This is a genomic window from Psychrobacter sp. P2G3, from assembly GCF_001593285.1.
In the GTDB taxonomy this organism is placed as follows: Bacteria; Pseudomonadota; Gammaproteobacteria; order Pseudomonadales; family Moraxellaceae; genus Psychrobacter.
In genome coordinates, this window is the sequence record NZ_CP012529.1 from 2,132,016 (window position 1) to 2,189,686 (window position 57,671).

The 57,671-nt window shown below is 41.7% G+C and carries 43 protein-coding genes and 3 tRNA genes (1 of these 46 only partly in view); 18 read left to right on the forward strand and 28 right to left on the reverse strand.

Features of this window, described 5'->3' with window-relative positions:
- Window positions 1-97: 97 nt before the first annotated feature.
- From fabZ to rimO, 10 genes are all read right to left on the reverse strand, one after another.
- A complete protein-coding gene (gene fabZ, locus AK823_RS08615) occupies window positions 98-607 on the reverse strand; it encodes a 3-hydroxyacyl-ACP dehydratase FabZ (RefSeq protein WP_068036355.1) in 510 nt (169 codons plus the stop codon).
- Window positions 608-719: 112 nt separating this feature from the next.
- The gene (gene lpxD, locus AK823_RS08620) at window positions 720-1,736 is read right to left on the reverse strand and encodes a UDP-3-O-(3-hydroxymyristoyl)glucosamine N-acyltransferase (protein WP_068328233.1); all 1,017 of its coding nucleotides are present in this window, start codon (window positions 1,734-1,736) and stop codon (window positions 720-722) included.
- A gap of 151 nt (window positions 1,737-1,887) precedes the next feature.
- Window positions 1,888-4,311 carry an outer membrane protein assembly factor BamA gene (bamA, locus tag AK823_RS08625; RefSeq protein ID WP_068328235.1) on the reverse strand — a complete coding sequence of 808 codons (2,424 nt, stop codon included), beginning with the start codon at window positions 4,309-4,311 and terminating at the stop codon, window positions 1,888-1,890.
- 264 nt (window positions 4,312-4,575) lie between these two features.
- Window positions 4,576-5,952: an RIP metalloprotease RseP gene (gene rseP, locus AK823_RS08630; RefSeq protein WP_068328237.1), complete on the reverse strand. Its 1,377-nt coding sequence runs from the start codon at window positions 5,950-5,952 to the stop codon at window positions 4,576-4,578.
- A gap of 33 nt (window positions 5,953-5,985) precedes the next feature.
- On the reverse strand, window positions 5,986-7,188 hold the full coding sequence (ispC, locus tag AK823_RS08635) for a 1-deoxy-D-xylulose-5-phosphate reductoisomerase (protein ID WP_068328239.1): 1,203 nt from the start codon (window positions 7,186-7,188) through the stop codon (window positions 5,986-5,988).
- Between the two features lie 149 nt (window positions 7,189-7,337).
- Window positions 7,338-8,147: a phosphatidate cytidylyltransferase gene (locus tag AK823_RS08640; RefSeq protein WP_068036365.1), complete on the reverse strand. Its 810-nt coding sequence runs from the start codon at window positions 8,145-8,147 to the stop codon at window positions 7,338-7,340.
- Between the two features lie 73 nt (window positions 8,148-8,220).
- Complete coding sequence (uppS, locus tag AK823_RS08645; RefSeq protein ID WP_068328241.1) at window positions 8,221-8,976, reverse strand: polyprenyl diphosphate synthase; 756 nt, start codon at window positions 8,974-8,976, stop codon at window positions 8,221-8,223.
- A 284-nt stretch (window positions 8,977-9,260) separates the two neighbouring features.
- A complete protein-coding gene (frr, locus tag AK823_RS08650) occupies window positions 9,261-9,815 on the reverse strand; it encodes a ribosome recycling factor (RefSeq protein WP_068036368.1) in 555 nt (184 codons plus the stop codon).
- A gap of 130 nt (window positions 9,816-9,945) precedes the next feature.
- Window positions 9,946-10,671 (reverse strand): UMP kinase, encoded by a 726-nt coding sequence (gene pyrH, locus AK823_RS08655; RefSeq protein WP_068036369.1) that lies wholly within the window; start codon window positions 10,669-10,671, stop codon window positions 9,946-9,948.
- A 222-nt stretch (window positions 10,672-10,893) separates the two neighbouring features.
- Window positions 10,894-12,489, reverse strand: a complete 1,596-nt coding sequence (gene rimO, locus AK823_RS08660) for a 30S ribosomal protein S12 methylthiotransferase RimO (protein ID WP_068328243.1) — start codon at window positions 12,487-12,489, stop codon at window positions 10,894-10,896.
- Between the two features lie 135 nt (window positions 12,490-12,624).
- Between rimO and AK823_RS08665 the strand changes: the two genes are divergently transcribed.
- The 3 genes from AK823_RS08665 to AK823_RS08675 all read left to right on the forward strand — a co-directional run bounded on the left by AK823_RS08665 (window position 12,625) and on the right by AK823_RS08675 (window position 16,166).
- Window positions 12,625-13,983: an ATP-binding protein gene (locus tag AK823_RS08665; RefSeq protein WP_068328246.1), complete on the forward strand. Its 1,359-nt coding sequence runs from the start codon at window positions 12,625-12,627 to the stop codon at window positions 13,981-13,983.
- An 82-nt stretch (window positions 13,984-14,065) separates the two neighbouring features.
- On the forward strand, window positions 14,066-15,826 hold the full coding sequence (locus AK823_RS08670) for a sigma 54-interacting transcriptional regulator (protein ID WP_068328248.1): 1,761 nt from the start codon (window positions 14,066-14,068) through the stop codon (window positions 15,824-15,826).
- Between the two features lie 255 nt (window positions 15,827-16,081).
- A tRNA-Leu gene (locus tag AK823_RS08675) sits at window positions 16,082-16,166 on the forward strand.
- A gap of 81 nt (window positions 16,167-16,247) precedes the next feature.
- Here the strand turns inward: AK823_RS08675 and AK823_RS08680 are convergent.
- Window positions 16,248-17,243, reverse strand: coding sequence for a serine/threonine-protein kinase (locus AK823_RS08680; protein ID WP_068328250.1), 996 nt, complete (start codon window positions 17,241-17,243; stop codon window positions 16,248-16,250).
- 68 nt (window positions 17,244-17,311) lie between these two features.
- Here AK823_RS08680 and AK823_RS08685 point away from each other — a divergent pair, with 68 nt between their 5' ends.
- Window positions 17,312-18,310, forward strand: coding sequence for an ATP-binding protein (locus AK823_RS08685; protein ID WP_068328253.1), 999 nt, complete (start codon window positions 17,312-17,314; stop codon window positions 18,308-18,310).
- A gap of 1 nt (window position 18,311) precedes the next feature.
- On the opposite strand, the gene AK823_RS08690 is transcribed toward AK823_RS08685, so the two are convergent.
- The 8 genes from AK823_RS08690 to AK823_RS08720 all read right to left on the reverse strand — a co-directional run bounded on the left by AK823_RS08690 (window position 18,312) and on the right by AK823_RS08720 (window position 28,344).
- Window positions 18,312-19,427: a ribonuclease Z gene (locus AK823_RS08690; RefSeq protein WP_068328256.1), complete on the reverse strand. Its 1,116-nt coding sequence runs from the start codon at window positions 19,425-19,427 to the stop codon at window positions 18,312-18,314.
- A 44-nt stretch (window positions 19,428-19,471) separates the two neighbouring features.
- Window positions 19,472-19,720: a hypothetical protein gene (locus AK823_RS08695; RefSeq protein ID WP_068328259.1), complete on the reverse strand. Its 249-nt coding sequence runs from the start codon at window positions 19,718-19,720 to the stop codon at window positions 19,472-19,474.
- Between the two features lie 156 nt (window positions 19,721-19,876).
- Window positions 19,877-20,545, reverse strand: a complete 669-nt coding sequence (locus AK823_RS08700; protein WP_068036384.1) for a glutathione S-transferase — start codon at window positions 20,543-20,545, stop codon at window positions 19,877-19,879.
- Window positions 20,546-20,693: 148 nt separating this feature from the next.
- Window positions 20,694-21,764, reverse strand: coding sequence for an EamA family transporter RarD (gene rarD, locus AK823_RS08705; RefSeq protein ID WP_068328261.1), 1,071 nt, complete (start codon window positions 21,762-21,764; stop codon window positions 20,694-20,696).
- Window positions 21,765-22,001: 237 nt separating this feature from the next.
- Window positions 22,002-23,072: an EamA family transporter RarD gene (rarD, locus tag AK823_RS08710; protein ID WP_068328264.1), complete on the reverse strand. Its 1,071-nt coding sequence runs from the start codon at window positions 23,070-23,072 to the stop codon at window positions 22,002-22,004.
- 148 nt (window positions 23,073-23,220) lie between these two features.
- Window positions 23,221-25,989: a DNA gyrase subunit A gene (gene gyrA, locus AK823_RS08715; RefSeq protein WP_068328266.1), complete on the reverse strand. Its 2,769-nt coding sequence runs from the start codon at window positions 25,987-25,989 to the stop codon at window positions 23,221-23,223.
- Between the two features lie 325 nt (window positions 25,990-26,314).
- Window positions 26,315-26,494, reverse strand: coding sequence for a hypothetical protein (locus AK823_RS13965; RefSeq protein WP_082785682.1), 180 nt, complete (start codon window positions 26,492-26,494; stop codon window positions 26,315-26,317).
- Between the two features lie 110 nt (window positions 26,495-26,604).
- Window positions 26,605-28,344 carry an alpha/beta fold hydrolase gene (locus AK823_RS08720; protein ID WP_068328269.1) on the reverse strand — a complete coding sequence of 580 codons (1,740 nt, stop codon included), beginning with the start codon at window positions 28,342-28,344 and terminating at the stop codon, window positions 26,605-26,607.
- A 346-nt stretch (window positions 28,345-28,690) separates the two neighbouring features.
- Between AK823_RS08720 and AK823_RS08725 the strand changes: the two genes are divergently transcribed.
- Window positions 28,691-28,966, forward strand: a complete 276-nt coding sequence (locus tag AK823_RS08725) for a hypothetical protein (protein WP_068036394.1) — start codon at window positions 28,691-28,693, stop codon at window positions 28,964-28,966.
- 67 nt (window positions 28,967-29,033) lie between these two features.
- Window positions 29,034-29,882, forward strand: coding sequence for a methyltransferase domain-containing protein (locus tag AK823_RS08730; RefSeq protein WP_068328272.1), 849 nt, complete (start codon window positions 29,034-29,036; stop codon window positions 29,880-29,882).
- Window positions 29,883-29,963: 81 nt separating this feature from the next.
- On the opposite strand, the gene AK823_RS08735 is transcribed toward AK823_RS08730, so the two are convergent.
- From AK823_RS08735 to AK823_RS08765, 7 genes are all read right to left on the reverse strand, one after another.
- Entirely contained in the window at window positions 29,964-31,139 is a 1,176-nt protein-coding gene (locus tag AK823_RS08735) for an ABC transporter ATP-binding protein (RefSeq protein ID WP_068330248.1), read from the reverse strand.
- 289 nt (window positions 31,140-31,428) lie between these two features.
- Window positions 31,429-33,099, reverse strand: coding sequence for an iron ABC transporter permease (locus AK823_RS08740; protein WP_068330250.1), 1,671 nt, complete (start codon window positions 33,097-33,099; stop codon window positions 31,429-31,431).
- A 59-nt stretch (window positions 33,100-33,158) separates the two neighbouring features.
- Complete coding sequence (locus tag AK823_RS08745) at window positions 33,159-34,295, reverse strand: extracellular solute-binding protein (protein ID WP_068328274.1); 1,137 nt, start codon at window positions 34,293-34,295, stop codon at window positions 33,159-33,161.
- 206 nt (window positions 34,296-34,501) lie between these two features.
- The gene (locus AK823_RS08750; protein WP_068328276.1) at window positions 34,502-35,263 is read right to left on the reverse strand and encodes a 16S rRNA (uracil(1498)-N(3))-methyltransferase; all 762 of its coding nucleotides are present in this window, start codon (window positions 35,261-35,263) and stop codon (window positions 34,502-34,504) included.
- Between the two features lie 186 nt (window positions 35,264-35,449).
- Window positions 35,450-37,018, reverse strand: coding sequence for a 3-deoxy-D-manno-octulosonic acid transferase (locus AK823_RS08755; protein ID WP_068328278.1), 1,569 nt, complete (start codon window positions 37,016-37,018; stop codon window positions 35,450-35,452).
- 296 nt (window positions 37,019-37,314) lie between these two features.
- Window positions 37,315-38,784, reverse strand: coding sequence for a tetratricopeptide repeat protein (locus AK823_RS08760; RefSeq protein WP_068328280.1), 1,470 nt, complete (start codon window positions 38,782-38,784; stop codon window positions 37,315-37,317).
- A 79-nt stretch (window positions 38,785-38,863) separates the two neighbouring features.
- Window positions 38,864-40,501: a cardiolipin synthase gene (locus AK823_RS08765; protein WP_068328283.1), complete on the reverse strand. Its 1,638-nt coding sequence runs from the start codon at window positions 40,499-40,501 to the stop codon at window positions 38,864-38,866.
- 529 nt (window positions 40,502-41,030) lie between these two features.
- Here AK823_RS08765 and AK823_RS08770 point away from each other — a divergent pair.
- From AK823_RS08770 to AK823_RS08785, 4 genes are all read left to right on the forward strand, one after another.
- Window positions 41,031-41,106, forward strand: a tRNA-Val gene (locus tag AK823_RS08770).
- Window positions 41,107-41,155: 49 nt separating this feature from the next.
- Window positions 41,156-41,232: transfer RNA gene (locus AK823_RS08775), tRNA-Asp, on the forward strand.
- 358 nt (window positions 41,233-41,590) lie between these two features.
- Window positions 41,591-42,346 (forward strand): hypothetical protein, encoded by a 756-nt coding sequence (locus AK823_RS08780; protein WP_068328285.1) that lies wholly within the window; start codon window positions 41,591-41,593, stop codon window positions 42,344-42,346.
- A gap of 145 nt (window positions 42,347-42,491) precedes the next feature.
- Window positions 42,492-43,100, forward strand: a complete 609-nt coding sequence (locus AK823_RS08785) for a DedA family protein (protein ID WP_068036410.1) — start codon at window positions 42,492-42,494, stop codon at window positions 43,098-43,100.
- Between the two features lie 174 nt (window positions 43,101-43,274).
- Here the strand turns inward: AK823_RS08785 and AK823_RS08790 are convergent, their stop codons facing one another.
- Window positions 43,275-44,327, reverse strand: coding sequence for a TRAP transporter substrate-binding protein (locus AK823_RS08790; protein WP_068328288.1), 1,053 nt, complete (start codon window positions 44,325-44,327; stop codon window positions 43,275-43,277).
- 472 nt (window positions 44,328-44,799) lie between these two features.
- On the opposite strand from AK823_RS08790, the gene AK823_RS08795 reads away from it, so the two are divergent.
- The 3 genes from AK823_RS08795 (at window position 44,800) to AK823_RS08805 (ending at window position 48,608) form a co-directional block, all read left to right on the forward strand.
- A complete protein-coding gene (locus AK823_RS08795) occupies window positions 44,800-45,963 on the forward strand; it encodes an iron-containing alcohol dehydrogenase (RefSeq protein WP_068328290.1) in 1,164 nt (387 codons plus the stop codon).
- 75 nt (window positions 45,964-46,038) lie between these two features.
- Entirely contained in the window at window positions 46,039-46,938 is a 900-nt protein-coding gene (locus tag AK823_RS08800; protein ID WP_068328293.1) for an SMP-30/gluconolactonase/LRE family protein, read from the forward strand.
- Between the two features lie 362 nt (window positions 46,939-47,300).
- Window positions 47,301-48,608 carry a lytic murein transglycosylase gene (locus AK823_RS08805; RefSeq protein ID WP_068328296.1) on the forward strand — a complete coding sequence of 436 codons (1,308 nt, stop codon included), beginning with the start codon at window positions 47,301-47,303 and terminating at the stop codon, window positions 48,606-48,608.
- Between the two features lie 663 nt (window positions 48,609-49,271).
- On the opposite strand, the gene AK823_RS08810 is transcribed toward AK823_RS08805, so the two are convergent.
- Entirely contained in the window at window positions 49,272-49,517 is a 246-nt protein-coding gene (locus tag AK823_RS08810; RefSeq protein WP_082785684.1) for a hypothetical protein, read from the reverse strand.
- Window positions 49,518-50,045: 528 nt separating this feature from the next.
- Here AK823_RS08810 and dinB point away from each other — a divergent pair.
- The 5 genes from dinB to AK823_RS08835 form a co-directional block, all read left to right on the forward strand.
- Window positions 50,046-51,131: a DNA polymerase IV gene (gene dinB / locus AK823_RS08815; protein ID WP_068328299.1), complete on the forward strand. Its 1,086-nt coding sequence runs from the start codon at window positions 50,046-50,048 to the stop codon at window positions 51,129-51,131.
- Between the two features lie 243 nt (window positions 51,132-51,374).
- Complete coding sequence (gene queA, locus AK823_RS08820; protein ID WP_068328301.1) at window positions 51,375-52,532, forward strand: tRNA preQ1(34) S-adenosylmethionine ribosyltransferase-isomerase QueA; 1,158 nt, start codon at window positions 51,375-51,377, stop codon at window positions 52,530-52,532.
- Window positions 52,533-52,693: 161 nt separating this feature from the next.
- Complete coding sequence (locus AK823_RS08825; protein WP_082785686.1) at window positions 52,694-54,574, forward strand: hypothetical protein; 1,881 nt, start codon at window positions 52,694-52,696, stop codon at window positions 54,572-54,574.
- 58 nt (window positions 54,575-54,632) lie between these two features.
- Complete coding sequence (locus AK823_RS08830; protein WP_068328305.1) at window positions 54,633-56,348, forward strand: FimV/HubP family polar landmark protein; 1,716 nt, start codon at window positions 54,633-54,635, stop codon at window positions 56,346-56,348.
- 328 nt (window positions 56,349-56,676) lie between these two features.
- On the forward strand, window positions 56,677-57,671 hold the 5' portion of the coding sequence (locus tag AK823_RS08835; RefSeq protein ID WP_068328307.1) for an asparaginase. The gene runs 112 nt beyond the window's last position; 995 of the gene's 1,107 nt are visible here — the first part of the coding sequence; its start codon is at window positions 56,677-56,679; the stop codon falls past the right edge of the window.

Sequence of the window (57,671 nt, forward strand, 5' to 3'; positions counted from 1 at the left end):
ATGATTATTAATGATTATTCTCATCGCCAGTATTGACGTCAATCTTTAAACACGCTAGCCAATTATTAATTTAAAAGCAATTAGTATTACTAGCTCTTTATTGCTCTTGACGAGCTATCATCACCTGAGCACTAGCAGCCAGCTCATCTTCAACGTGTACTGTACAATCGAACTTATAGATACCATGCTTTTGCATCACTGTTTTGGCGCGGATAATTAGCTGATCACCAGGAATCACTCGGCGTTTAAAACGAACCTTGTCAACCCCTGCAAACAGATATAAATAACCATCTTCGGCAGTTAGACCTGCACTAATAAAGCCTAACACCCCTGAAACTTGAGCCATAGACTCAACCATTAACACCCCTGGCATAATAGGCTCGTCAGGGAAGTGACCATTAAAAAACTCTTCATTGATGGTCACATTTTTGATACCAGTAATACATTCACCAGGCTTACAAGCGGTGATTTTATCGACCAACATAAACGGATAACGATGTGGCAGATAGTGCTTGAGCGTATGATAAGTCAACGGCAGTGTTAAGCCTTGTTCAGATAGTGTTTTGATGTCTTCATCATTTAAAGTATCTATATCTGTGGCGCTCATAATGGGGCTTCCTTGCTTTTTTTGCGTACTGTTTATGATTAATAGTGTTGTTTATTTTGGTGTTAGCTATTATTGTATTGACAATATTGTTGATAGTTAAAATTCGATGTATTTAACCATCACCTAATTGCTTAAAGCGTACTGCTGCCCGTCGCCACTTAGCGGTTGGCATTGCTGACGTCCCTGACGAATAAGAACCAGCAACTTTAATAGACTTAGTCACCATGGTCATGCCTGATAAAGTAACATCATCTGTGATTTCAATATGACCAGTAATACCTACTGCCCCGCCAATAATGCAGCGCTTGCCAATAGTAGTACTACCAGCGATACCTGTATTGGCAGCGATAGCGGTTCCCGCACCAATGCGGACGTTATGTGCGACCTGTACTAAATTATCAATAATCACGTGATCGCCGATAACGGTATCATCAATTGCCCCACGGTCAATACAGGTATTACTACCGATACGTACATGGTTTCCAATTATCACACGGCCAAGCTGTGCAATACGCTCCCAACCACTGCTGCTCGGATCTCGCGTCGGTGCAAAACCAAATCCTTCAGAACCAACTTTAACACCTGCATGTAGTCTAACATAATCGCCAATAATACAGTCATGTCCAACAACGACTTGCGACTTAAACACGCTGTCAGTACCAATATGTGTATGTGCTTCAATGACTACATGAGCCTCCAAACAACTACGCGCACCGATATGTACATTTTCACCAATCACGCAATGAGGACCAATTTGAACATCGGCCCCGATTACCGCGCTATTAGCAATAACTGCTGTTGGGTGAATACCATTACTCAATATACGACGCGCAAAAAGCTGACTACTAGTAGCATAAGCTAAATAAGGTGACGCTACGACTAGTGCTATGGTTGATAGTGGAACTTGCATGCGATATTGTTCAGTAACGAGAACCGCGCCAGCCTGACTAGACGCCAGACTAGATATATAATGTGGGTCTGCTAAGAAGCTCAGCTGCATGCTATTCGCATCAGTCAGACTACCGACACCATCTAAAGACTGACATAATTGGGCAGCACTAAACTCAGCTTTATTTAATACTGGCTGGCGCTGCTCAATTTGGAAGATAAGTTGTTCAATCGTTATCATAATTAGCGTTAATATGATTAATAAAAATAAAACTGGCGCCAAGCTGGAATTTCAGTTTAGCAACCAATTAAAATAATAGGGATAAAGCAGTACCAATACCTATCTTTAAGAGCCACTTCAATATGGAGTGACTCTTAAATAATAAGCCTGACTAGAACGTGCTACCAATCTGGAATTGGACTTTCTCAGTCTCGTCGTTCTCTTTATCACCGATGGGTACAGCGTAACTAAGAGAGATTGGACCGATTGGTGTGTACCAAGTAATACCAGCGCCCGCACTAAAACGTAAATCATTGTCTTGCGTGAGAAGCGGTACACCCGTGTCTTTATTATTGTTAGCTGGATCTAAGAAAGTGCGATCTTCTTTATCGGTAGTATCAAACACTTGTCCACCTTCAGCGAATAACACTGGGCGTACTTGGTCTGCCCAATCGCCTTTGAATGGCATCGGCAAGATTAGTTCACTACCAAAGCTTACTAAAGCATTACCACCTACTTCCTCATCTCTAATTCGACTAACACCTTTTACAGCATCATCATAAGCTTTTGATCTAGGACCAAGGGTTGATGCCTCATAACCACGTACAGAACCATAACCACCAGCGTAGAAGTTTTCGTAGAATGGTAAGTCATTACCATAACCAAGTTTGGTATAACCGCGTGCAATCACATCTTTATATACAGGATAGTATAGGTTACCAGTATAGGTCATTTTCTGATAAGTCGTATCGCCAAAGCCTAAGGTTGCATTAACATTATGGCTCATCCCTTTAGTTGGAAATACTGGACGATCTAGCGTACTGTAATCCCAGCCTAATAATAGGTTATAGCTATTGTAGTCGTTTTTGAAACCTGTACGTCCAGAGAACTCATCATTTCCCTCAAAGTTTTCAACCGTACCGCCATCATCGACAAGTTGTTGGACGTTTGATACACCAAGGAAGCGTCCACCACGTACTGACGTATTATCGAAGTTTACTCCAGCACTGACACGCTTGGTTTCATCGACAGGATAACTGTAGTTCAGCGTAGCACCATAAGAGTCAGTAACATAATTACTAACGTTTCTATCATCGTATTTGGTCTCACGATAGTAGGCACTAACACCTTGTGATACACCATTTTCAGTAAAGTACGGATCAGTGTAACCTAAACTATAAGAGTCACGCGTTTCTGAGCGTGATAATGCAGCTTTGACGCGGTTACCAGTACCCATAAAGTTATTTTGAGTAAGATCTAACTGGAACGTTACACCGCCACTTTGCGAATAACCAGCAGCGATCGTTGAGCTACCAGACGGCTGCTCTTCCACAGAATAGTTGATATCGACTTGGTCTGGCTGATTAGGTACTGGCTTTACATCGACATTAACAGCTTTAAAGAAACCCGTACGCATCAAACGTGTACGTGACAGCTGAATTTTATCGTTAGATGCCAATGCACCTTCTAACTGACGCATCTCGCGACGTAGTACTTCATCTTGTGTTTTTATATTGCCATTAAAGTTAATACGGCGTACATAAATAGGACGCGCAGGATCAATATAGTAGTCAATATCAACGACTTTAGTTTCATCATTGATACGTGGCACTGGACGAACCTGAGCTAAATAATAGCCTTCATTACCATAGCGACTTTTGAGCGCGGCAGTAGTCGCATCAAGCTTGGCTTGCGAGTACTGCTCGTTAGATTTGAAAGTAACCAGCTTTTCGAGCTCATCGTTAGCAAATTTCGGCTCACCTAAGAAGTTTATCTCACCAAATTGATACTGCTCGCCTTCGCTTAAGCTGATTTCGATAAACACACTTTTTTTATCTTCACTGATATTAAGCACAGCATTATCGACGTTAAAACGCACGTAACCATCGTTCTGATACAATGCTTTTAAGCTCTCTAAACTAGCTGCTAGCTTCTCTTTAGCATAGCGATCAGATTTAGATAATAGACGTGTCCATGAAGATTCTTTTACAGCAAAAACGTCTTTTATGTCTTCGTCACTAAAGTGCTTATTACCGATAACGTTAATATCGACAACTTTGGCAGGCTTACCTTCGATAAAGCGCACATCTAATTTTACGCGATTACCGTCAAGTAGCGTTTGATCAACCTCGATATTACTATTGTAGTAACCTTGGCTAATATATTGCTGTTGTAGCTCGTTCGCAACACCCTGTAGTGTTGACTGCTTAAGAACATCACCTGCGGATAGACCAGCGTTTTTAAGACCTTGCTCTAAGCCTTCCTTGGGAATGAGCTTATTACCCTCGAAGTTAACTTCAGCGATAATAGGACGTTCGACGACATCAAAACTAAGTTGACTGCCTTCAACACGACTTTGGATATTAGCAAAATTATCAGTTGCATACAGTGCTTTAATACTGGCTGCAAGACTGCTATCTGTAACCGTGTCACCTACTGTAACAGGTAAAACTGGATAAAGACTATCAGGGGTTAGGCGTTGTAGACCATTGAAGCCAATATCGGTGACCACAAAGTTTGCCGCCTGTGCAGGCATACTCATCATCGCTACAACTAACGGCAACCCAGCCGCACTCATAAATAAAGGCGTACGCATAAACACTATCCGTCAATAAAAAACTTGCTTAAGTTAAGTTAAAAAGCGTATTTTGTCTAGCCCAATTAGCACACTGTCTGCGACTTAAACATGGGATGACAGATGACACTTTATATAAAACGCATCATAAAATAAACTAAAAATTACGATTAGTACAGTCGCATCGATGCAGCAACGATGTTAAATCAACCGAATAACCATAACATGATATCTGTGCAGACGTTAGTGTATCGTGCCTTACTTGACAAGTTACACTACATTTACCTAAAACAGCCTACTGATATCATTACCAATCGCTAACACCATGAAACCTGCCAGCAAGAGTAAACCAATATTTAATCCTACGGTTTGGACCCCTTCCGATAACGGCTTACCGCGAATCAACTCGATAAGATAGTACACAATATGGCCACCATCTAATACAGGAATTGGTAATAGATTCAAAACTGCCAAGCTTAGGCTGATCAAAGCAGCAGTAGATAGCACCATCTCCCAGCTGATATCAAAGCTCTGTTTAGCGACTTTAGCGATAGTAATAGGTCCAGATAAATTATCAAGACCGATCATACCTGATATCATTTTTCCCATTGAGCTGACTGTCATTACTGCCAGCTGTTCAGTTTTTTCAAACGATTTTACCATTGCTTCACCAGGGCCGTAGACCACCGTGGTTTTATACGCATCAGGAATGACAATCTCAGATTGTTCAACCATAGCGCCAATCTGACCGTAGGCATTACCAAGATTGTCTTTCTTGCCTTGTGGCATAATTTGTAGCTGTACTGTCTTGCCATCACGTATGACGGTAAAGCTTAGTAGTACTTCTGGATTATCACGAATAATTCGTGTGGCGCTAATCCAATCTTTGATTTCTTTATCGTTAATCGCAGTGATGCGATCGCCTACTGCTAAGCCTTGACGAAGCGCTGCGCCATCAGCAGATAAGTCACCAATGATTGGCGCAATCTGTGGTTGCCAAGGTAACATTCCAAAACTGGTTAACGCATCTTTTCCTTTAGCATCGCCTTGCATAAACTGCGTCACAGGTGCTTGATAGGTCTTCGCAGCATCCGTAGATTGTTCATCTAATTGCAGAGTAATGCTGACGTTATCTGTCTCACCCATCCGTCCTGCCAAGCGGTAATTAATGCCTTCCCACGTCTGTACTTCATGACCATCAACCGCGATAATTTTATCCCCGACTGGCAACTGTGCCATTGCCGCTGGAGTATCTGGTAAAACTTGTCCAATCTTAGTGGCCAATTGCTCAGATGGGGTCATAAACAATACCCAAAATAGCGCAATCGCGATAATAAAGTTCATGATTGGACCAGCAGCAACGATAGCAATCTTTTTTAGCGGATGCTGGCGATTAAAGGCCAAATGCAGCTCATCTTTTGCTACCTCACCTTCCCGCTCATCAAGCATTTTGACATAACCACCCAATGGCAACATAGATATGCGGTAGTCAATACCGCTTTTTTTGCTCGTCCAGCCAGTCAGCTTTGGGCCAAAACCAATAGAATACGTCAGCACTTTGACGCCGCATAGTCGTGCCACTATATAATGACCCCATTCATGCAGTGCAATCAGAGGCCCTAAGACAAAAATCGCCGCTAGTAGCGTTAGTAAAAACGTCATGATCTTTTCTCGTTTAGGTTGCTCTGAATCTGGTTATAACATTTTAGCGACAAGCGCTTCGGTATGTTGCCGTGCTATTTTATCAATCGCCAAAATATCTTCAATATCAGCATTTTCATCTAATAGTGGCACTTGTATCTCGGTTAACGCTCGTTCATTAATCTCAGCAATATCAGTTAATCGCAACTGTCCCGCTAAAAATGCGGCGACTACAATTTCATTAGCAGCGTTCAGTACTATAGTAGCTTGCGTACCTGCCTGCATGGCTTGACGTGCAAGACGAAGACAAGCAAATTTCTGTAAGTCAGGTTCGATAAACTCCAACCCACTTAACGCATATAAATCTAATGGCTGTGAGCCACTATCAATACGCTTAGGATAACTCAAGGCATGCGCGATTGGCGTTTTCATATCTGGACTGCCAAGCTGCGCTAAAAAGCTACCATCGCTATATTCTACCATTGAGTGAATGATACTTTGTGGATGAATAACCACATTTATCTTATTCTCTGGTAGATCGAATAAATGACAGGCCTCTATTAGCTCTAACCCCTTATTCATCATCGTTGCAGAATCGACCGATATCTTTTGACCCATCGACCAGTTTGGGTGTTTGACTGCTTCGGCTACACTTGCCCGCTGCATTTGCTCAAAAGACTGTTGTAAAAATGGTCCACCTGAAGCGGTTAGCCATAGTTTTCGTACGCCATGGCTTGGCTCATGAATCTGAGTATTATTTTGCTGAATAGACGTCGGCAAGCATTGAAAAATTGCATTGTGTTCAGAATCAATAGGTAACAAGGTTGCATTATGGCTCTTGACTGCTGCAATCATCACTTGCCCTGCCATGACGAGCGCCTCTTTGTTGGCAAGCAAAATACGCTTACCAGCGCGCGCAGCAGCTAATGTCGATGGCAGTCCTGCCGCCCCAACTATAGCTGCGACTACGGTATCAACCTGCGTATCGGTTACGATGTCTATTAAACCATTATCACCGCCTACCACATCAATCGTTAAGCCTGCCGCGCCAAGTCGCTTAGCAAAACTATCGACATCAGCCGTCGACACACATACACGTGTCGGCTCAAACTGCTGGCATAGTGCAAATAGTTTATCTAAACGCTGATGACCTGATAAAGCATAGACGTCATAGTCTTGTGGATGCGACGCTAGAATTGCTAACGTGCTATCACCAATAGAGCCCGTTGCGCCAAGTACAGCGATGCGTTGCGTCATAACTATCAATGCCCATGAATATTGTTAAAAAGTTGTTATTCAAAATTGAATGTCAAAAATATTTGGTCAGCAACAATTCATTGCTGACTTTTCAAAGTATAAATTAGAGATAAACGGACAGACTGAGACACTTGGAAGCTCTTGAAAGTTTAGACAACTATTAACCCTAAGTGTTGCAGACCCCAAAAACCGAGCGCAAATATCGGAGTAGCGGATAATAGTGAATCAATACGATCAAGAATACCCCCATGACCCGGTAGAATGGTCCCTGAGTCTTTTACTTTGGCACGGCGTTTAAGCATTGACTCAAATAGATCACCCAATACTGATGCCAAAATCGTCACTGCAGAGAGCGCGACAAAGGCGACCAAAGCCACACCTGTCAGTTGTAGTTTAAAGACACTAATAACGATAACCACTAACAAGCCTGTAACCAACCCACCAGCTAGCCCTTCCATACTCTTATTTGGAGAAACATTGGGTGCCATTTTGCGCCGACCTAGCTTACGCCCGACGAAGTAAGCACCGCTGTCTGCACACCATACCAATAAGAATACATACATCAGCCACCATGCTGACAGCTGCCATAAGTAAAACATCGCAGTGATCGATGCGGTTAATATCACCACCCCCATCAAACTCAGCTTTTTGCCATACCAGTTAGTATGCGTAGGGAACTTACCGACCCAAGATAACGCCATTAGCCAAATGATTAAAGACGCCACCCACCAAAGCACCCATGTGACTTCAAGCATCAAGGATATCAGAGTTATGGCTAGCACCATCATTACAAAAACGACAGGCTGACGCCATGCAGGCATGAGCTTCGTCCATTCGTGCGCAGCAATAGTTACTCCAATCGCCAGTAACGGTGCAAAGAAGATGGGCGTTTGACTTGCAAACAGTGCAATCCCAACAATAATAATTAAAATAATTGCTGTTTTAATCCGTTGCCACATACCAGTCAGGCCTTATAGTGATAAGAAACATTTGCTCAGTACTATAGTATAACAGTTAATACAAATGCGTTAACTAGCGCAATGCCTGCGTCTCAACTTGTTCGCTAGTTTTACCAAAGCGGCGTTGACGCTGCGCAAACTCTTTAATCATGTCTGCAAGTTCATCTGCAACAAAATTTGGCCACAATGTTTGGGTGAAGAATAACTCTGCATAGGCTGATTGCCACAATAAGAAATTAGAAATCCTATATTCACCGCCTGTTCTTATTAACATATCTACAGCAGGCTCATCGGCTAGCTGTACGTATTTACCTAGCAAATCATTATCAATGTCTTCAGCACGTAAATTACCCGCTTCAACTTGTTGAGCCAACTGTTTTGCGGCATTGGCGATATCCCACTGACCACCATAACTGATAGCAATCACTAGTGTCATCGCTTCAAAATGTGCCGTTTTAGCTTCTGCATCCAGCATCAACGCTTGTAAGTCATTGTCGAGCTGACTGCGGTCACCGATAAAACGTAGCCGAATACGGTACTTATTCATTCGCGGCATTTGCTCGTGAATCGTTGAGGTCAGCAGACGCATAAGTAACGCCACTTCGCTTGGCGGTCGTTGCCAGTTTTCACTTGAAAATGCAAATACTGTGAGCACCTCAATGCCAGTATCTAGACAATACTCAACAATAGGATCTAGTGCATCTTTGCCGGCAATATGTCCTTCACCGCGACCTAAAGCATTTGCTTTGCCATAACGGTTATTGCCATCCATGATGATAGCGATATGACGAGGGATAATGATAGAACCCAAAGGGGCTGAAGTAGACATGGACTATACTGCTTATTATAAAGGTAAATTTGTCAGCGATACTGCTTTAAGAAACTGGCTTAAAAACGCTGCATTTATCATAACCTGCGCTATCAGATTTAAAAAGTCTAGCGCCTAAATTCCACAGATTTATCATAAGCGGAAATCATCAGTTTATAATATTAAGGTCTCTGTTATGGAGTACTGCACTTAATACTTATAAATCAACATATATAAAAATAGACAGCCAATAGTAATAAAAGGCTACTGACTGTCTATTTAAACTACCACCAAGAAGAATACAGTTATACTGCCATCAACTCAGTCTCTTTAGTATCAAGTTTTTTATCGATAGTCTCGATGAACTTATCAGTGATCTTTTGAATATCATCACTAGCACGGCGCTCTTCATCTTCTGATATTTCTTTTTCTTTTGCCAAATCTTTGATGTCGTTCATCATATCGCGGCGGATATTACGGATAGAAACACGGCTGTTTTCAGCTTCACCACGCGCAAGTTTTTGCATATCGCGGCGAGTCTCTTCTGTCAAAGCTGGCATTGGTACGCGAATCACATCGGCAGTCATTGGATTAAGACCCAAATCTGCTTCACGAATGGCTTTATCTATCGCTTGTACCATAGTGCGCTCAAATGGCTGCACTAGTAGCGTACGCGAATCTTCAACATTGACACTCGCTACTTGGTTAAGCGGTGTATCTGCACCATAATAGCTAACCATAACGCCTGACAGCATGCCTGGGTGTGCACGACCAGTACGAACCTTACTAAAAGTGCCCTCAAGCGCCTCTAAAGTCTTGGCCATACGAGCTTCGCCGTCTTTCTTAATCTCATTAATCATTATGTGTCCTTATTTATCGATACCGATAATACTCAATGTTGTTAGGTTATTAGGTGTTCATTAGCTATTATTTTACGGTAATTTATAACAGTTAGTTATTATCTATCTGTTTATAAACTATTATTCTTAATTAATGATAAACGCGCGTACCTTCATTTTCGCCCATAATGACATTTAATAAAGCATTAGGCTTGGTCATATCGAAGACTTGTAGCGGTACGTTGTGCTCACGGCATAATGCAATAGCGGTCAAATCCATCACGCCAAGCTTTTGTTCTAATACTTCATCAAAGGTCAAACCGTCGTATTTGACAGCATCGCTATGTAAGCTTGGATCTTTATCATAGACGCCATCAACTTTGGTCGCTTTTAGAATAAGACCCGCTTCAATCTCAATGCCGCGCAAACAAGCGGCGGTATCGGTAGTAAAGAAAGGGTTACCAGTACCAGCGACAAAGATACAAACGTCACCATTTTTGAGATAACGAATCGCATTACGGCTGCTATAACTTTCGGTTACTTCACCGATCGGCAACGCTGACATCAAACGCGTTTTGATGTTGCGGCGTTCAAGGGCATCACGCATCGCAAGACCATTCATAACTGTAGCTAGCATACCCATTTGATCGCCAGTGACACGGCCAACTAGGCCTTCTTTTTGTAGCTGCGCGCCGCGATATAAGTTACCGCCGCCGACGACGATGCCGACTTGTACCCCAAGACCACGCAGGTGCGCGATAGACAAACTCATCTTGTCGAGCACTTCGGTATCAATACCCATATCTTTGCCGCCTGCTAAGGCTTCACCAGATAATTTGAGCAATATGCGAGAGTAACGGGGATTTTTGTCAGACATGAGGGCACCTTTTTTATCGTTAATTTATGGTTAAAACCAATAAGGTTGGAACACAGGTTAAGACATGCAGTCCAAAATAGGCAAGTAGGCTAAATTGCGCTAATTGTAGCAAAAACTGCCCACGATTGGGCAATTTTCAACTTTAATGAACAATGGGTTTTCATTTAGCTATTTATTGGGCAGCAACGCTCAAAAATCATGCAGCGCTTTTATAATATGCAATTAGCCTTGATAACTGGCAAATAAGTCATATTCGCTAGCATCATCAATGGTGACAGTTAAGAACGCTCCGACTTTCACTTTGGCGGTGATATCGTCAACGTACACATGACCATCAATCTCTGGTGCATCGGCATAGCTACGGCAAATAGCAACATTTTCATCATAATCAATTTCATCAACCAAGACGGTTAAGGTTTTGCCGATTTTCTCTTGCAGCTTTTGCGCTGATATGTCTTGTTGTAGCGTCATTAAACGCTCATAACGAGATTGCTTGACGTCTTCAGGTACGTGATCGGGCAGATCATTAGCAACCGCACCTTCTACTTCTGAATACGTAAAAGCGCCAACGCGATCAAGGCGCGCTTCGACCAGCCAATCAAGCAAGCATTGGAAGTCTTCTTCCGTCTCACCAGGGAAACCGACGACAAAAGTTGAACGAATGACGATATCAGGGCAAATTTTACGCCAAGCATGAATACGTGCCAAGGTGTTTTCACTATGCGCCGGACGCTTCATCGCTTTTAGGATGCGGTGGCTGGCATGTTGAAAGGGAATGTCGAGATATGGCAATAGTTTTTTCTCGCCCATCAATTCAACAACTTTATCCACGTGCGGATACGGATAGACATAATGCAAACGTACCCAAATACCTAAGTCATTTAGCGCTTGGCATAAGTCATAAAATTTCGACTTAAGCGGCATACCATTCCAAAAGCTGGTCTTATATTTAAGATCTAGCCCATAAGCGGAAGTATCTTGTGAAATAATGAGCAACTCTTTCACGCCAGCATTCTTAAGCGCCATCGCTTCATTCATCACATTATCAATCGGACGCGAAACCAAGTCACCGCGCAAACTTGGAATAATGCAGAAAGTACAACGATGGTTGCAACCTTCTGATATTTTTAGATAAGCATAATGGCTTGGGGTCAATTTAATACCCGCTTCATTGATCAAATCTATTTTCGGATCGTAGTTTGCATCTAGGCTACGATTTGGCTTGGGTACATGCTGTGCAACTGCTGTAATCACTTCATCATAAGCATGCGCACCGGTCACTGCTAAGACGGCTGGGTGCATTTTACGGATTTTATCCGCCTCTTTACCCAAGCAGCCTGTGACGATAACTTTACCGTTTTTGCTGATCGCCTCACCGATTGCATCAAGCGACTCTTGTACCGCTGATTCAATAAAGCCGCAAGTATTCACCACAACTAGGTCTGCACCTTCGTAGTCGCTCGCCACTTGATAACCATCACGGCTCAGCTCAGTGATAATGCGCTCACTATCCACCAATGCTTTTGGGCAACCTAGTGACACAAAACCAATCTTCGGTGCTGCGTTAACTGGTGCATTAGCAGTTGCTGCTGTCGCTTTATTTGACGTAGCTGAAACCACATTGCTGCTTTGCTCAATGCTACGGTTTTGATTGTGGTTGGCTTTATGATGGTAAGGTTGGCTAGTATCTGCCTGACTCTGCTCTTGCGCTATATTTAGCTTAGCAGGATTAAAAATGGTGGCAGTGTCTTTTGGTGTAGAAGCTGGCTGTGAGGTGGTAATGGTCGTATTAATCGACTCGGTAGAAATATTGGGCATGGCTGACCTTGCTAGAGATAAATTGGCTGTGCGCATTGTACGTTTTTTTTACAAAAATCGCCAGTTTTGCCGCTCTATAGTGTTGATTTATGGTTAAATATTATATTGAGTATTCCTTCATCCTAGGCAATAGCCATGACAACCAATCTGATACCCGCAAAACCAACACCTGACTTAGTATTTATATCACAGCATTTGTTCACAGCTATCTTATGGGTCGATGATGAACTATCAATTACTTGGTTAAACGCCCAAGCTGAGCAATTACTGGCTATTAGCAGTGGACGCTTGCTCAATCAATCAATATTGACGCTGCTTGCACCCGAAGAGTTGACGTCAACAGATAATAGAAACCATAGTGATAATAACAATGTTGATGTTGATAAGAGTATTGGTAAAGGTATCAATGAACCAACTTGCTCTTTGACAGAACGATTTCATCAAGCAAAACGCTATCAACAACCTTTCATCGATCATGATCACTTTATCAGCACACCGCTGAATGGCAATTTATCACTCTCAGTGGATTATAGTGTAACCCCAGTCATTTATGAGCAGCAGCCTTTTTTTATCATTGAGATGTGGGGCAAGGATCGACAAAGTCGCATCTCAGAAGAACAACGTCAGCAGCAACAATATAACGTTGCCCGTCATATGCTGCGCTCGGTCGCCCATGAAATCAAAAATCCGCTTGCTGGTATACGCGGTGCGGCGCAATTATTACAGCGGCAGTTCATCAAATTCAGTGACACTTTTATTTTTGATAATCAAAGCCCTTCTCTTATCACTGAACCAAATATTAATAAAAATCTGCAAAAAACCACTGAAAAGCTGCGTAGCTATACCGATATTATTATCTCAGAGACCGATCGTTTAACCCAGCTCATCGGGCAACTTCTTGGCTCTAATCAATTGCCAAACTGGCAAGCTGTCAATATTCATGAGCCGCTGGAGCATGTCCTTACCTTGGTTATGAGTCATTATCCACAAGTAACCTTAAAACGTGATTATGACTTATCTTTACCTGAATTAGATGCCGATAAAGACCAGTTGATCCAAGTATTTCTAAATTTGGTGAACAATGCTTGCGAGGCGATGACAGAGCAATATTCAGCGAATAACTTTGAGTCTGATAATGCAAAATCGAGCGACCTTCAAGCTGATGACGATAATTATAAACCACAATTGCATATCCAAACGCGCGTTGCTTTTCAGCATACTATTGGCAGTCAGCAACACAAACAAGTGCTGCAAGTCACTATTACCGATAACGGCTCAGGAATTGATCCAGCGCTAATCGGGCAAATATTTTTCCCGATGGTAACCAGCCGTGCAGCTGGTACAGGCTTAGGGCTGTCTATCGTTCAAGATATTATCAGCCGACATCATGGTATGATTGACGTTAGCTCCACTCAATTTAAGAATCATAGTCAATCCAAAAAAACATGCTTTACGCTGTATTTACCATTTAATCAGCCAACACTTAACGCGTAAATATAACGGCTAAATAAAAAGCTAATGCCAATCCTGAATTACTAATAATAACCCTGAAATAATTGCTCATTAGGCCTGATACATGACTGAATATAACGACAACTATAAACCTAAAAGCGATAATAAAACATCGAATAATGAACTAACAAATGAGCAAGCAAGCAAAGTAACGGTCAATAATGTGCCCAACGACAACCCTGCGACTTTATGGCTAATTGATGACGATGCGGCATTGCGTTTAGTGTTGGCGGATACTTTTGAAGACGCTGGTTTTATGGTTGTCAGCTTTACGCAAGCGCAGGCAGCATGGACCCAGCTTAATGATATCTTACAACAGCACGAATCAGCGACGCAGTTGCCAGATTTGATATTAACTGATATCCGTATGCCGATGATGGATGGCTTATCGTTTAGTGAATGGGTGCATAAGCATTTCCCTCAGCTGCCTATTGTCATCATGACTGCCCACTCAGATCTCACCTCTGCTATCAACAGCTATCAGACAGGTGCATTTGAATATCTGCCTAAACCCTTTGATCTAGATGATGCGGTCGCAACGATTTATAAAGCTATCAATTATCAGCCGACTAATCATATAAATAATAAGCAAGCCGAAGCCGATGTCAAAGCTCAGGCAGAAAAAGAGAACAAGCTTAATCTAAAAACGAAACCGATTAGCGGCTCTAACAATGAGATCAAAGATAAGCATTTAATAAAAGATAAAACTACTGATAAGTCTAACAACAATCCCAACGGCATTATTGGACAGTCGCAGGCCATGCAGACGGTCTTCCGAGCAATCGGGCGATTAGCACACTCTCCTATCACTGTTCTTATTACTGGCGAGTCAGGGACTGGCAAAGAGCTGGTCGCCAGCGCTTTACATCAGCACTCACCACGACAGCAACAACCCTTTATTGCGCTCAATATGGCGGCCATTCCACATGATTTGATAGAGTCTGAGCTATTCGGGCACGAAAAAGGCGCTTTTACAGGCGCTACTACGCGCAGGCAAGGCCGCTTTGAACAGGCAGATGGTGGCACGCTATTTTTAGATGAAATCGGTGATATGCCTTTTAGTACACAGACACGCTTGCTGCGAGTATTGGCGAATGGCGAGTTTTATCGCGTTGGTGGCCAGCAACCTATCAAGGTTGATGTGCGTATCATCGCTGCGACTCATCAAAACCTAGAACATCTCGTACAACAAGGCAGATTTCGCGAAGATTTATTTTATCGTCTCAACGTCATTCGTTTGCCATTACCACCGCTACGAGCACGCCGTGAGGATATCCCCGCCCTTACCGCACACTTTATGCAGCGCGCTGCTAAGCAAATGAACACTGCACCAAAGCAGCTGCACCCTGAAGCACTACGTCTCATGCAAGCCTTTGACTGGCGAGGTAATGTGCGTCAACTCGAAAATGTCTGCTTATGGCTAACGGTCATGGCAACTGGCGACACAGTTTTGATTGAAGACTTACCACCTGAGCTCTTGGCTAATAATCATCATTCCTTGCAGCAACAATCTAATCAGCCACATAATGACGCTTATCATAATGACTTAATGCAGCCTTTAGAGCCTACCTCTTACTCGGTTACCACATTAACTTGGCAAGAAGTGCTCGCAGACTGGGCGAAAGAATCTCTACAAGCGGGCGAAACCGATATTTTACAGACAGCAACGCCTGATTTCGAACGCGTATTACTGGACGCGGCGCTTACTCATAGTGGCGGCAAAAAGATTGCGGCAGCCAATTTATTAGGTTGGGGACGCAATACGTTAACCCGTAAGCTTCAACTACTCGATATTGGCTCATCAGACAATCGATCAGAAGATTAATAAGAATTAGATACGGTTCACCAGTAGAAGTATCACTATGGTTATAAAAATAATGATTTATAAATCATAATATTATCAATCGCTTATAATTAATCATGCAAAAAAACACGTTTAATTTAAAATTAATTGCAAAAAGGTCTTGCCAAACTATTCAAACTCTATATAATAGCCAACCACTGAGACGCACTACCGAATCAGTTATTTATCTAGATGGTGTTTGAGTTTAAACGCTTTTGATGATAGAGTAACGAAAATGGGGCTGTGGCGGAATTGGTAGACGCACCAGATTTAGGTTCTGGCGCCGCAAGGTGTGAGAGTTCGAGTCTCTCCAGCCCCACCATTTTCGGATAGTACATCTTAGACCAAATATCAGAACCTGCTTTTTAGCAGGTTTTTTTGTGTCTACGATTTGGTTTTTGACTTAAACTATTTTCAAATCTTTCAACAGCTCTTCCATACTTCTATACCGCCTCTCTACTCGTTTCGCTAATGCCTTATTAATGATTCCTTGATAGCCCTGATACTCTAGCGGCAAGGTTGGAATAGACTGCTGGCAATGCTGAATCGCCCACTCATTTAACGACTCACAACTTTGATTATCAATTTTAAATGGTCGAGCGCCTGTTAGCACTTCATACAGCATTATTCCAAATGCGTAGATATCACTTTGTACCGTTGCGCCCTGCCCTTGCCAGCGCTCAGGCGCGAGATAAGCTGGCGTACCTGCAGGATTTGCTGTGCTGGGCTTATCAACATTCTCTGCTAATGTAAAATCAGTCAACAGCAAATTAGGCATTATGTTGCTATTATCCGCACTATTCTGCAGAAAACTATCTAGCAAAACATTACTCGGTTTAATATCATTATGTAGCCATCCAGCTTTATGAAGATTGGCTATCAAGCGCGCAACCTGTTTTATGATTTGCTGTTTTTTTTCATCGCTTAATAATGGGTATTTCTTATTACTTAACTGCGGCGCTAAGCTACCATTTTCATAGTACGGCATAGCAAGGAGATTAAGCTGCCATCTTTGCTGTAAAACGTTCACATATACGGTTTCGAAAGCTAATGCTGGTGGTACTATAGATTGAGTCGACTGGGAATGACTCACAGCAGTTAAGGCCGCAACTTCATAGCTTAATGTAGACAACTTATGGTTAATGTCATGACTAAGCTCCCATTTAATCATGACACGACCAAACTGCGAATGGCGCGCACGCGTTAGCCCTTGATAATTAGTTGTTTTAACATGCTGGTTTTGGTCATCATTTTGCTGGCTAATACGTTGATGGGATATCTCATGATAGCCTAGCTTTGTCAGCACATTACTCACTTTTGGCAATAGCTCTTCCGCTTGCATACGCAAGGTTTGCGTTATCGCTTGTATTGTAGGCGGATTGCTGGCACTATTTTTCATGGTATCACTCAGCCCTTATAGAACCGTTATAAACTAAATTAAACGTACCCTTGATTATTAGAGTCATTATGTCCCAACCAACCAATTCGTTTACTGATAAACCATCTACTAATTACGCCCTACCTGCCCCTTTATTGGACTTATTAAGTCAATATTTAGAAGAGCACGTGACCCCAACTATTAAAATTGATCCTACACAGCTGGCGTATCGCTGGGTTGGTGGTCGCACGGGACATTTAGAGCCGTTAGCCGTTAACTTATTTTTGAGTTTAAATGATTTACACGGTATCGACACCCAAAAGTCAAAATTGGTACAAAACACACGCCAGTTCCTTAAAGGCTATCCAGCCAATCACGTGTTGATGACAGGCACACGCGGCGCAGGTAAATCATCGCTGATTCGAGCATTACTGCAAGCCTATCATAGCGAAGGCTTACGCGTTATTGAGATTGCGCGCGATGATTTATTGGTGCTCGACAAGATTCGCGCAGCCATCAACGAGCTACCGGCCGATTGTGGTAGTCGCTATGTGGTGTACTGTGATGATCTCGCATTTAACGGTCAGGACGAAAGCTATCGTACGCTAAAAAGTGTGTTGGATGGTTCGCTCGATTCTGAGCAAGATAAGCTACTGGTGTATGCGACTAGTAATCGCCGACATTTATTGCCCCAGCTGATGAAAGACAACGTCAATATTTATGATGGAAACACCGATGAGGTCAATCCTTATGAAACCATTGACGAGACAGTATCGCTATCTGATCGCTTTGGTTTGTGGTTATCATTCTATCCAATGAATCAACAAACGTATTTACAGATTGTTCAGCATTATCTAAGCTTGCAGCCAGCACAAATTACTAGTGATGTTATGAATGCTAATAGTGATAACAATAGCAATGACAAAGCGGTTGACGAAGAGCTTGATAAAGAACTTAATGCAACCATTAGAGCGGCGGCACTGCGTTGGGCATCGGAGCGTGGCGGACGTTCGGGGCGTGTCGCTTATCAGTTTAGTCGCTACTGGATAGGACAATCACAATTGGCTGCTGCAGATAGCCAGTCTTAGCTCATTTACTGTCGCGTGCAGATCCTAAATACTGTACGCGGCTTTCTGCTTGACCGTCAACTAATTCTGCTGCGCCATCTACCCTATATTGCGCAAAATCAGCTGCTAACCATAAGTTACCGTGATAAACGCTTTCGGCATCCAAACGGATATACCCCATATTAGGCGTCGTGCTATTTGGATTATCAAAACTCTGATAACGGGCACTAAAATGCGTCAAAATTAGATTAGGTAGGCCGATATCTTGGGCAAATTTGCCCACCAACTGAGCACTACTATGCATGGGATCAAAGTCTGGATTTTTCGCTTGAATCTTGGTTAAGACTTCATTTGTATAAGTTGCTTCATGCACTAATAAATCCGCATCTCGTAGCGCTGAAGTTAAAAGACTTGGCGTATCATTATCACCAGCCACCACTACTCTTGTATGCTGCTCATCATTATTGACATAATCTGCTGAGCGTAACTGCTTACCGTCCTCAGTTGTAACATCTTCACCTTGCTGCAACTTCCCCCACAACTTACTAGCTGGAATACCAGCTGCTAGCAACTTGTCGGTATTGAGCGTGCGACGACTGATAGTCTGAGTGATACCAAAACCATAGGATGGCACGCGGTGTGATAGAGGATGGATATCTATCGCTAGCTGTTGCTGCTTGTCTAAGCTAATATTTACCTGACCTTTATTTTCACTATCTGGCTGAGACAGCAAATCTTCAATCGCCATAAAATTAATGGCAAATGGAAAATGCAACTCAGTGGTTAGTGTTATAGCATCTAATAGTTTGGAAATAGCTTTGGGTGCGATGAGAATCAGCGGCGCGGTACGTCCTGACATGGCAGCACTAGCAAGCAATCCTGGCAAACCATAGCAATGGTCGCCGTGCACATGAGTAATACAAATAGCGGTAAGCTGATGTAGTGATAGTTTGGTATGGAGCAGTTGTTGCTGTGTGCCTTCACCGCAGTCAATTAATAACCACGGACGCGATTTTTTACTCTGCTGTTGATTAGATCCTGACAGATAAGGATTAAGACACTCAATCGCTAGCGCCGTCACATTGCGTTGCTTGGTCGGTACACCGGCTGATGTACCTAAAAAGGTTAGTTGCAGCATGGCTTATCATTCGTAGCAAAAGAGTTGTGCATATTTAATATAACTTATGACAATTTGCATAGGATGGTCTTATCACCCTCAACGATTTGCCCGCCACTAGCAAAGCATTGATTGACCATGCTAGATTCCTGTGACTTCCAGCCCCCGTAAAAGCTTGCTACACACAACAAAACGACCAATATCTTTTGCGACCATGCCTTAACAGACACTTGCTGAGAATTAATTTGTTGCTGTGCAAGATTGTCCTTATCGGAATCCGCAAGTTTGGTATTTAATTTATTAGGGTCTGTCATCATACTACCTTTTGAAGGACTGTTTATTGCTAGGGTACATTGAATTCAACATATCCCAAGCAAAATCAATATACAAGAATACTGGATAAAATGTCTGTAAGCTTTCAAAATCTATGAGAATTCAAAACTTAGGGTGTTTTTGTAAAGTAAGTATATTTAAAATTGAACGCTGCCGCCTTTGGTCTCAGCTCGTTTAAAGGCATCACGCGCTTCGCAACGTTTTAGCCAATTTAATATATTGGCATACTTCACTTTATCAAGCCCACTGCCCGCATTGGTAGCAACAACCACAAGATGCATCTGAATATCAGCGGCACTAAAAGCTTCGCCTGCAAACCAATGATTGTGTTGTAGCTGCTGTTCCATCATGTTTAGCATTGTAGTAAGACTATCACTAATCATGTTGTTTTCAACTTGCTTACGAATGCTTTTACTCACTGGCTTAATGAGCATTGGCGATTTTTCGACTACTTTGGTAAATACCAAGCGCATCACTAATAATGGCATTATTGATGCTTCAGAGAAATGTAGCCAAAAAGTATAAGCTTCCCATGCCTCTTCATTATCGTCAGTAGGTTTGAATTGCTGTTCTTTATCATAATGCTTAAGCAGATACTCAATGATGAAGCCTGATTCAACCAGCGCACGCTCATTCACCTCTAAAATTGGGGTGTGTCCAAGCGGATGGATTTTCTTCAAACTTTCAGGCGCACGATAAGCTTTGTTACGCTCATAACAAGTTAGCTGATAGTCTACATTTAATTCTTCTAAAAGCCATATAATGCGGAATGAACGTGAATTCTCTAAATGATGCAAATGTAACATAGATTTATCCCAATAATAATAAAAAAAAGTAGTGTCTTAATATCATTGATGATAGCGCACTTGCTAATGCTTTAACACATCACGATTACCTAATGACAGTGAAAAACAATGGCTGTGTGGTCAGTTTTATCGGTCGCTCTTTTAGGGATTATCTTGAATATAGCTGATCAATTTTATGCGACATCTTATTTATTTTAGATTGATAGCGTCTGATTTTACGAAACCGATGTGCTGCCAATACACCTTTAATTCGGCGGTTTTTTAGGCGACGACGCGGTGGAAAGCTACCAACTTGCGGTTCATTGTAACCATCTAGACGGTTGTCACGGCGGCGTGCTAAGTAACCAAGCGCACTATCCATAATCATAATCAATAACGCAACAAAGATCATGCCGTACATAAATAAGGAGCCACCCTCCTCGATACTTTGATGCAAAATAGTGACAGAAAATATAAATAAGAATATCGGTTCAAGATAGCATAAAGTCCCAAATAATGAGACTGGCAACTTCTGACTGGCTACCATTGTCAATGACATTGCTGCTGTACTGATAATTCCTAATAATGGCAAAAGATACCAAAGCTTATCTGTGGATATGGCCAATTCAAAACCGCCACTCATATATAACGCAACCAAAACGACAGGTAATAATAAGACAAGATCAGAGACAAGACCTATAATAGGCGGTACAGCCATTTTTCGACGTAACAGATAATAAGGTGGATAACCCAAACAGACAAATAACGTCGCCCAAGATATAGAGCCGTATTGAAAGACATCATAGGCAATGCCTGCACCCGCAAAAAGTGTTGCAACCCACTGTAACAGGCTCATGTCTTCATTATAAAAAAACCGACCAACCATAATCATAATCATTGGATATAAGAAGTAACCTAAAGTCACCTCTAAACCAAGATTATTGACTGGCGCCCACATAAATATCCAAATTTGTGCGCCCAAAATAGGAGTGGGAATGATAAATAAGAACCACTCTTTTGGGGTTTTTAATGTCTTTAGGTAATCAAAAATATGTTGCCACTGCTTTAACACACTGACTAAAAGGACCAAACTAAATAACATCATGAGCACACGCCACGAGGCAACTTGTGTACCCGACAGCGGCTGCATAATCAAGCCAAACAGAAATAACAACGAGTATAAAAAGTTGGCAGCCACCGCAATAATAGTACCCTGCGACGTTTGGTTGGAGGTGAACATAACAACAGCCTTAAAAATTAGCGCACTTCCTTGGCAGTTTTAGAAAAAAAACAAAAGCCTCAGACGCGAACGTCGGAGGCTTTTTGTCTATAAGATAACCGTATAATACTGAGATAAATACTTTAGATTTATCATACTTGGGTAATGAAAAGCATTATGTCAAAGTCAGACTACATAAGCAATATGTCTACTTAACTGACCCGTCAACTCAACTGCCAACTCATTTCTTACAACCATTTACCTTGAGTCTAGCTGCTCTATTTTTCGTTGTATTTTATGCATTTTTTTCTGATAACGACGTATTTTACGAAAACGATGCGCCTTTAATACACCGTCTATACGGTGATCTATCAAACGACGGCGCGGTGGAAAGCCACCCACCTGTGGTTCATTATAGCCATGTAAACGGTCATCACGACGCCGAATGATATAACCCATGGCACTATCCATAATCATGAATACTAACGCCAAAGTAATCATGCCATACATGAATAAAGAGCCTCCCTCATCCAAACTTTGACTCAGAACTGTGATAGATAACACAAATAACAGCATAGGTTCTATATAGCTAAGAGCCCCAAATAATGAGACAGGTAATTTGCTACTAGCAACCATTGTGAGTGACATTGCAAGCGCACTAAATGCCCCGAGCATCGGTAGTAAGTACCAGAACTTACTTTCCTGTGCCGCCACGCTAAAGCCGCCACTAAAGTACAGCATTATTAACACCACTGGCGTCAGTAAGGTCAAATCAGAAAGCAAACCAGTAATTGGTGGCACGGAAAGCTTACGCCGTAATAGGTAATATGGCGGATATCCCAAGCATGCAAACAAAGTCACCCAAGATATCGATCCGTATTGAAATATATCATAGCCAATACCCATTGCTGCACATAGCGCCGCTACCCACTGTAGCGCGCTCATATATTCATGATAAAAAAAGCGTCCAATTAATATCATGACCAATGGTAATAAAAAATAGCCCAAGGTAACATCAAGACCATAACCATTTACCGGACCCCACATAAAAAGCCAAATTTGCCCACCCAAAATCGGTGTTGGTAATACAAATATTAGCCACTCTTTTGGCGTCTTTAAGGTTTTTAGATAATCAAAGACATGCCGCCACTGCTTGGTAAAACTGACCAATAATACTAGACTCAATAGCATCATCAACACACGCCATGATGCCACCTGTGTGCCTGACAAGGGCAGCATAAATAGCCCAAATAGGAACATGAGTGAGAATAAAAAGCTTGATGATACCGATGCGACGGTTCCCTGAAAGGTTTGATTAGTAGTAAGCATAACAACAGCCTTAAAAAATAGAACTTTGTTGGCATTTTTTAGAAGGAAAAAATAAAAGCCTCCAACGATAACGTCAGAGGCTTTTTTATAGAAAAGTTATGAAGAACTAGACTAAAAAGCTATTCAACTAGACATTCATTCGTCACAATTATTCGTCAGTAGGCGCTGTATTTTCAGTTGCAGCATCTATATCTATTTGCTCTTGACCCTCTGGCTCAAACGTACCATCTTCTCTCATCGCATCGACTAGGGCATTGTCACTTTCTTCGTGCTCAACACGCGCCATCGCTACCAATTTCTCATCTTTCGATAGACGAATGAGAGTAACACCTTGAGTATTACGACCAGAACTGGCCACATGCTCAACTGGCGTACGTACTAGAGTACCTTTGTCTGAGATTAAGATAATGTCGTCTTCAGGCTCAACTTTAGTGGCACGAACTAGAGCACCGTTACGGTCGCTAGTCTTAATAGCGATAACACCACCACCACCACGGTTTTGAGTATTGAACTCATCAATAAAGGTACGTTTACCAAAGCCATTTTCACAAGCGATTAGAATCTCGCGGACGTCATCTTCGATTACGACCAATGACTTGATAAATTCATTAGTCGCGAGACGCATACCACGTACACCTTTTGCGGTGCGACCCATCGCGCGGGCATCATTCTCATCAAAACGAATGGCTTTACCACTTGAGGCAAACAGCATGACTTCTTGACTACCATTCGTAATGCGAGCGCTAACCAATTTATCGCCTTCTTCTAAACCAACTGCAATCAAGCCATTAGAGCGAATGTTTGCGAACTGCTTAAGCTCTACGCGTTTCACTGTACCATTAGCGGTTGCAAAGAATACAAAAGGTGGCTCTGCTTGAGTGCTGTCTTTTAATGAAGCGTCATCATTATCTATATCACTATTTATTAAGGTGTCCGTTAATGACGTCTCACCTTCTACAGATAATTCTTCCACTATCTTTGGAATTGGCAATATTGTGGTGACTGTTTCATCACCATTTAGACCAATCAGGTTTACTAGCGGACGACCGCGGGCTCCGCGACTGGCAATTGGTACTTCAAACCCACGTAAACTAAAGACACGTCCAGTATCAGTAAAGCATAATACCGTTGCATGCGTTGAGGTCACAACCAGATGATCAATGACATCATCTTCTTTCATTGCGGTTGCAGACTTACCTTTACCGCCACGCTTTTGCGCCACATAATCATCAATCGGCTGGGTTTTTGCATAGCCAGTACGTGAGACAGTCATCACTACTGTTTGCTCAGGAATGAGGTCTTCACGGTTGAAGTCAGTACGCGAATCTATGATATCGGTACGGCGCTCATCACCAAAGTTATCACGAATCTCGATCATCTCGTTAGAGATAATGGCCATCAATTTATCAAAGTCACCAAGGATAGACTCTAAATGGGCAATTTCACGCAATAAATCTTGATATTCTTCAGTTAATTTGTCTTGCTCAAGACCTGTCAAGCGATGCAACTGCATATCCAAAATCGCGTTGACCTGCTCAAGTGATAAACGATAGCGTTCTTCGCCTTCAATTAAGCCAAATGGTGCTTTTGGATCTTCGCCCTCAATAAACTCAGGACGTACTGACTGACTCCCAGCAGCGGTTAGCATCGCAACGACACTACCTGAACCCCAAGTATTATTGAGCAGGCTTTCACGTGCCAATCCGCGGTTTGCAGAGGCTTTAATCGCGGCAATGATTTCATCAATATTCGCGAGCGCAACAGTCAAACCTTCGAGCAAATGACCACGTACGCGGGCTTTATTTAGCTCATAAATCGTACGGCGCGTCACTACTTCTTGACGATGGCGTACAAAAGCAGCGATCAGCTGGCGTAAAGTCAATAATTTTGGCTGGCCATTATCGAGTGCCACCATGTTAATACTGAAGCTTGATTCGAGTGGTGTTTGAAGAAACAAGTTATTAACGATAACTTCAGCCGTCTCACCACGACGTAAATCAATGGCAATACGCATACCATCTTTATCAGACTCATCACGTATCTCAGTAATGCCTTCAATCTTTTTGTCACGGACCAATTCAGCGATACGTTCGATTAGTTTTGCTTTATTAGTCTGATAAGGCACTTCGGTAAATACAATGCGTTCGCGATCGCGGTTGACGCCTGTATCACTCATTGGTTCAATAATATAGCGACCACGTACATGCAAACGGCCTTTACCAGTACGATAAGCATCTAAAATACCAGCACGACCATAAATAATACCGCCCGTTGGAAAGTCAGGGCCTGAGATATGCGTCATTAGCTCTTCAGCTGATACTTGCGGGTTCTCTGCATAAGCTAAGCAAGCATTGATCACTTCGGTCAAGTTATGCGGTGCCATATTGGTCGCCATACCGACAGCAATACCTGTCGCACCATTAACTAGCAAGTTAGGAACACGTGCAGGCAACACACTTGGCATACGCTCAGAACCGTCGTAGTTATCTTCCCAATCAACCGTGTCTTTGTCTAGGTCAGCAAGCATCTGATGGGTAAGCTTGGTCATACGTACTTCGGTATAACGCATGGCAGCCGGAGGATCATCATCAATCGAGCCAAAGTTACCTTGACCGTCAACCATTGGATAACGCAAGCTAAAGTCCTGCGCCATCCTTACTATTGCGTCGTATACCGCACTATCGCCATGCGGATGATATTTACCAATGACGTCACCGACCACACGGGCCGATTTTTTGTATGGCTTGTTATAATCATTAGATAACACATGCATCGCATACATCACGCGACGGTGTACCGGTTTGAACCCATCACGCACATCAGGCAGCGCGCGCGAGACGATCACGCTCATCGCATAGTCCAAATAGGATTGCTTTAATTCATCCACGATGGCAATAGGACTGATCGAGTCGCTCATATACACTCCTTCACTCACATACTTTCTCTGAAGCTTGCAATTTTACTAGAATTGGTTATGGCTATACAAAAATACAGCTGCACAAAAGCGCAGCTATTATCGATATACGAACTATAAAAAATCACTACCAAGCATGCAAAACAATAGGAAAATGGCGATAGTTTTAATGTTGAATAAAAGAAGCTATTTTAGCACAAATTTGCTGATTTAGGGGTATCTACGTGTCATTAAAATCAAGCAAAACAGCTCATTAGCAACCAATGTTTCGAAGCGCTTACTAACATTCTTAAATAGTAGATTTATCGCTGCTAATATTGAAACATTGTTATTGAAATATTTTTTTGGATTGACTGATTTTTCCATTTTTACATATAAATTTACCATCTTTAGAACAATGAGCTACTCCGCCCATTTTTCCTGAGCAAGGCGTATTACGCGCTTGGGCATGACTAATAGGTGCAATGATAAAAGCACATGTGAGCAGCGATGCAATGATTGATTTCATATTTTCTCAGTGTTATTAAATATAATGATTTATCCATTAAAAAACTGCACCTCTCAAGATGCAGTTCTTCCAAATTTATAAGCTATCTAAATGATTGAGCTTAAGAATTCTTATAACGCTGTAAAGCTTTGGTCAAAGAACTCACGCGCGGCTTGAGTACAAGAGGTACTGACTAGATCGCCATGATAGCTGGCTAATATCGCAGCGCCTGCGGCTTGTGCTAATAATGTAGGGTCAGTTACGCCTGCTTGTTGAGCGTCTGAAACAGCTTTATTCTGGACTGCTGTCAAAGTAGTAGTAAACCTACTTTGGATATTATCTATTGCTGTCGTTGACATCCACGGGTTGCTCATAGCACTACCAATCGGAGTCACTGCTCCTCGATTATTTCTTACATCCACATCCAAGACCGTGATATTAAGATTAGAGGCTGGAGCTGCACCTGCTTGCTGCAATATGGCGGTCATCGAACCGGTATTTAGATCATAATATACAGTTGGGTCTGAATTACCACCACATATAAGCGTTGGCATTTTAGGGATATAACCGCGTAGATCATTAGCTTTCAGAGCTTTACGCAAATTGTTTTGCGGATTAGCGGCTGGAAGTACACCCGTTTCAGCCAACAGACTATCAGGGTTTTGTAGCGCATCAGCTACATAAGTAGTGCGAAAATCTGTTTTGATAAGATAGTTATCATCTGCAAACCCTAAGAATGCAAAAGGAACAGTCGGTGGCTGTAGCATATCAAGTGTAGGGTTGTTTTGAGGATTATTTTCAAACAATGCGTTATCCGGTAGCTTGTTAGCGGCTACTAGCTCTCCAAAGCTTAACAAGCTTGGTAGCTGAGTATTGGAATAGTTGATCGTAAAAATATCCGTGGTGTTTCGATAGATGTTTTTATACTTTTTCTGCAGACCAGTTGCCAATAACGGCGCAAACCTAGTGGCGCCAATATTGACGTTTCCTGAGAATATAGAGTCACCAAAAGCAGCTAACGCATAAGGACCTGATGAGGGTGCTATCGCTGTCACTGGCTTACCTTGCTGCTCTAATAGCCTTGCCGTTGCCATTGCCACATAGCCACCTTGCGAATAGCCACTAATAAACAATTTACCAGAATCATCGATATTAGTGTACTTGGTATTATTAGCCTGCTGTTGCCTGTCGATAATTAAGCGCGCACTATCTAAGGCATCGACCATATCAGTGGATTGTTGATCGGCGACTAGATAAGGATGATAGCCAAGATCAGAGTCGTCATAACCAGCATAGTTAGGTGCGACGACGATATAACCTTGGGCGGCGAAATTCGCTGCTATGAGGGTTGCCTCTGAGCCAGCAGGATTTTGCGGATTGCCCACTTGACTAAAGTCATAGACCTTTTCAGTAGTGGTGCCATGAGCATAGAGCAATATAGGTCGATCACCTTGACAGTCAGCGCTATCACCACTGGGTAACATCAATGCAGCAGTTGCATTAGTGCGCTCGCCAGCAGCACCCTTAGTCGGATAACTGACCTTTTCTATTTTGATATCGCATTTCGCAGCAGGTGTTGCAGTATTTCCCAGACCAAATCTATTATCTATTTGAGTTTTATCAAACGCACTAACAGACTGAACGGACGTGGGATAAGCTGTGATTATTTGATCGTTATCATCATCTCCACAACCCGCTAGTAATAGCAGGCTACTTGCCACTGCAACTGATAGCGTGCAACGTAACATGGTGGGTTTAGTTGAAGTAAAAATGGCGTTTGTTTGAGGATTATGATCAGAGGCAACGTTTTTTTGATTGCTATCTATACTGTTATTAGATTGAGAATTGTTATTAGATTGAGAATGGGTCATGTTTGCTATCCTTAGCAGTAATAAAATGAAACCGCCGAACGTCCTTGGCAGTCGGTCAAAAGCCCCTTTATAATAGGCTTTTTGGTAGTGATAACTTAACTATTATTAACTCTTATACCTTATTGGTTATACCGCAAACGGTTATGAAAAGCTACTGAAAACCGTGTAATCGTCTGTCATTTGAGTGCTACATCTAATATACGCACATGTTCAAAACACATATTTGATAGAAGGAATTTTCGGTTATTGTAGACAAAAAATTTTTACTCGCTACACTACTCCCTCACATCCTAAATACTTTTCACAACTTTTTGTATCAGCAACTACTAAATAGGCATTTATCGTTATGGATATTATTCTTGTTATCGTCTGGATTTTGGCTATGGTACTGTACAGCTTTTCTAGCGATTATGCCGTCAGTTTCCCCAACCATAACAACCGCGCCTTGCCCTTTGTGCGTTGGGGCTCACTACTAATTGCGATGATACTGTCCGGCTACTTAGCGCAAGCTTACCAAGACAATCTAAAAGGCAACGGCATTTGGGTATTTATCGTAGTAGTATTTGTCGTCATTACCTTAGCTAAGCTGGTATTCAAATGGGTGATCAATAGACGACGGTAGAGGTAAACCTTCAACCATATTAGTAAAAATACCGCTTCCCATAAAATAAATAGCAGATTTAAACTTAATGATAAATAATGAAAACCAATTGATAGCACTAGAAACCGAACGTAGCGACCGTAGCTTTGACGCCATTGCCGATCACTTTGAAAAAAAGGTCTATGGTGGTTTAAAAGGCGACATTCGATTGGCTGTTTTACGTCGCGATATCTTTGGCTACGTCGAACAGCTGAGTCAAACGCTAGGACGACCATTACGTATCTTGGATGTGGGCGCAGGGCTGGCACAGATTGCAATAGAACTCGCGGTGCAAGGTCATACAGTTGTCATCAATGATATATCAGCTAATATGCTTGAAAAAGCAAAAGTAAGTGCCGAACAGGAGGGTACAAACCCTGATATTACTTGGCACGTCTGCCCATACCAAGAGCTTGAAGCTAAACTGGCTAAAGATGATGCGGGTAAGTTTGATTTGATACTGTGTCATGCCTTACTTGAGTGGCTAGCAGACCCTGCGGCAGTGATGAGTTTCTTTGATAATCAACTTGATGATGAGGGCGTACTGTCATTATGTTTTTATAATCCTGCGAGCTTTGACTACCGCAACTTAATCATGGGTAATTTTAATTTGCTCGATACCTTACTTGATAAAGCTGATTATCAAGCTGACAACAACAAGAGTTTGACGCCCAATTATCCAGTTGCCAAACAAGAAGTTGCGTCGTGGCTACAACAGCATCATTATCAAATTATATTAGAGAGCGGTTTGCGCGTATTTCATGATTATGCACCATTAAAGCGCGGTGGGCATAATGACCCTGAAGCGGTCATTCGAATGGAGTTACGCTACTCGCAACAAGAACCTTATAAATGGCTTGGCCGTTATTTACATATCATGGCGACTCGTCAAACTTAATTATAAAAGATTGTCTCACTGCAATCGTTTCATTACGGCCATTTTAATAACAGTCATCTTCTTGCATTAAAATGTCGATTACTACCTCGTCTCTTCAACTCTTGATGATCTATCGTATTCTGACCAAGTCGTGGCATTGATCTCTTTTTCATCGAACACGACCACGTGTTCGAGTAAGGGCAAAATACCAATATGCGATCCAATCTCATGATTATGATGGCTGGCGACTAAGGATAAAACCGTCTGCCCGTCATCGAGTTGCAGACGATATAGATAGTTGGCACCGCGAAAGACACGTCCAACGACTAATGCCGTCTGCATACTATCATCATCATGGATGATGTCATCAGGGCGCACGAGCACCTTAATCGGTGTACCATTAGGATAATCATACTCACAATACTGCGGCTGTCCTAACTCGTCATAAACTTCCATACGTCGATAAATATCACCAAGCGCTGTCTCAACATGCCCCTCTTTGATGATCCCATCTATCATTGCTCCTTCACCAACGAACTCGGCAACAAACGGACTGATTGGCTCGTGGTATAGCTCACTTGGCGTTGCCCATTGCACCAGCTCGCCTCTATGCATAACGCCCACTTTATCTGCGATGGCAAAGGCTTCGTTTTGATCATGGGTGACCAATATTGCTGTCGTATTTGTACGTTTAAGAATATCACGTACACTCATAGCAAGTGATTCGCGCAGTACTACGTCAAGGTTAGAAAATGGCTCATCGAGTAACAATAATTCAGGCTTAGGTGCCAACGCTCGTGCTAGCGCAACCCGCTGCTGTTGACCACCTGAGATTTCAGATGGACGCTTGTTTGCATGCTCAGTTAATTCAACGAGGTTTAGCATCTCAGCCACTCGCGCTTTTTTGTCGGCAGCTGACCAATTATTGAGACCAAAAGCGATGTTCTTCGCCACGCTTAGATGCCCAAATAATGCATAATCTTGAAACACCATACCCATGCCGCGTTTGGCAGGTGCAACAGCAAAAGAGGTGCGCGCTGTCTGTTCTGTTAGACGATGACCATTTAAACTAATAGTGCCTCGACGTGTAGGCTCTAACCCTGCGATAGCACGTAATGCTGTGGTTTTACCACAACCACTGTACCCTAAGAAACAACCAATTTCACCTTGCTGTAGATTTAGCGATAATCCATCAACGATGATCATATCATCATAACCGACTACTAAATCTCTAACGCTCAAATAAGGTTTATCAGCACCAGCTGATTCGTGTTGCATAGACTGCGGCATAATGACAGCGCATGTAGAGGCTTGCTTAATATCTCCAAGCACAACTTTAGCATCAGTAGATTTGAGCTTAGATTGAGCCGTTTGGTCGGCTGAGTCTTTAATCAGGTCAGTATGCATAGGTGTTACCAATGAGCGATAGAATGAGTAATGCGATAAAAACAAAGATCAATTATAAATAATGATAATTGAGTGTCGCTATATATATAGTACTTTAAATCAGAATGACGATGTAGCAGTTTTGACAATGATGTAGCAGTTTTAAAGTGTATCGACTACCCTAACTGTTTTTATCACTTTGACGCAATAATATCCAGACTGGAAACAGTCCAACCAGTACGATAAGTAAGCTTGGTAACGCTGCTCTTGCCCACATTCCTTCACTGGTCATCTCAAACACTCGTACAGCCAGCGTATCCCAACCTTGCCGCCGCGTCATGAGCGTAATCGGCATCTCTTTCATGACTTCAACAAAACCCATCAATAGGGCGGTCAGCATACCGGGCTTAAGTACAGGTAATACAACCTGACGCCAACGCTGCAACGGGCTATCACTGAGTAGTTTGGCAGCGGCTTCTTGGTTAACAGTTAATCGTTGCAGCTGACGATCGATAGGCTGGAAGCTCACGGTCATAAAGCGGGTTGAGAGCGCAAGCAACATAACAATCACACTACCTGACAGCACTTGCTTTGAGATAAGTCCAAAGGCGATTAATTGATTATCAAGCCATGCAATAGGAATAAAAATACCTACGGCCAATACAGTGCCTGGTACCACATAGCCCAAATTGGCTAAGGTAATCATTAGCTTCGTTGTTTTATCAGAATACTGGCGTTTAATCCACGCAATAATAATGGCAAGAAAGGCAATAAGTAGCGTAGTCATACTGGCAATCACTAAGCTATTAGTCACAAAATCGATATAACGCGCATCGAAATCTTGGCGAAAATTCATCGCCGTCCAATAGAACAATTGTAAAAATGGTACGAGAAAGGCAACCAAAAAGACTACCGTACACAGTAGCGTCATCGCAAGTTTGGCAGGCGTACTGGCTTCAAGGCGACGATTGCTTCCTTGGATGACCGCGTTGCCGCGCCTTGCTTGCCAGTACTGCTCAAACAATACCACAATAAATACGACGCCAATAAGTAAGGCGGCCAATTGCGCAGCAGTAGTTAGACTAAAAAATCCAAACCACGCCTTATAAATAGCAGTGGTAAAAGTATCGACGTTAAATACCGAGACGGCACCAAAATCTGCCAGAGTCTCCATGGTTGCTAGCAACAAACCACCGATAATCCAAGGCAGAGCTTGCGGTAGTGCTAAACGAAATAGCACTCGACCACGGCTAAGTCCAAGCATTTGACCTGCTTCAATAGCACGGCGACCCTGAGATAAAAAGGCTTGCCGTGCCAGCAGATAAACATAAGGATAAAACGCTAATGACAATATCAGTCCTGCACCCCAGACATTACGTACTGAAGGTATTGCCGTGCTGATACCCAAATCACGTAGTCCAGTCTGTAATGGCCCACTAAAATCAACAATCCCTACCGTAACAAACGCCAATACATAGGCCGGCATTGCCAGCGGTAACATCAGCGCCCACGAAAAAAACCGCTGTCCTGGGAAGCGGTACATGCTGGTTATCCATGCCAATGCCGTACCAATACTACCAGCAATGACTGTCACCATTAGCAATAAGATAGCAGTGTTTTTGAGAACTTGCGGCAACACATACTCACGCATATGCGTCCAAATATCTGCTACTGGTTGCGTCCATGCAAAGAGAACAACTAAAATCGGTATCAGCATAAACAACGAAATCAGCCCTAAGACTGATTTCGAAAAAATACGCTTGGCAACTATACGCTCTTGGCGGGCAACGCCATTGTCACTGACAGGGCTATCTTTGACAGTATTGTCTTCATTAGCAGACGCTTTTGTCATTGTCATAATATAAATATTACCCTGTCAGACGCATAGAGATTAAACTACTTTATAACAGATTATTTATAACCCACTTTATCCATCATTTGGATTGCTTGCGTTTGCAGTTCGCCAAATTTTTGGACGTTGATACCGTCTTGCTTAAATGTACCCCAAGATCTAAGCATATCTGACTCATCAATCCCTTCTTTTACAGGATATTCTTTATCAGAGCTGGCATAAATACCTTGGGCTTCATCAGAAGATAGCCACTCCATCAATTTGAGCGCACCATCTGGATTGTCTGAATTCGTTATCACACCAGCACCAGAAATATTCACATGTGTACCCGTCGTATCTTGGTTCGCCCAAAATATCTTCACAGGGAAGTTAGGTTTTTCATCGAGCAGTCGACCATAATAATAACTATTGGCAATTCCGACTTCACACTGTCCTGCCGCAATAGCCTCTAACATACTGGTATCATTACTAAACACGTCAGTGGCTAAATTAGCTACCCAGCCGCGAACAATCTCTTCAGTTTTTTCAGCGCCTAAGTTTTCTATCATACTAGCAACGAGAGACTGATTATATACTGCGTTCGAGGTACGTAAGCAAAGCTTGCCTTTCCACTTTGGATCTGCAAGATCTGCATAAGTAGATAGCTGATCGGCATCTACTTTGCTTGGATCATAGAACATCGTACGCGCACGTAATGACAGACCTGTCCATTGACCTTTTGGATCACGATATTTGGCAGGTACATTACTTTCAAGTACGGTAGAAGCGACTGGTTGCAGTAGCCCTTGCTGCGCTGCTTGCCATAAGTTACCAGCATCAACAGTCAATAACATATCTGCAGGTGTGTTCTGACCTTCAGCTTGTAAGCGCGCCATTAATGGACCCGTCTTATCAGTAACTAACTCAATTTTCACGCCAGTTTTTTCGGTATATTTATCTAGTAACGGCTTGATAAGTTGCTCATTACGTGACGAATAAATCGTGACCACTTGATCATTTTCTGAAGTCGCTGCTGTATCGTCATTACTTAACTCTTCAGTTGCTGGCGTTTGCGATTCTGCATCCGCATTTTCAGCCGGGGTAGATGCATTATTACAACCCACTAGCCCCATCATCATGCTAAAGACAGCGACAGATAAAGTGGCCTTAACAGGGTGAGTAAACGATAGGCGTTCAGCAACCGCGTTCAATGACATGGTCTTCTCCATAGTAGTACGACAGATAGGTGAGATAGCGTTATATGATGAGCGATTAATTAGGCATTTAAGCCATCAAAATGCTAATTAATTAATGAAAAAACTAGAAGCAACATACTAATCGAAATGAGATTAATTATCAATACATTTATTTTTACTGATAATAATCTTAATAAGAGACAAGTTATACCTCATGTTCAGACAGCTTAATCTTGATTATTCTGTATTAGCCATTGTCCTAAAATCACATTAACAGCCGCCTCCGTGCGCAAAATTCTTGAGCCTATATGTACCGCCTTACAGCCCTGTTCATGGAACAATTCAATCTCATAATCAATCCAGCCACCTTCAGCGCCAATGCAAACTACGTTCGGTAACGTAGTCTTGGTAGCAGACGATAGCGACTCAGATGATAGCTGCTGTAAATACTGTGAAAATGATTGCTCACCATAAGGGTGTGCGACTATGGCATTCTGGGTAATCAAGCTAGCCAGCTGATCTTCCACAAACGGCTTAAAGCGTTTTTGTAGAGTGATGCGCGGCGCTATCGTATCGACCCCTTGTTGCAGACCTTCCAATACAAACTCATCAAGTCGCGTAAGCAACGGACTTTGCCAGTAGCTTTTTTGGGTACGGTAACTATTGATTAGGACGATATCGCGAACACCCAGTGCCGTCATGTCCATAATCAAGCGGCGTAGTACTTTGGGACGCGGTAATGCCAAAATCACAGTGACATCTAACTTAACTGGTGGCGCAGTATCAAGCTGTACCTCACGTAGCTGTATATTGTCAGACGCAATGCTATCAATGATTGCTGTACCAAGATTACCACCGAGCTGGCCAATTTTGAGCGTATCACCAACTTGTAAATTCAATACTTTATTGACATGGATAATTTGTGCAGGTGCAGTAATTTGCGCATAAGGCTGCGCAATATTAGAGGTGGGTAACAAAATACAATTCATACAGCCTATCGCTTAATAAAAATAAGAGTGAACGCCAGTTAGAATGGAGTAATTGGAGTTAATAAACTGAAGTTAATAATAAGCTAAGCACAATAAAGTAATAACCATTAGCAGAATTAACGTCAAGCATTAGGGCGTGTCCTCATTTTGATAATGGTGACAAAAATGAGGACGAACTCTAGTAAACTACTCAATCGTTTCTTCTATCATTGCCAGTTGGCGAGTCAAGACTGCTTGCTGTTGGACGGTTAGTTGCGCGCCTGCCTGCCCTGCTTGCTTAGCAGATTCTGGATGACTCAGCCAAAACTTTAACTGCTGATATATCAATTCAATATCATTTTTGGACTTACTTATTGAATGCTCATTACTGCCAAGCGCTTTATAAAAGGGACTATTAGGCTGATATAAAGCACCAACACTTGCCAGCTTATCTACGACGCTTTGGCAAGACTGGGTATATTGTCCCATGAGTACCGGCTTACCTACACTCATAGGCTCAACTGGATTATGACCACCGATATCAACTAGAGAGCCACCGACGAGCGCTACATCTGCTTGTGCATACCAATGCATCAGCTCACCCATACTATCGGCTAGATAAACTTGCGTTTGTGTAGTGACAGCTTCGTCCTTACTACGCCGTGCCATCTGCAAACCTGACTTGCTAATCAATTCAGCCACTTCATCAAAGCGTTCAGGATGTCTGGGCACAATGATGAGTAGTGTTTCAGTAAGCTCAGGTGTATCTAACAGTTGCTGTTGCAATGTTAAGGCCGTAGTTTCTTCACCGCTATGAGTACTCGCCGCTATCCAAACTGGACGGTCTAGAAACTGCGAATTAGGTAATGAATAATGTAATGAATCAGTCCGCGAATCAGACAGATTCGACAGCTCAGTAATAGCGCGCTCTTCTTCGACTTTGTCAGTCGCTAGTTTGGAATCAGTAGCGTTTTTGGAATTGACAGCTTTAGGCGTATTGATGACCCATTTAAGAGAGCCAGCAACGCGTATCTGAGCACTATCTGCACCCAACTGTCGAAAGCGTTTAGCAGATTCGCTATCTTGCGCGATGATTAAACTAAGGTTTTGCATCATGCTGGTGCTTACTGCACTTATCTTTTGATAACGGGTAAAAGAAGCTGCCGATAGCCGTCCATTAACGAGAATACTAGGGACATTCTTCTGCGACAAAGTCGCTAGAATATTCGCCCACAGCTCAGTCTCTACAAATAATGCAGCAACTGGCTGTACATGCGCTAAAAATCTCTCAATTACTGCGGGCGTGTCTACTGGTACATAACTGTGGCTCATACGACCTTGAGCAATCTCTTCAGCAAAGCGGCTAGCACCACGCGCATGACCAGTCTGCGTGGTATTGGTTAACCAGATACCATAACCCTGCGCCAGTAACGCATCGAGCAAGGGCGCGACCGTATTGGTCTCCCCTAACGAGACGGCATGACACCAGATTATTTTATGACCAATATTATTGATAGATACAGGACGCGGCGGGTACTGCTTGCCAAAACGCTGTGCAACTTCTTGCTGATAATTATCCCGACTGCGCGAACGACGCCAGACCTGTATGCGATATAACGGCTTTAACAACGAAATAATAAGCCGATAATACCAAGGCGGCGTGCGAGCTGCACGTTTAGGTAGCAAAGAGTGATTCATAGCATAATTATTAGAGTCTGTACGGACAGCCGATGATGACTCAGACTCAGTAGATGGTGGCACAGAAGATGATGGCATGAAGAAGCCCAGTTTGATAGTAGACAAAACCACATAATAAGCAGTCAACAATTGGGCAATTCTACCGCAAATTATAGGAAAGCCATACAACTTAGTGACTCGAATGCTTAAAAATTTATATAGTTGACTTACTAGATAGCAAAACCTTGCGATTATTACTAACATCAAAACAAAGTATATAGTATGTTCATACTCAAAAAGAAGAAAGTGCCGTTATACTTATCCCTGCTTTGTTTTAAACTAACTATATAAAGTTAAAAGTATATTTGTGAAGTCTACGAGTTAATGTTTCGTTATCATACAAATACAACTAATAATATCGCGCCAACTAATACTATTCCAATCAAGAGCTGATAACGTTTAATACTATGCTGCTCTTGTTTTTGAGTCGTTATTAATGCTTGCGCGTCCTGCCACTGGGTCACCAGCTCTGCTGCTTCTGCATGACCATTTTTAGCGGCCTCCTCTAACCAATACTTACCGCTATTAATATCTTGTGACACTCCTACGCCTTGATAGTACATTTTACTAAGCAGGCGTTGAGCGCGGACATCTTTATCGTTTGCAGCTTGCTTGACCCAGTCCACACCTGCTACTTTGCTAGCTTCTGTATCCGTTATCAGCCCTTCGCCTAATAATTTATACATGGCCAGTCGTAACATTGCATCGGTATTACCGAGCGCACTAGCGTTTTGTAGCAAAGTTAGCGCCTGCTGACGGGATGTTTGATGCAGCTCTGAAAACTGCATTTGGTCACGTGGCTTGTTTTGCCGCGCAATATGCCGCTCGAACTGATCCAGTATTTTACACGCTTGCAGGTAATCATCGTTGCCAGCATCTTGCGCTACTTCAATCTCCTTTAACTCTATAAGCAATTGCGTAAAAATCTCTGGCGTTACAGAAGCCTTTGAGTGTTTAACAGTTTGTAGTTGGGTGGTAGTCGCGCTGAGATTAATAGGCGTTTCAGATATTTTAGGTTTGACGCTCGCTGTTGCATCGACTATTGACGACTTAGCTTGCTGTGCTACGACTAGCTTGGTAACAGGAATTTCTCTGTGTTCGGTAGCTTGGACTGGTAGCCGTTGGTTTTGAAAAGTTTCATCAGTAATCAATATGGGTCTAATACCTACTGATTCAGAATGATGCTCTAAATTTGGTTCAGCTGTTGCATTACTAGTATTTTGCGGTAGTCGCGCGCTTACTGCTTGATAAAGTCCGCTGGCAAGTTGCTTACCTTGTACCGCCTGAAACTGCCGATCAATATGACCAAACAGACGCAAACCTATAGGCTCTAACGCGAAGAAAACATTTGCATTACCTTTACACTTATCACCATATACCACCGCCATATGTTGATAAAAGTCATCTGCAACCAATGGCAGCTCAGAATAGTGTTTACGTAGCTCAAACTGACCATACCAATGCACTTCACTTTGCCAAAGCTTCGCTAATACTCGTCCTGCATAAAAAGCCAAGAACAGCAGCAAATTACGATAGCTATCGTCTGTTAATAGCGTAACTTCATCTAAAGCTCCAGAGCTACCCTTGGACTTTGCAATATCACGACGTATCTGTGAAATCAGCGTATCTACTCGCTGTAAGCTAACGAGCGATTCATCCAATTGACACTCATGCAACTGTAACTCGTAAGCAATACCACCTGCGATAGGACGATTCGCTACAAAGTCTTGCCAATAGCCTTCCGCCATATAATCAAGGGAGGTTTTAATGACATTAGCTGCAGTAGAATTAGACTTGGCAAGCATAATATGAGCATATCCTTTTTAATACAAATCACTAATGACATCATTAAGTAATGCATAAGTCATAAGATAATTATAAATACTATAACAAGGGGCTAAACAGACGTACTACATTATCAAATAAGCGTTCAGAATCACGACGCTGCCGCCACTCTTCTAAACTCAAAAAGCGACAGTTTTGTAGATAAGTATCTTGACAATCAGCGATTTGAGCAACCATTTCAGGTGTATAAATTGCCAAACTGACTTCCATATTCAAATAAAAGCTACGCATATCAATATTCACTGTACCGAAGAGACAGTAATCGTCATCAATGACTACCGTTTTGGTATGTAATAGTCCACCTTGGAATAATGCAATCTTTACGCCAGCTTCAAGCAGTTCTTGATAATACGCTTGTGAAGCATGTTGTACTAGAAATGAATCGACCTTTTCTGGAATAATTAACGTCACATCGACGCCGCGCTTCGCCGCTATTTCGAGCGCCCCTGACAAAGCTTCATCTGGCACAAAGTAAGGCGTGGTAATTTGGATACGTTTGTTAGCACGGTGAATAATAGTTACCAAGGTATTATAAATAACGTGGGCGGTCACTTGTGGCGCTGAGGGTATCAGCTGGGCGATTACATTATCAACAACTGGCATTTGCGGTATCGCAATCGAGGTCGCTCCTGCTACAGTAGGTATATAATTATCTAAATCGTCAACGAGCACTTGAATCCGGCTGTTAATATCATTGATAGTAGGATTCAATACATATAGCTTACGCGTGTAACTGTTCACCCGTTTGTCCAGCGCATATAGATTGTCATTATTTTCAGCACCGATATCAGTAATGACGACTTTGGCCATAGCCGTGGCAATGCTAATCGGTTGCTGACTGACACTGCGCATCATTACATCAATCCACTGTCCGACACCTTTGTCTTGTTTAAAAAACTTCGGATCAACCAGATTGAAACTACCGGTATAACCGATATGCTCATCAATCACGACGATTTTACGATGATTGCGCAGATCAGAGCGCTTAAACAGCGTCTTAAATAATCCTACTGGTAACGACTGGTGAACAAACACTCCTGCCCGCTCTAATGCTCGATGCTCAGAGCTATTAAAAAAGCTAAAACTTCCAACACTATCGATCAATATATGACATTCTACCCCGCGCTTAGCAGCAGCCCTCAAGGACTGCAACACATCTATGACTCGGCCCTTAGGGTAAATAATGTAGAACTCTATAAGAATCGTACGCTTGGCATTGTCGATATCATCGATAAGACGATTAAAAAATGATCTGGAAGAAGTTAATAACTGCATTTGATGCCCAGCAAATACCCCAAACCCTGTCCAGCGAGTACCAATACGGCTGACACCGCGGTAATTGACCGGCAGCAAATCCTGTCCTTGATCAAACACCAAACGCTCACGTGCTGCCATATCATTCATCAGTAGGCTTGCCTGATCCACACGCTTACGATAACGACGGCCAATCATAGGCTCACCGACCAGAATATAGGACATAAAGCCAACCACAGGTAACGTGTATAGAACCGCTATCCACGCAATTGCCACCCCGATATTGCGCTGTACCGAGACCACACGCAGAGTCATTACCACCATCAAGATGATGTGTAATATAAGACCTAAACCTGCAAAATCACCCCAAGACCACGATGTAAGGTGCTGCTCAGATGCTAAAGCTTCTATAACCGCCTCCACCAATCAACGTAAAAAAATATGGATATCGAATGTCAATTGTTAGGTAGTATAGTAGCTTTTATCTACCAAACAATGGGTAACGCTTAATAAATGATTATTGATAGTGAATTCTAACAATCAACGTTACTCGCATATCTGGATTAGATTTATCTTTAATAAACAATAGCATGCTTAAAATATCTTGGTTATTTATCACAATCGGATACCGCTACTCTTACCCATATTTGCAGCCTGTTTTTAATTATTTGATATATTTATAAAATAGTATTTGACAGGCAGTTGTAAATCTATATAATACACACCCACAGCAAGGGGCTTTAATTAATAAGTTCTGAGTTGTTAGAAATTATCGTTAAGGTATTTCGATATTAACTAGAGCGTGACTACTTTAGTTAATAAAAGCTTTAGAAAATTCTATTTAAAGAATTTTCTCTTGTAGTAAGATATAGGAAACGAGTTTTATAGAATTTTCAGATACGAAAATTCTCTTGCGCTCGGATGAAGCAGTGCTTCATTTATTCCTCGCTCAGGGTGATTAGCTCAGTTGGTAGAGCGTCTGCCTTACACGCAGAATGTCGGCGGTTCGAATCCGTCATCACCCACCACTTATTAGCAAGTGGACCTGTAGAAAGGTTAAATGCTAAAACGACCTAAGCAGCGGTAGTTCAGTTGGTTAGAATACCGGCCTGTCACGCCGGGGGTCGCGGGTTCGAGTCCCGTCCGCTGCGCCATATTTAAAACTTAGTTTTAATACAAAAGTTTCAACCTCAAGTATTAGTTTGCTTGAGGTTTTTTTGTGTCTGTTGATTTAGATAATCATAAATGATAATACAATAAAAAAACGATATAGCAAATAACACTGTTTTATGAGAAATATACTAACGTGTCACTCAACTAATAAGATTCACTGCGTTTAAACCCTTATTCATATTTTTATCAGCTGAGATTATTAGTGGATATACCTCGACTAAATAATGTAGGATAACAGTATCAAATACATAGCAAATGTTTAGTAATGTTCTCTAGCCTTATATGAATTTAAGGGTTAGATAAACCTTATTAAAAAACTTTGGACAAGGACGCTCTATCATGACTCAACTTAACAATACTAAAAACATTTATGGTAACTTAAAAGTAAGCAGTATCAAGTCATTAGTAGTAGGCGCATCTATTGCTGCATTACTCGCCAGCTCAGGCTGTGCGACAAGCTCACTATTAGAAAGTGATAGTCGTGTTACCACGAAGACTGTCAAACAGGTGTTATCTCAAGATCAAATCATTGCCTTTGGTCGGCCAGCGATTACGTTACCTAATATGCCAGCCAGTAGTATGATTATTGTCGGTGAAAAAAACAGCTACGTCCTGAGTCAAGGCGGTAGAGAGATGGTGACCTTACTGACTAACTTAACGCCAAAAAACATCCAAGTCGAAAACGATATGGCCTTTAATGTGCCCAATAATGATGGCTATTTCCAAGGTGATATGAAGCTGTCTTATGCTAAGTTAAAAGATGAATTCAATCGCTCTGATTATCAGTTTTTTCTACAAAATGGTGGTCAAGACTGCACTTCAGCTAGCGACCAACGTATCAATGCTCAACGCTTCTGCTTTACAGTACCTGTCAAAGGTGCAATCTATCCGCAAGTGACTAATCTAAGCATGATTCAGTCAAAATATCAGGCATTGACCAAACCATATACGGTAACTTTTTATAGTCAGTCACAGCAAAGTGAGGTTACGCGCAGTGGAAAAAGTGGCGCAGAAAAGCTTATTTTACTGCCCTTTGCTGTTGCATTTGATGTAATTACCTTTCCGGTTCAGCTGCTTGATAGCGTAGCCAATTAGAACCGTAGACAGTTAAAGTAAGAATGTATTAAATTAAAACGTATCCTATTCACTTTTATGTTTACTGGCATTGTTTTGCGAAGTACAGGCGAGTAGTATTTGTTATAAACCCTACTCTTCAGCAATTATTCAATGAGCGGTCATAATGAATCAAATTAGCGAGTGGATACTGGCTATCATGGCAAAGTTTGGTTACCTTGGTATTATATTTGCTATGTTCGCCGAAAACGTTTTTCCACCTATACCTTCTGAACTCATTATGCCAGCAGCAGGTTTTGCCGCATCAAGAGGTGATTTGAATTTAATATTAGTCATATTAGCCGGAACGTTTGGCGCTATGCTAGGTGCATTGCCGTTATATTATCTAGGGAGCATATTCGATAAAGAACGCTTGATGACACTAACAGAGAAATACGGCAAATATGTGTTTGTAAAGCCTGAGGATATATCAGCTACGAATGATTGGTTTGATAACCACGGTAAAAAAGCAGTATTTTTTGGAAGAATGGTACCCGGTATTCGCTCGTTTATCTCGATTCCCGCCGGCATGAATAAAATGCCGCTATTATCTTTTTTAGCCTTAACTGCATTAGGGTCTAGCATCTGGACAACTGTATTAACGCTTGCGGGTTATTATTTTGGTGAAAACTATCAGGTGGTTGAAACTACGCTAGCACCTTACTCCAAGATTTTTGGCGCATTGGCTTTAATTATTATCGTTGGTTGGTTTATAAAACGGCGACTATCTGATTAAATTCCTGAGTCCTATCGTTAATTTTGATATGTATGCAATCAATTCTAGAAAAACAAATAATACCCCTGCAGGATTGGATAAAAAAATGATTATGTATTACCTAGTTATTTTGAATAGCAGCTCACCCCATTTATGATTTTCAAACAAAAATGGGAGAAGCATGCGTCATGATTATTAGACTTTACAAGCGATGCTGGCAGCTTTGGCTTTTTCATAAACACCATCAGCATCCAAGCCTAAGGCATTGACATCATCAAGATATTTCTGTGTACCTTTTTCAAGAGGCCCTTTCCAGTCTGGATCGTTGAGTGGATCTAGAATATCAATAACCTCGTCACCTTTATCTCGAGCTGCTTGTAATTGTACCGAATAAGTCTTATCCCACATGGCACCTACTTTCTTGCTAAGTGTCATACCTGAGTTGTCATCGATAACTTGTTTCAAATCTTCTGGCAAGCCTTCATATTTATCTTTATTCATGGTTACCATTAACGCGGAACTATAAAATGGCATATTAGTATGATATTTCGTCAGCTCATCAAGCTTAAAAGTTGCCATAGCTTCCCATGGAAAGCTCAACCCATCAACGACACCGCGCTGTAGAGAAGTATATATATCATTAGCAGGTAGTCCTACAGGAGAAGCACCCATACTTTCAATAATGTCACCCGCCACTGCTGAAGGCCTACGAATGCGCATACCTCTCATATCTTCAGGCGTTTTTATTAATTTATTCGTGCTATGTAAAGTCCCAGGTCCTGTCGCAAACATGAACAATAAGTGCGAGTCCTCGTATTCACTAGCAATAGTACCATTGTCATAAAGCGTCTGTAACATACAGCCTGTCTGCGTAGACGAATTAGACAAACCTGGAAGCTCTGCGATTTGAGACAGTGGGAATCGACCGCTGGTATAACCTTGTACTTGGGAGCCGATGTCAATCGTTCCTTTTACTGCAGACTCATAAGCGGTATCTGCTTTACTAATCGTTGCTGAAGGATAGACTTCGACCTTGAGACGTCCGTTAGAATCTGCTTCGATTTTTTTGGCCCATGGTTCAAATATCTGCTCGTTGATATCGGAGGTCGATGGATAAAAGTGTGAAAAACGTAGAATGGTAGTTTCCTGAGATGAGGCCGCGTCACTACTGCTATCAGACTGGTTAGAACAACCAAGTAGGCTGACAGCTGCAAGCGCCGTTATAGATAATAGAGGGGCAAGTTTCACTATTAATTCCTTTTGATAGTGATTGAAAATAAGAGGTTGTTTTCTTGATTGGCTAGATAGTTGCGAGCTTGTCGATTCAGATTTTTTGCAGCATATATGCTATTCATTGATAAATAAGCTTCTATAGAATTCAGAAGAATTATCACTAATGCTAAATTAAAAAGCTATTTAAAATGGAAAACACTATTTGAAATTAGCAGCTATAATGATAGCTGTCAAATCATTTTATGACGTGTTTATACAGGTATTATTAATAATCATATACTCAGTAAGCTCATTCTTATTACAAACTTTACGCATTAAAAATAATGATAAAAGTCTGATACATTAGATAAGTAGCACCATAAAATATTATTATAAGTTCATACTAGAAAACTTATAAGTAAGGAACTTATGTATACAGAACCATGAATACTACATTACAATTAGTGCTGCTTTATATATGGACGTACCTCTACACAAGGAAGAACACATGACAGGGATTGAGTTTTATACCAATGGTCATATCATTAGCGAAGCTGACAGTATGCGCCAAAAGCTCGGCGCGTTGGCCAAGCAGTACTCTGCAACATCGGCTATTATCGTTACGGATGCTGGCATCACTCAGCTAGGCTATGTCGATATTGCTCAGCAATCGTTGCAAGAAGCTGGCATACAAGTAGTTGTCTTCGATGCCGTTGTAGCCGACCCGCCTGTTCAAGTCGTCAATGACGCTATCAAAATTGCTAGAGACAACAAGTGTAATCTGGTTATTGGTTTAGGTGGTGGAAGCTCTATCGATACTGCAAAAATTGTCGCTTTATATCCAAACGACTTTGAATCGGTAAATGATATTTTGGATAAAGATGTTAGTGGTTTTAACAAGCTACCTCTGTTTGCGATACCGACCACCGCTGGTACTGGTGCAGAATCCACCTTTGTATCAGTCATCACGGCAAAAGATGGCAGCAAGAAAGCGATTTATACCCCAAAAATCCTACCCGATGTTGCCATTTTAGATGCGACGCTGACCCTTAAGCTACCTCGCCACATTACTGCTGCAACAGCACTTGATGCCATGGTGCATTGTGTTGAAGCTTATACCAGCCGTACGAAAAAAAACCCCATCTCAGACGCATTAGCGCTTAAAGGCTTGCAGATGCTCTGGAGTAATTTCGAAAAAGTATTAAATCAAGGCGATGATATCGATGCCCGGGCCGATATGCTACTAGGCTCCACGCTGGCTGGTATAGCTTTCGTCAATTCTTCCGTAGCCGCTGTACATGGACTCTCCTACCCACTTAGTATCAACTTTCATATTCCACATGGACATGCCAATGCTCTTGTCATGTGCGGCGTCTTTACCTTTAACTTATCAGCAGCAGCACCTCTGTATGCAGAGCTGGCTCGTGCCGTCATGCCTGCTCAAATATCTGGTATGAATGATTTCGACGCGGCCAGCCAGTTCATCAATCAATTGCGAGGTTTTTTAGAGATGAGCGGCCTTAAATACCGTTTGAGTGAATTAGATATTACAGACCAAGATATCCCTGCTTTAGCGGACATAGTGACGAATACTTATGCCAGACTGATTGCGACCAATCCTAAGGATATGACGTTAGATGAAGTTACAACGATATATAAGGAGATACTCTAAAAGAAAAACTGTCATTATTTAAAATAATTGTACTGATTTATCAAGGAAGATAACCACTAATCAAGGGAAATAATTATGTCGAAATATGAGTTAGACGTTGTCGTTGATGACTTTCATTATTTAGAAGGCCCTCGCTGGTATAAAAACGCTTTATGGTTCGTCGATTTTTATACGCAAGGGGTTTACCGCGTTAATGAGCAAGGCGTGGCAGAAAAAATCGTCCATATTGAACAGCAACCTTCTGGTTTAGGTTGGTTGCCTGACGGTCGTATGTTAGTAGTATCGATGAAAGATCGTAAAGTCTTACGCTTAGAAGACAATGGCGAATTAGTCGTGCACGCTGACATTTGGGAGCATTGCGGTGGACATGCTAACGATATGGTGGTCGCCCCCAATGGCAATGCTTACGTCGGTAATTTTGGCTTTGACTTGATGGGTGGCGCTGATCATGAACATGCAGGACTGGTACTAGTTAGACCGGATGGCAGCTCACAAGTCGTTGCAGAAGGGCTGTCTTTTCCCAATGGCATGGTGATATCAGCTGATGAAAAGACCTTAATCGTCAACGAGCTATTTGGCAATAAAATCTCACAATTCGATATCAATGCAGATGGGACACTTGGCGAAAAACGTGACTTTGCAAGCTTTGGCGAATTGGGTGATGAACCAAACCTTGGTGTGCGCATAGGAAACGCCAAAATTCTACCAGATGGCCTTGCATTAGATAGCGAGGGCGCTGTTTGGATTGCAGATACTTTGAACCAGCGTGCTGTGCGTATTAGCGAGGGCGGTGAAATCTTAGAAACTGTAGATACTGCACCTGATGGCATTTTTGCTGTTGCCCTTGGTGGACAAGATGGCAAAACACTGTTTATGTGTGCTGCACCTGACTGGGATGAGGCATCACGTAAAGCTGAGACCAAAGGTCGTATGCTATCTACGCAAGTCAAAGTTGGTCATGCTGGTACGCCATAATATCGAATAAATTTTATCTAGAAATGTAAGAATCATAGTATCTCTTAGCTTTTGACAATCCTTATGTACCACAAATGCAGCGACGTAATGGCGCTGCATTTCTACGTCTATCCTTTAACAAACCTAATGCCATACTTAGACATAAAACTAGCCTGATAGTATTTTGTTTCTAATTAACTGTTTTTAAATCAGTAATAACCGTATTTATACCATCGACTTTATCATTATTTATTGCTACAGTAATTTTTCGTTGTTGGTTCATAACAGCACTTAGCACAGATACTTTATGACCTCAAACTTGTTTTAAATTTGACCTATTTTTCTACTACTGTTTTAGTACTTACTGATATTCGAGACCTTTTATGATGTTAAAAAAGCAATATGCTATCCTACTGCCTATATTAGTAGCAGCTGGTTGTGCCACTCAGCCGACAATGCAGCAATCGAGCAAACCTGTGCGTCAGGGCAACGTTAAGGTGACTCAGACTCAAACTATCAAAGTAAAACCTGCCCCTGTCATTATTCAACAACAGACTGTCATCACGCCCAAACCTAGCTATCGCAGTTTTTCAGATTGGAAGTCGGACTTCTCTATGCGTGCTATGTCTGCCGGATATAGCTCATCCGATGTCCAGCGCTTACTTAGCTCGGCCTACTTAAACGAGCAAGTTATTTCACTTGATTCAGGTCAGCCTGAGTTTTCTAAAATGCCATGGGAGTATGCAGACTCTGCGGCGTCAGATGCTCGTATCGCAACTGGTAAACGTAAATTTGCAGAGCAGCGCTCGTATTTATCAAGTTTAGAATCCCAATATGGTGTTGATGCAGAGATAATTGCCGCAATTTGGGGTATGGAATCATCTTACGGAGCGGTCACTGGCAACAGCTATCTACCAAGCGCACTTGCAAGTCTTGCCTATGATGGGCGCCGCCAAGAGTTTGCTGAAACTCAATTACTGTCACTCATGCAGCTATTACAACGTGGCGATGTATCTTGGTCTCAGCTTGAAGGCTCTTGGGCAGGTGGTATGGGACAGACGCAGTTCATCCCTGATACTTGGGTAAAACATGGTGTCGATGGCGACAGTAATGGTCATCGCAATCCGTGGTCAACAGCCGACGCGTTGGCATCAACTGCCAACTATCTAAGCAACTCAGGCTGGGTACGTGGGCTAGCGCCATTCTACGAAGTAACCTTGCCAGCATCTTTTGATTACTCTACGGTCAGCACCAAGCAGCCCGCTGCTAGATGGGCAGCCCTTGGTCTTGATACCATTGATGATGTAAATTTAGATGCGAACACACAGATGGAGCTTTGGCTACCTGCTGGCAAAGATGGCCCAGCGCTACTGCTTAGCCCTAACTTTGATGTAATAAAAGTCTATAACAACTCATCAAACTATGCATTGGGCGTCAGCTTATTAGGTAATGCAATCGTTGGAAAAAGTGGTCTACGCAAGTCATGGCCGCGTTATGAGCGTCCGCTATCGACCTCACAAGTGACCCGTTTGCAACAGCGCTTAACCAGTGCAGGCTACGATACCAAAGGCACTGATGGGATTATCGGTACCAATACTCGTAAGGCATTTCAGAGCTGGCAGGCTAACAATGGACAAACGCCAGATGGCTTTATCAGTCAAAGTAGCGCCTCATCATTGACTAGCTGGTGAAGTTATGGCTTGTATATTTTATCTTTGATATATATCTGATAACTATATGCCTGATACAGATATACCTGTTGCCTATACTAAATTGAATAAAGCTCAACGAAGTAACAGTTTTCTATATTGAATGATTAATATGAAAAATTAGTATAAGCAAAGATAGTTTGTCTAAAAAGAAAGATAGTTAAAGAAGAAATGGGCAGCGCACATTAATTGTCGCTTGCCCCTTTTTTTAAAATATTTACACCAGTAGCTGCTAGAATTATGAGAAAGTTATTTTATAATAATATATTAGGAATCTCCCCCACAAATGCTAGTCTAACTATGTTATTACTTCCTAGTAATCCAAAAAACATGTTCAGAATAATACTATCTCTAAATTTTCGTATATGAAAGATAGTATATTTATTTTCGCTAAATAAAGATACCTGTAAAAACAGGTTGATTAGAAAATATTTTACGCAAACAACTTCAATTATACGATGATATATAAATATTACTGGTTACGGAAATAAGTTAATAATAGAAACTATAAATATGGAGGCATTTATTCTATTTACCAAATAACCTCATCTATTTCTTAATTAAAGCAAAGAAATCATCAGTACCAACTCATACCCTTAATAATCATCTCAGTTATATCTCCTTAGCTCAATGGCTACTAAATATTTATAACCCTGCATCTTCTTGTGTAAGCGCAACTATCTTAATAGGTACAGCGTAAGTCCATGGTGCGCCGCTTGTACAAATAAACTTACCATTTTCAAAGTACATAATACGGGCTGTAAAGTCGTTGTTTTCGTGATCCGTAATAGCACGCTCATCACTTTCGTCATCGACCGCACACCATATATTTTGGTGGCCATTTTTCAGCATTGCTCGGGTTAGGTCGCTACCTTTTAACTGATTATTCATTTTAAACTCCTCAGTCATTAGTTATATTGAAAGTTTAGAATATTTAGTACATCATAGTATTTTAAAGATTTTATCTTTCGTACTTTTAGTTAAAAAAATATGTCTATACAACTATCATATGCTAAAAAATCTAGACGGTAACATCTACAGATTAATTAAATGGTTTCCATGTTTTCTTTAGATAAACTAAATACGTAAAATTAGTAAGTGCTTATCCAAAAGATATGAATTAGATTAATCATTACTTAACTTAACAAACTAATAGTGCTGTCGGCTACCACTTATTTTTTTATTGTCATAAGTGGTACGAATGTACTCTTAAGTGGTAAAAAAAATAAAGCAAATGCTGATTTTACATCCCAATAAAAATTATAAGCGTTAATGAATGGTGATATATTCAAAATCAGGTTTATACATCCAAAATACTTGATATATAAGCTAATACTATATTTTTATAAGTTTGATACTCTCCCCACATCTAGCAAGTATTGCTCAAAAATATCCGTAAACTCAGGTAAAATAGAGCTTATGACAGCTTTTACCTCACCTGCCCCTCGTAAGATTATTCATCTCGATATGGATGCCTTTTATGCCAGCGTTGAACAACGGGATTTTCCACAATATCGTGGTAAGCCTTTGGTCGTTGGTGGAGATCCTAGTGGACGTGGCGTAGTAGCCGCTGCCAGCTATGAGGTGCGTCAGTTTGGAGTGCGCTCTGCGATGTCCTGTTATGAGGCACGCAAACGTTGTCCAGATGTAATATTCGTACGACCGCGTTTTGATGTATATCGTGCTGTCAGCACCCAGATTCGTACTATTATGTATAGCTTAACACCGCGTGTTGAGCCGCTATCTTTAGATGAAGCTTATCTGGATGTTACGGGTCTACAAGTGCATAAAGGTTCAGCGACATTGATGGCTAACTGGTTGAGGGCACAGATACTAGAGCAAACAGGGCTAACAGCGTCAGCAGGCGTTTCGTTCAATAAGATGTTGGCAAAGATTGCCTCTGATATCCATAAACCTAACGGTACCGCCATTATCACACCCGATGACGCAGAAGCGTTTATTAGTACGCTACCTATAGAGCGCTTTCATGGAATTGGTAAGGCAACAGCCAAACGCTTACACGCAATGGGCGTAAGTAATGGAGCTGATCTTCGAAAGGTATCTTCAGTTACATTGGTTAATGAGTTCGGCAAGCGTGGGCAGTTCTATCATGATATTGCCCACGGTCGTGATGAGCGACCAGTGAAATCTGAGCGTCAGCATAAATCGGTCGGTTCAGAAACTACCTTTAGGGATAACTTGAGTGACAACGAACAATTACGCGCACAAATTTATGAGCAAAACGCTGATGCATTCAGACAAATGAACAATAAGCAGCTTATTGCTTATACCATTACACTCAAGATAAAATATGCTGACTTTACGCAAATAACGCGTTCATATACCTTATCTACTGTGTTTATAAATGCAGAGTCTGCACATTATTGGTTAGATAAGCTGTTTTTAGATATACCGCGTACACTGCCTATCAGACTTGTAGGTGTAACCTATTCATCTTTAATGCCTGCAACCCAGATCCTGCCGCAGCTTAATCTATTCGATTAAGACTTATGATTCGTTTCTATTAATTCGTTTCTGTATTTGAACTTTAATGCAAAGCAGTAATCAATATAAGATTGCTTAGGCTATTTTTATAGTAGGCATAATAGTTAAAAGCCATTAGGAATTTTTCACGCTATTATCCCGTTTCTGCTAAACTTATGCCAAAATTTTTAATTGCCTTCATCATGCATTATGAGTAACTTCAGTTTTAAAACTGCCAATCCTAATATAGACAACGATACCAATATGAATGATATTAAACACGACGATGCCCCACTGACTTATCTAAGCGTTGCTGATTATGATTATGAGCTACCTGACGAGTTAATCGCCCGCTATCCCTTGGCCCAACGCTCAGACTCTAAGCTGCTTTATCTGCCAGCTATAGATCACAAAGAACAACCAAGTCAGCCTCAAGACCACTTGTTTACGGCATTGCCATCCTTGCTCAGTGCCGGTGATCTTATTGTCTTTAATGATACTAAGGTAATGAAAGCGCGACTATTCGGTAAAAAAGACACTGGAGGGCGCGTTGAAGTACTGATTGAGCGTTTGGTAGATAGCTCAGGATTAAAAGACAATGTTGATATAAACAATGAAACATTAGCCATGTATTCAAACATCGCATTGGGTCATGTTAAAGCTAGTAAAGCGCCAAAGCTTGGACAACGCTTATGGCTAGCTGACGAGCGTATGAGCTGTGAGATGATTGGTCGTCAAGACAACTTATTTATCTTAGCCTTCGATGCCCCTGTTTTGCCTGATTTAGAGCTTTATGGTGAGTTGCCAATACCACCCTATTTTGATCGCCATGCCGATGCGACTGACAATACTCGTTATCAAACGATATTTCATGATCCAGCCAAACTTGCCAGCGTTGCTGCTCCTACAGCCAGTCTACATTTTGATGAAACTGTGCTGTCAGCTTTGGCTAATAAAGGTATTAATACAGCCTTTGTCACTTTGCATGTTGGTGCTGGCACATTTGCGCCAGTTAAGACAGAAAACCTGCTCAATCATACTATGCACAGCGAATATGCACACCTACCACAAGCGACCGCAGATTTGATTAATCAAACCCATGCAAAGGGTAATAAGGTTATCGCTGTTGGCACGACTGTTGCACGTGTTCTAGAGACCGCTTATCAAAAAACGGCAAATAATGGCCAATCTGTTGCCACTTGGTCAGGAGATACGGACATATTTATATATCCTGGTTTTAAATTTGGCGTTATTGATCGCTTGATAACCAATTTCCATTTACCCAAATCTACCTTACTAATGCTTGTATCCGCATTTGCAGGTAAAGCAGCTATTGAACAGGCTTATCAACACGCAATTAGCCATCAGTACCGCTTTTTTAGCTATGGGGATGCCATGTTGTTGGATAAAAAAGCTTTTTAATAAATTTAAGTATCACTCATCTCTTGGTGATGTTGGTAATGAACACTACGAAACAAATGGTAAACTGAATATTATTTTGCTAAAAACACGGATAGCTATTACACCATTATAAAGAGTACTGTTATTAGTTATTCTCATAAGACACTATAAAAGGGCTGCGCATGTCTTGGCATTTACCTCATCGATTGACCAATATTCATCACGCGGTGTCAATAACACTACTTTGTTCTGTGAGCTCTGTAGTGTTGCTACCTGTTGCACAAGCAGCCACTATGGGTAAAACAATTATTACCTCTGCCCAGCACGAACCTTTGACTGCAAGTATTACAGTAACTGACATTAATGCTAAGGATTTTGCCGCCAGTCTTGCAAGTCCTGTCGTTTATCAACAGATGGGGCTAACCCCAACAGCATCAATGGCAGTAAGGTTTGTAGCAACTTCTGCCACTACTGGTCAACTGCTTATTAATACCTCACAACCGGTATCAATGCCATTTGCAGATGTAGTACTGGCAATAAATGACAATGGTCAGCGCAATGTAGTACCTAAGACTTTACTTATGCCACTTGGTAACAATGTTCCGATTAAGCAGCCTAATCGAGTTATGTCAGGTACAAAAAAACCGAATCTACCAGTAGTGTCAAACTCTAACTCCAAACCGTTAACTGTTAGACGCGGCGCACCGCCACCGCTATTTACGTCACCGAGTATGCAAGCATCGGTATCGACGCCATCGTTGCCAGAAACCAATTCGCTTCAAACATCTAACGTTAAGACATTACCAGTTATGAGTGCTGTCAATGTACCAACCTTACCAGGGTCTCAAACTTCAAACACAGCGATTGCAAACGCCAATGTTTCGCAGGTGACGAAAGCAACAGACTTCTCTAACAATAGCTTAAATGGCAATAGCTCAAACAGTAGCAGTACTTTGAGAGATACAAACTTAATAGCAAATAATAGTAACGTTGGAAAAGCAGATAAAATAGATCATTTGAACATAAATAACTTAGAAGACGCTGCTGCTCCCAATATTAGTTCTACCAATAATAATAACAGTGGACCAAAAAATAGCGTGTTAAGCAATAATGTGCCAACAGGTGATGCTATTGGCGCTACCGGCAATATAAATAAACAGGTCGATATTTTAAATATCCAAGTGACTCGGCAGATTCAGCTGAAAGAAGACGCTATCAATAATGAAGCAAGTCAACCAATACCATTTGCAAGCAATATTGAAGCTAAAAGCATGCCATCCAAAGCTTCGCTGCCATCTTCTGCCAATGCTACCTCAAACGATAACAATAATGATAATGATAATGCTGGTATGTCAGTTGCAGCTCCGATGTCAGGTAATACAAGCCCAGCAATGACTAGTTATACTGTACAACGTAATGACAACCTTTGGATCATCTCTCAGCAGATTGCACAGCAAAACAACCTCGATGTACCAACTGTCATGAAACAAATTAAAGCGCAAAATCCTGACGCTTTTATTGCACAAGATGCTGACTTACTAAAGGCAAATGCTGAGCTTAGTCTGCCCAGCTATGACACAGTGCCTTCACAGCAGAGCCTACAAACTGCCATTGCAGCTCAAAGACAATATTATCTGCAGACTAACCCATCTACAACGAAGAAAACTCATGAGAAAAAACCAACAGCAGTAGAATCTGCTAGCAACGCAAAAGCCATAGCCTCTAAGAGAACACCGTCAGAATCAAAAACAGCATCTGAACGTTCGGATAAGCCCTCTCAAGTTGCTACCAAAACTTTACCAAAGGCACGTTTTTCTGTTGTTGCACCTGGTCGCGACGGTAGTGCCGATGGCACTCAAACTAAAGCGGCTGCTGCAACTGGCAATGGCTTAAGCACAGATATCTTGGCTACACTCAAATCGGCGCGTCAGCATACCGCTGAGCAAGCTAAACGAGTAGCAGCGGCCAATAGTACCCTTGGTAGCTATGCTAAAAAATTACAACTACAAAACCAAAAACTGGCTGAGCTTGAAGCTCGACTCAAAAAATTACGCAATCAATAATTGCCTAGCTGCTCAGCATCAATTGCTGTAAACAGTGCTCGTAGGCTTGGGAGTATTTATGGATAGTATGCTATATATCATTATAGGTCTGGTGGTCGTTTTATTGGTAGCGGTACTCGTGCTACGCAAAAATAAGGCTCAAAAATCGACTACTCAGAACTCGAAAGAAACTGATAAAAATTTAGCTGCTCATGCATCAACGTCAAAACTAAAAACAGCATCTACAGGCTCTAATCAAAACTCTGCTCAGCAAAATGCTACTAAATTTGATCCTTTAGCTGTTGCCCAACGTTTTATGGATCAACAGCGTTATGATAAAGCGATTGAGAGTATAGAAAGAGGATTAATAGAAAAACCTCAAGATTCTAAATTATTACTCAAGCTGCTAAACATCTACGCTATCACTAATCAACATGACGATTTCACTAAAACATATAACGTTATCAAGTTGTCTGATGATGCGACAGCTATAAATGATGCAGATCAACTTAAAGCGTTATTAGATCAAGAGCAAACACAAAACAAACCAGTAGAACCTCAAGCTGGTGAAGCTGGCAATGAAGCGGCGTTTGAAAGTCTTGATTTTGACTTGTCTACGCCACAGACAGTTACAGATATCAAGCCTGCTTCGAGTACAGACCGTCTTGAAGCACTCAGTGAGCCTGTAGTGTTACAACAAGAGACTTTTGATGATAACTCTAATTCTGAAGATAGTTTTGATCTCACATTGGATGATTTAGCAACAGAAAATGTAGAAGTTAACAACTTAGAATCTACAACTAGCGACGATAATGATTTTGACATAACTAAAGAGACAAACGACGCAAAAACGCCCGCAGAACCTATTACTATTGATGATGTTAGTAAAAATAAGAATATAAACGTCGATGACGATTTTATGCTTGATTTCGATTTAATGTCAGATGATAGCAACATATCAGAATTAAACTTTGTTGATGATGTGCAAGCACAAGATAGTCAGTCACAACATATCAGCTCAGATGATGATTTTGTTTTAGAACTTGATGACTTGGTTGAAGAGACAAACAGTACTGATTTTTTAGAGAATAGCGCTCAAACTAATAGCGAAGATTTTGCACTGCTTTTAGAAAGTGAAGATAGCCCATTGGCTGAAAACAGTACGCTTAGTATGGATACGCTGGACATTCAAGAAAGTACTAGCGACAATGCCATTGTACTTGATAACGATAACGTACTAGAGAACGATGTTGAAGATACGTTGGCACAACTTGACACAACGACTGTCAAAGATGAGTTTTCTATTAGCGATGACACACAACCTGCAGCAGTCAATGAAGTGTCGGAAATAGACATTGATACAACTACACTTTTCTTAGATGATGAAGTCTCTACTACTGAAACTTTGAAGAATGAAACGCATGATGACAAAGTACTCAATAATCAAAGCATAGAAGATAGTTTAGCAATAGATGACGAGTTTGATTTTGATTCAGTCGTAAACTCACCGTCTGTTAGCATGCCAGTAGAGAGTGAAAACAATGTAAGCCTTGTTGATGACAATGCAAATATCCATACACTTGTATCTCAAGAGATTGATTTTGCAGCTCAATTTGCCACAGACTTTGATTTTGTAAATACCTTGGACAGTAATCAAGTAACACTGGATTTAGCTGGTCAGTATTTACAGCTGGGTGAGTACGATAGTGCCAAACGCTTACTTAACGAAGTCATTACTCAAGGTAACAGTGAACAGCAGAATCAAGCACAAGAGATGCTGGCGCGTACAGCTTAAGATATAGCTAGGGCCAGTAATTTTAGCTTTATAATTCATTCATATTAATAGGGCTACAGTACTGCTGGAATAAATTTTTGAAGTCTCTGTATTACTTCGCACATAGCAAGCAAGTAAAATTTATACCAGCCCGAGACCATCCCAGCATGACATTGTTATAAGTGTGCTCTTTTTATTTTGAATTGACTATACTATCAATTTTTTAAACCATCATATTGTTTATCACCAAGCATCTTATGAAAATAGGATGCTTGTTTCTATTTTACGGTTTATCATTTATATTACCCCTAATGTTATTCTTATTACTTAACCTTAATGCGGTAATCTCATGCCATCATCTTCAACCTTATCAAATCGATCATCTAATACTATTCAGCTTATTTACGCTGGTGGTACTTTTGGTAGTTACGGGCGCCCATTAGCTCCTTTAGATGCCGATATCTTCCTGCCTGCTTTACAAGAGCTACTTACTGAGCACAATCAAACAAATCAGTTGCCAGAAGTCTCGTGGTTAGATAATAAGCTGATTAAAGACAGTAGCCAGCTAACCTCAAACGACTTTGTGCATTTCTATGAGCTGTTATTAGATGCCTATGCACAAGGTCAACGTCAGTTTGTACTAATCACAGGTACAGATACTTTAAGTTATCTTGGCGCGTTTCTAGCGGAGGCATTTGCAGGCACGGATATGTGTTTGGTGGTCACTGGTAGTATGCGCCCATTGTTAGATAGCGATGTATTACAGACCTATACGGTAGATGCAAATAGTGATGCATGGAATAATCTCAGCGAGTCTTTACGTCTAGCTGCTGCTGGAGAGTCTGGCGTTAAGATAAGCTTTGGCGGTGAGTCATGGCCCGCACAAACAGTACAAAAAATTCATAGTCATGATTTTATGGCTTTTACCGGTCATACTCGTGCTGGCTACCCAAATAACAGTTATATAAAGCAGCTACCAGACACGCGCCGTCAACATTGGCTTGATGACCAAATAGCTGTTAAGAATGATATTCAAACCCGTGCAGAACAAGCGAATATCCATGCGATATATTGTCTGCCTAATATTCCTGATATCTTGAGTACGCAGCTAGAAGCGCTATTGACCCAGCCACCATGCGGGATAATATTATTAGGTTTCGGCGCTGGCAATGTTCCTCACTCCAAAGATTTAGCCGAAGCATTGCAACGTGCGTACGAACATGGTCATATGGTGGTATGCGCTAGCCAATGTCCATTTGGCGGGGTCAGCGACAGTTATGCTGCGGGTAGTTGGCAATATGATTACCATGTCATTGCTGGTGGGCGCTTAACCATTCCTGCTAT

What these genes read in the sequence shown, in the direction of transcription:
- fabZ (WP_068036355.1), bottom strand. Translation starts at nt 607, where the DNA reads ATGAGCGCCACAGATATAGATACTTTAAATGATGAAGACATCAAAACA.
- lpxD (WP_068328233.1), bottom strand. Translation starts at nt 1,736, where the DNA reads ATGATAACGATTGAACAACTTATCTTCCAAATTGAGCAGCGCCAGCCA.
- bamA (WP_068328235.1), bottom strand. Translation starts at nt 4,311, where the DNA reads ATGCGTACGCCTTTATTTATGAGTGCGGCTGGGTTGCCGTTAGTTGTA.
- rseP (WP_068328237.1), bottom strand. Translation starts at nt 5,952, where the DNA reads ATGACGTTTTTACTAACGCTACTAGCGGCGATTTTTGTCTTAGGGCCT.
- ispC (WP_068328239.1), bottom strand. Translation starts at nt 7,188, where the DNA reads ATGACGCAACGCATCGCTGTACTTGGCGCAACGGGCTCTATTGGTGAT.
- AK823_RS08640 (WP_068036365.1), bottom strand. Translation starts at nt 8,147, where the DNA reads ATGTGGCAACGGATTAAAACAGCAATTATTTTAATTATTATTGTTGGG.
- uppS (WP_068328241.1), bottom strand. Translation starts at nt 8,976, where the DNA reads ATGTCTACTTCAGCCCCTTTGGGTTCTATCATTATCCCTCGTCATATC.
- frr (WP_068036368.1), bottom strand. Translation starts at nt 9,815, where the DNA reads ATGATTAATGAGATTAAGAAAGACGGCGAAGCTCGTATGGCCAAGACT.
- pyrH (WP_068036369.1), bottom strand. Translation starts at nt 10,671, where the DNA reads ATGTCTGACAAAAATCCCCGTTACTCTCGCATATTGCTCAAATTATCT.
- rimO (WP_068328243.1), bottom strand. Translation starts at nt 12,489, where the DNA reads ATGCCCAATATTTCTACCGAGTCGATTAATACGACCATTACCACCTCA.
- AK823_RS08665 (WP_068328246.1), top strand. Translation starts at nt 12,625, where the DNA reads ATGACAACCAATCTGATACCCGCAAAACCAACACCTGACTTAGTATTT.
- AK823_RS08670 (WP_068328248.1), top strand. Translation starts at nt 14,066, where the DNA reads ATGACTGAATATAACGACAACTATAAACCTAAAAGCGATAATAAAACA.
- AK823_RS08680 (WP_068328250.1), bottom strand. Translation starts at nt 17,243, where the DNA reads ATGAAAAATAGTGCCAGCAATCCGCCTACAATACAAGCGATAACGCAA.
- AK823_RS08685 (WP_068328253.1), top strand. Translation starts at nt 17,312, where the DNA reads ATGTCCCAACCAACCAATTCGTTTACTGATAAACCATCTACTAATTAC.
- AK823_RS08690 (WP_068328256.1), bottom strand. Translation starts at nt 19,427, where the DNA reads ATGCTGCAACTAACCTTTTTAGGTACATCAGCCGGTGTACCGACCAAG.
- AK823_RS08695 (WP_068328259.1), bottom strand. Translation starts at nt 19,720, where the DNA reads ATGACAGACCCTAATAAATTAAATACCAAACTTGCGGATTCCGATAAG.
- AK823_RS08700 (WP_068036384.1), bottom strand. Translation starts at nt 20,545, where the DNA reads ATGTTACATTTGCATCATTTAGAGAATTCACGTTCATTCCGCATTATA.
- rarD (WP_068328261.1), bottom strand. Translation starts at nt 21,764, where the DNA reads ATGTTCACCTCCAACCAAACGTCGCAGGGTACTATTATTGCGGTGGCT.
- rarD (WP_068328264.1), bottom strand. Translation starts at nt 23,072, where the DNA reads ATGCTTACTACTAATCAAACCTTTCAGGGAACCGTCGCATCGGTATCA.
- gyrA (WP_068328266.1), bottom strand. Translation starts at nt 25,989, where the DNA reads ATGAGCGACTCGATCAGTCCTATTGCCATCGTGGATGAATTAAAGCAA.
- AK823_RS13965 (WP_082785682.1), bottom strand. Translation starts at nt 26,494, where the DNA reads ATGAAATCAATCATTGCATCGCTGCTCACATGTGCTTTTATCATTGCA.
- AK823_RS08720 (WP_068328269.1), bottom strand. Translation starts at nt 28,344, where the DNA reads ATGACCCATTCTCAATCTAATAACAATTCTCAATCTAATAACAGTATA.
- AK823_RS08725 (WP_068036394.1), top strand. Translation starts at nt 28,691, where the DNA reads ATGGATATTATTCTTGTTATCGTCTGGATTTTGGCTATGGTACTGTAC.
- AK823_RS08730 (WP_068328272.1), top strand. Translation starts at nt 29,034, where the DNA reads ATGATAAATAATGAAAACCAATTGATAGCACTAGAAACCGAACGTAGC.
- AK823_RS08735 (WP_068330248.1), bottom strand. Translation starts at nt 31,139, where the DNA reads ATGCAACACGAATCAGCTGGTGCTGATAAACCTTATTTGAGCGTTAGA.
- AK823_RS08740 (WP_068330250.1), bottom strand. Translation starts at nt 33,099, where the DNA reads ATGACAAAAGCGTCTGCTAATGAAGACAATACTGTCAAAGATAGCCCT.
- AK823_RS08745 (WP_068328274.1), bottom strand. Translation starts at nt 34,295, where the DNA reads ATGTCATTGAACGCGGTTGCTGAACGCCTATCGTTTACTCACCCTGTT.
- AK823_RS08750 (WP_068328276.1), bottom strand. Translation starts at nt 35,263, where the DNA reads ATGAATTGTATTTTGTTACCCACCTCTAATATTGCGCAGCCTTATGCG.
- AK823_RS08755 (WP_068328278.1), bottom strand. Translation starts at nt 37,018, where the DNA reads ATGCCATCATCTTCTGTGCCACCATCTACTGAGTCTGAGTCATCATCG.
- AK823_RS08760 (WP_068328280.1), bottom strand. Translation starts at nt 38,784, where the DNA reads ATGCTTGCCAAGTCTAATTCTACTGCAGCTAATGTCATTAAAACCTCC.
- AK823_RS08780 (WP_068328285.1), top strand. Translation starts at nt 41,591, where the DNA reads ATGACTCAACTTAACAATACTAAAAACATTTATGGTAACTTAAAAGTA.
- AK823_RS08785 (WP_068036410.1), top strand. Translation starts at nt 42,492, where the DNA reads ATGAATCAAATTAGCGAGTGGATACTGGCTATCATGGCAAAGTTTGGT.
- AK823_RS08795 (WP_068328290.1), top strand. Translation starts at nt 44,800, where the DNA reads ATGACAGGGATTGAGTTTTATACCAATGGTCATATCATTAGCGAAGCT.
- AK823_RS08800 (WP_068328293.1), top strand. Translation starts at nt 46,039, where the DNA reads ATGTCGAAATATGAGTTAGACGTTGTCGTTGATGACTTTCATTATTTA.
- AK823_RS08805 (WP_068328296.1), top strand. Translation starts at nt 47,301, where the DNA reads ATGATGTTAAAAAAGCAATATGCTATCCTACTGCCTATATTAGTAGCA.
- AK823_RS08810 (WP_082785684.1), bottom strand. Translation starts at nt 49,517, where the DNA reads ATGAATAATCAGTTAAAAGGTAGCGACCTAACCCGAGCAATGCTGAAA.
- dinB (WP_068328299.1), top strand. Translation starts at nt 50,046, where the DNA reads ATGACAGCTTTTACCTCACCTGCCCCTCGTAAGATTATTCATCTCGAT.
- queA (WP_068328301.1), top strand. Translation starts at nt 51,375, where the DNA reads ATGAATGATATTAAACACGACGATGCCCCACTGACTTATCTAAGCGTT.
- AK823_RS08825 (WP_082785686.1), top strand. Translation starts at nt 52,694, where the DNA reads ATGTCTTGGCATTTACCTCATCGATTGACCAATATTCATCACGCGGTG.
- AK823_RS08830 (WP_068328305.1), top strand. Translation starts at nt 54,633, where the DNA reads ATGGATAGTATGCTATATATCATTATAGGTCTGGTGGTCGTTTTATTG.